Source organism: Curtobacterium oceanosedimentum (assembly GCF_040545555.1).
Taxonomy (GTDB): domain Bacteria; phylum Actinomycetota; class Actinomycetes; order Actinomycetales; family Microbacteriaceae; genus Curtobacterium.
Genome location: NZ_JBEPMD010000019.1, coordinates 1 through 55168 on the forward strand (window position 1 = coordinate 1; position 55168 = coordinate 55168).

Consider the following 55168-nt stretch of genomic DNA (forward strand, 5'->3'; position numbering starts at 1 on the left):
GCCGGCGCCCCCCCCCTCGCCGCCCCCCGGGCGCCGGGGGGCCGGGGCGCGCAACCCCCCCCGCCACCCCCCCCCCCCCCCGCCGGGGGGGGGGGGGGGGGCCCCGCGGCCCCCGCGCCTCCCGTCCGTCTCGACCCGCGGAACGCAACGAAGGCGGCTCCCCGCAGTGGTGCATCACTGCGGGGAGCCGCCTTCGTTGCGTCTTGCGGAACCCCTACGCGGGCTGCGCCGTCGTGTGCAGCGGCACGATCACGCCGTGCGACTCGCGCAGGACGTCGAGGGTGCGCTGGACCTCGTCCGCGCGCTCCTCGGTGCTCCAGCCCAGGGTGTCCGCGAGCACGTCGGCCAGCTCGTCGAGCAGGTCGATCGTGACACCGCCGACGAAGGCGAGGTTCGTGCGACGGAGCACCACGTCGACCAGGTGGACCGCCTGCTCGTGCTGCGCGAAGTACGCGACCTCGGCACGGGTGAGCGAGGGGTCGGACTCGAGCGGCTCGACCGGGCCGTCGGTGAGGACGTCCACGACCTCGGCGGCACGGGTGCCGTAGCGCTCGAGCAGCCCCTCGACGACGGACTCGTCGAGGCCGTCGCGGTGGGACTTGATCCACAGGGCGCGCTGCGCGTCGGTCGTCGGGAAGTCCTTGCCGCCGCCGATCGCCATGCCGGTCGTGTCGACCTTCCGGGCGATGCCGAGCTTCGTGGTGACGTCGCTCGACAGGTGCGCGGCCAGGGCGCGGAACGTCGTCCACTTGCCGCCGACCAGGCTCAGCACCGTGGTGCCGGGCAGCCCGGCGATCGGGGTGTCGACGATCCGGTAGTCGCGGGAGACGAAGCCGGGGGCGGTGTCCTCGTGGCGGGGGAGCGGGCGGATGCCCGAGTAGCTGTAGACGATGTGGTCGCGGGTGACCTCGATCTGCGGGAAGACGTGCTTCACCAGCCCGAAGAAGTAGTCGATCTCCTCCTCGGTCGTGGTCACCGGCTTCGACGGGTCCGCGTCGATGTCCGTCGTCCCGATGAGCACCCGGCCCTTGAGCGGGTAGATGAGGACGATGCGGCCGTCGTTGTTCTCGAAGAACAGCTCGCGGCCCTTGGTCGCCTCGAGCAGCTCGTCGTTCTTGACGACGATGTGCGAGCCCTTCGTGCCGCCCATGAACTTCGTCTCGCCGCCGAACGCCTGGTTCGTCAGGTCGGTCCAGGGGCCGGAGGCGTTCACGACGACGTCAGCGGTGAACACGAAGTCCTCGCCGGTCTCGCGGTCGCGGAGCACGACGCCGCCGTCGCGGGTGCCGGCTGCCTCGACGTAGTTGACGGCACGGGCGGTCGCGGCGCTGCCGGTGCCCTGCGCCGCGGCGAGGCCGTCCTTCAGCACGTCGAGCGCGAGGCGCTCCGGCTCGTGCACGGAGGCGTCGTAGTAGGTGCCCGTGTACTTCAGGTCCTTGTTGAGCGCCGGCATGTCGGCGAGCGCCGCCTTCTTCGTCAGGAAGCGGTGCTTCGGCACCGATCCGCCGTCACGCGAGAAGGAGTCGTAGATCGTCATGCCGATCTTGATGAGCGCGGCGCCGCGCTCCTTGGTCGAACGCTGCTTGTGGGTGAGCATGCGCAGCGGGGCGTTCATGATGCCGGAGAAGGTCGAGAAGATCGGCATCGTCGTCTGCAGCGGCTTGACGTAGTGCGGGGCGATGCGGATCAGGCCGTTGCGCTCCTGCACACTCTCGCGCACCAGGCGGAACTCGCCGTTCTCCAGGTAGCGGATGCCGCCGTGGATCATGTGGCTCGACGCGGCCGAGGCGCCGCCGGCGTAGTCGCCGCGCTCGACGAGCACGACGTCGACGCCCTGCAGGGCGAGGTCGCGGAAGGTGGCGATGCCGTTGATGCCGCCACCGACGATGAGGACCTGTGCGTTCGGGCGCTCGGTGAGCGCGCTGACCGTCTTCCGGGGCTGCGTCTTCTTCGACATGGTGCGTCGCTTCCTTGGTCGGTTCCGTGGGACGCCTTCGATGGTGCTCCTGGGTGAGAGGGCGGGCAACTTGCGTGCACGAACGTGCAGCACACGTGTCGGTCGCGTCGTCGGGGCGGCTCCCGACGCCGCTGCGGGGGCGGGGGCGACGGCCGGGAGGCGCGACAGGGGTTGCAGAGGCCGTGCACGTCCGTGCATGCTCGGTTCCGTGACTGACGCAGCGCAGCCGATGCGAACGCAGCAGGCGCTGCGAGCCGCGCACCTGTACTACCTGCAGGACCTGACGATGGACGCCATCGCGGACGAGCTCGGGACCTCGCGGTCCTCGGTGTCCCGGTTGCTGAAGTACGCCAGGGACACCGGGCTGGTGGACATCCAGATCCGTTCGCCGCTCGACCAGGCGGCCGCGCTCAGCCGGAACATCCGCGCACGGTTCGGGGTGCACGCGCACGTCGTCCCGGTACCGGACCACACGAGCGACGTCGACCGGCTCGAGCGCGTCGCCCTGTCCGCCGCGCGCATCCTGACGCAGTACGTCGAGTCGAACATGGTGATCGGCATCTCGTGGGGATCGACCGTCAGCGCCGTGAGCCGCTACCTCGTGCCCAAGACGACGCACGGGTCCACGGTCGTGCAGATCAACGGCGCCGCGAACACCCGGACCACCGGCATCGTCTACGCGTCGGAGATCCTCCGTCGCTTCGGTGAGGCGTACGGCGCGTTCGTGCAGCAGTTCCCCGTCCCGGCGTTCTTCGACGACCCGGCGACGAAGGAGGCCCTGTTCCGCGAGCGGTCGATCCGTCGCGTGCTCGACCTGCACGAACGCATGGACCTCGTCGTGTTCGGCGTCGGAGCGCCGCAGGCGCCGGTGCCCTCGCACGTCTACTCGGGCGGGTACCTCGACCCCTCGGACCGTGACGAGCTGTCCGAGGCCGGCGTCGTCGGGGACGTCTCGACCGTGTTCTACCGCGCGGACGGGTCCTGGAAGGACATCGGGGTGAACGCCCGGGCCGGGGCGCCGGACCTCGACACGATCAAGCGGGCGCCGCGGCGGGTGTGCGTGGTGGCCGGGCGGTCGAAGGCCGCGTCACTGAAGGGCGCGCTCGCGGCCGGCCTGGTCACCGACCTCATCCTGGACGAGAGCGTCGGACAGGCGATCCTGCAGCCCTGACCGCAGTGCGTGCGTGCGGAGCCCGCGCGGTGCCTGCGCGGTGCCTGGGTCAGGTGCCGACCTTCTTTGTCGGTGGTCCCCAGTACGTTCTCGTGCATGGTGCCTTCCCACGAGAACCCCGGCCAGGTGGAGTCCGACGGCGCCGTCCTGTCGGCACCTGCGACCGCGACGGACGGCCGTTCCTTCCGACGCATCGCCGGCACCGACGTCGACGAAGCGCTGTCGTTCTTCACGGGCGACTACGACTTCCGCGCCCCTCGGGTCCGGCGGACCCGGCAGCGCCCGCAGTGGGACTTCGCGGGGGTGAGCGACGACCTGATGTCGCTGCGGACGTCACGGTTCATGGTCGACCTGCGCACCGAGAGCGTCGTCGACGACCAGGTCATCGTCGCGTGGCTGCGATCCGGCTCCAGCACCCTCACCTTCGGCGGTCGGAGCGTCGACTTCGAGGCCGGCGTGCCGGTGGTGCTGCCCGACGCCTACGAACTGCACCACCGCGACATCGGGTTGAACCTCGTGCAGCTCGACCGTGCCCACGTCCGAGCACTCGTGGGCGATGACGACCTCACGTTCGACGCGATGCACCGGCCGACCGCCGAGGGCATCAACGCGTGGCAGTCGGTCGTCCGTGCGCACTCGTCCACCTGGTTGCGCAGCGACCACGACCTCACTCCGGCGGCACGGCGCAGCATCGTCGACGCCTTCGCGACGGCGGCGGTCGAGGCCTTCCCGCACCGCGAGCGGTGGCAGTCGACGGTGACCGGCAACGGTCCGGAGCACGCCCGACTGCGGCTGGCGCTCGAGTACGTGCACGCCCACGCGCGGGACGCCATCGGGACCGCCGAGATCGCCGCGGCCGCGGGGCTCAGCCCGCGTGGACTCCAGCAGTCGCTCCGGCGACACCTCGACCAGACGCCGGGAGACCTGCTGCGCAGCGTGCGCCTCGACGGCGCACGGGGGGACCTGCTCCACGGTGACCGCGACGACACCAGCGTGGCGGACATCGCCCGGGCCTGGGGCTTCGGACACCTCGGACGGTTCTCGGCGACCTACCGCGCACGCTTCGGCGAACTGCCGAGCGAATCGCTCCGGACGCGCTGACCGAGCGGTCGCGGGAGCGGCGTGAGCCGAATCTCGCGCAATCGAACGGGCGTCCGTCGCGCAGATGTTCGGTCGGAATGCACGCGGAACGAACTCCGGCGCATCGTGGAGGTGTCCTGCACCACCCACGAAGGAGTCCGTGATGCTGATCGGCGTCCCCACCGAAGTCAAGAACAACGAGTACCGCGTCGCGGCCACACCGGCGGGTGTGGGTGAACTCGCCCTGCACGGACACCGCGTGCTCGTGCAGGCCGGCGCCGGAGCAGGATCGTCCTTCTCGGACGACGAGTACCGGGCTGCGGGGGCCACCGTCGTCGACACCGCCGCCGAGGTCTGGGAGCAGGCGGAGCTCGTCCTCAAGGTGAAGGAGCCGGTCGCCTCCGAGTACGGCTCGATCCGTCCGGGACAGGTGCTCTTCACCTACCTGCACCTGGCGGCCGACCGCCCGCTCACCGACGCGCTCGTCGCCTCCGGAGCGACCGCGATCGCCTACGAGACGGTGCAGCTGCCCGACCGGTCGCTGCCGCTGCTCTCCCCGATGTCGGAGATCGCCGGGCGGCTCTCCGTGCAGGTCGGTGCCGACCAGCTCATGCGCACGAAGGGCGGCCGCGGGCTGCTGCTCGGGGGCGTGCCGGGGACGCCGCGCGGTCGCGTCGTCGTCATCGGCGGCGGTGTGGCGGGGGAGCACGCCGCCACGATGGCGCTCGGGCTCGGCGCCGAGGTCACCGTGTTCGACATCAGCCTGCCGCGGCTGCGTGCGCTCGACGCCCGCTTCGACGGGCGGATCACGACGCTGCGGTCGTCCTCGCACGCGATCGCCGACACGCTGCGTGACGCGGACCTCGTCATCGGCTCGGTGCTCATCCCGGGTGCCTCGGCGCCGAAGCTCGTGACCGACGCCATGGTCGCGGACATGCGGCAGGGGTCGGTGCTCGTCGACATCGCGATCGACCAGGGCGGCTGCTTCGAGGGCTCGCGGCCGACGACCCACGACGACCCGACGTTCGCCGTGCACGACGCCGTCTACTACTGCGTCGCGAACATGCCCGGAGCGGTCCCGCGTACCAGCACGATCTCGCTGACGAACGCGACGCTGCCGTACGCCCTCGCGATCGCCGATCAGGGGTGGGAGCAGGCGACCTCGGCGGACCCGGCGCTCGCGAAGGGCGTGAACGTGCACGCCGGCCGGGTCGTGAACGAGGCCGTCGCCGCCGCGCACGGCCTGGCGGCCGCCGCGCGCTGACGCGCGCCGCCGCGCGCCCGCCCGCGCTGGACCGAGACTCGGCGTGGGCGACGGTTCTCGCGCCGGAGGCCGCGAGAACTGTCGGTGGGGCCGAGTCTCGCCGCGCGGCCTCGGGCGGCCCGCGCTGTGCCCCGGGACGGTTCCGCGAAGGCGACAGTCCTCCGCCGATGTTCGGCGGAGGACTGTCGCTTTCGCGGAAGTGACCGGCGGCGCTGGCGGGGCTACGCCGCGCGGGCGGCGGCGCCGCCGGCCGCGCCGCGGGCGCCGCGGGACCGCGCGGCCCAGCCGACCCGGGCGCGCACCACGAGGGTGACGACGACCGCTGCGGCGACGGCGACGACCGCCGTCACGGCCGTGGGCACGGACACGAGCGGACCGTCGAGCCTCCCGACCGCGACCCATGCGAGACCCCAGGACAGCGCTGCGGTCGGTGCGAGTCGTCCGCCGCCCCAGATCGCGAGCAGCACCCCGACGAGCCCGGCAACCGCGGCGACGACCACGCCCCAGGTGTCCTGACCGAGTCCGAAGCCCCGGAAGCCGGCGGCCGTCAGCACCGCAGCGGTGTTCGCCGCCGTCGCGACGCACACCCAGCCGAGGTAGAGCCCGAACGTGCCGTCGGTCACGATCGCCTCGACCGTGCCCGAGGGCCGGGTCCGCCGGAGCACCGCGAACGCCCAGATCAGGACGCCCAGCAGCGCGAGGATGATCGGCTCGCTCGCCCACAGGAACCCGAACTGCACGGACAGGATCCACGCGGCGTTGAGCAGCAGGGACAGCACCGCGGGGACGAACAGACGATCGTGACGCTCGTCGTCGGCGGTCCGGAAGAACTGCCGCACCGTGTAGGCGATGAGACCGACGTAGACGACGCTCCAGATGGAGAACGCCGGGCCGGCCGGTGCGATCGCGGTCGACGACGCCGAGAGCGCACCGCCCGCCGCCTCGGCGATGGGGGTCCCACCGGCTGCACCCGAGCCGACGAAGGCGCCGACCACTGCCACGACGGCGCTCACGGCGACCGCGATGCGCTTCCATATCTTCTTCATGTCCGCTCCGTTCGTCAGCATGCTGATGACCTGCACGGTAGGCCCGACGGGCACTGCCGGTCGCAGCGGGCGTCCAGGTGACCGGGGGACGAGTCGTCCAGCGGGTGCGTACGGTGGCCTCGTGACCGTCGAGCTCAACACCGTCTACGTCGACCGCATCGCCCCGATCGCCTGCCCGTCCCTCGACGACACCTTCCGGATGATCGGCGACCAGGGCGCGAGCGCGTGCATCGTGCTGCACCGCCCGGACGCCGAGGAGCTCGGGGACGTCGCGGTCGCCCTCGGCCTGCACGAGCTCGCGGTCGAGGACGCCGCCGAGGGACACCAGCGCCCGAAGCTCGAACGCTACGGCTCGACGCTCTTCACCGTGCTGAAGCCGGCGGTGTACCACGACGGTCCGGAAGAGGTCGAGTTCGGGGAGGTGCACGCCTTCGTCGGGCAGGACTTCTTCCTGGCGGTGGTCCCGGCGGACCCGCGCGGACCACAGGCCGTCCCGCACGCGCTCCGACGACTCAGCGGCAAGCCGGCCCTGGTCACCGCCGGTCCGCAGGCGCAGCTCTGGGCGCTGATGGACTCGATCGTCGACGGCTACGCGCCGGTGATCGACGGACTCGAGGAGGACATCAACCAGATCGAGGACCAGCTGTTCTCCGGCGTGGCCGGGGTGTCGCGGCGCATCTACGAGCTGTTCGGCGAGGTCGTCGACTTCCAGCGCGCCGCCCGACCGCTCATCGGCATCATCGAGAACCTGCACCGCGGCGCGGAGAAGTACCACCTGCCCGTGGAACTGCAGCGCCGGTTCCGCGACGTCCTCGACCACGTGATCCGCACGGTCGAGCGCCTCGACACCTTCCGTCAGCTGCTGCAGAACGCCCTGACGGTCGACTCGACCCTCGCGGCGCAGAAGCAGAACGACGACACCAAGCGCATCTCGGGCTGGGCGGCGATCCTGTTCGCGCCGACGCTCATCGCGGCGATCTACGGCATGAACTTCACGCACATGCCCGAGCTGTCGTGGACGTGGGGGTACCCGCTGTCGATCGTCGCGATGATCGCCTTCGCCGCGATCCTGTTCGTCGTCTTCAAGGTGAAACGCTGGTTCTGACGGCCCCGCGCCGCTGACGGGTGGGCCCGGCCGACGCCCCGGTTCCACCGACCCGCGCGCGTCGTGTTGCGCGGGACACGGCGCGACGGCCAGGCTCGTCGTGCCCCCGACGCGCAGGCGTCGACGACGCCGACCGGAGCAACGATGCCCACCACCACGAACGACCTCGTCCACCTGACCGCCGGTGGGGTGTCCGTCGTCCTGGACTGCCGCGACGGCGCACTGCCCGCGATCGTCCACTGGGGCGCCGCCCTCGGCACGCTGGCCCACGACGAGCTCGTCGCGCTCGCCGACGCCGACGTCGCCCCGGTCGCGAACAACGAGGCCGACGTGCCCGTCCGCCTCGCCCTGCTGCCGGAGCCCCACCGCGGCTGGACCGGCCGTCCCGGGCTCTCCGGTCACCGCGACGGCCGCGACTGGTCGCCGGCGTTCACGGTCACGGCGCTGCACGTCGACGACACGCGCCTGACGGCCGAGGCCGAGGACACGACCGCGGGGCTCGCCGTCCGGATCACCTTCGAGGTGCTCGTGTCCGGCCTGGTCCGCACCCGAGCCGCCGTGACGAACACCGCCGCCGGCACGTACACGGTCGACGACCTGACCGTCGCGCTCCCCGTGCCGTCCCGCGCCCGCGAGGTCCTCGACTTCGCCGGCCGCTGGGGCAAGGAACGCACCCCGCAGCGCCGCGAACTCGTCGTCGGCACGCACGAGCGTGACAGCCGCAAGGGTCGGACCGGCGCGGACGCCGCGACCGTCCTCAGCGTGGGGGAACCCGGCTTCGGCTTCGCGCACGGCGAGGTGTGGGGCGTGCACACGGCGTGGAGCGGGAACCACCGCCACTTCGCCGAGCGCCTGGCCACCGGGCGCCAGGTCGTCGGCGGCGGCGAGCTCCTGCTGCCCGGCGAGGTCCGGCTCGAGACCGGTGAGACGTACGAGGGCCCCTGGCTGTACGGCGCGTGGGGGGAGGGCCTCGACGACCAGGCGCGACGGTTCCACCGCTGGCTCCGCAGCCGCCCGCAGCACCCGACGAGCCCCCGGCCGGTCACGATCAACGTCTGGGAGGCGGTCTACTTCGACCACGACCTCGCCCGGCTCACCGACCTGGCCGAGCGCGCCGCCCGCCTCGGCGTCGAGCGGTACGTCCTCGACGACGGCTGGTTCCGCGGCCGCCGCGACGACCACGCGGGCCTCGGCGACTGGTACGTCGACGAGGACGTCTGGCCGGACGGCCTCGGTCCGATCGTCGACCGCGTCCGGGCGCTCGGCATGGAGTTCGGCCTCTGGTTCGAGCCCGAGATGGTGAACGAGGACAGCGACCTCGCCCGCGCGCACCCGGAGTGGATCATGCAGGCCGACGGGCGGCTGCCGGTGCGCTCCCGCGACCAGCAGGTGCTCAACCTCGCGATCCCCGAGGCGTACGCGTACGTGCTCGAGCGGATGACGGCGATCATCGGCGAGTACGGCGTCGACTACGTCAAGTGGGACCACAACCGCGACCTCGTCGAGGCCGGCTTCCCGGGCGGCGGGGCCGCCGTGCACGAGCAGACCCTGGCGACGTACCGGCTGATGGCGACGCTCAAGGAGCGCTTCCCGCAGCTCGAGATCGAGTCGTGCTCGTCCGGCGGCGCCCGCGTCGACCTCGCGGTGCTCGAGCACACCGACCGCGTCTGGGTGTCGGACGACATCGACCCCTCCGAGCGCCAGCAGATGCACCGGTGGACGCAGCAGCTCCTGCCGCCGGAGCTCCTCGGCGCCCACGTCGCGAGCGGCGTGAACCACACGACGGGACGCTTCCACGACGTGTCCTTCCGCGCCGGCACTGCCCTGATCGGGCACTTCGGCATCGAGTGGGACCTCGCGCAAGCCACCGAGGACGAGGAACGCACGCTGGCGTCGTGGATCGCACTGCACAAGGAGTGGCGCGCACTGCTGCACACGGGGCTGCTCGTCCGCGTCGACGAGGTCGACCCGACGCGCCTGGTGTACGGGGTCGTCGCCGAGGACCGCCGTGACGCCGTCTTCTTCGTCGCGAGCACCGGTCGGTCCGAGGTGTCCGGCGTCGGCCGCGTCGTCCTCCGCGACCTCGACCCGGACACGCGCTACCGCGTGGACCCCGTCCTGGTCGGCGACGACCACGACGTGCGCGCCCCCGAGTGGTGGTCCGGTGACCGCGTCTTCAGCGGTCGCGTGCTCGAGCAGGTCGGCCTGCAGCCGCCGCTCCTCCCGTCGGACCGGGTGGTCCCCTTCCGCGTGACGGCCGTCTGACCGCGACGGGACCAGCAGACGGACGGGAGGCCCGTGGCGGCCCCGCCACGGGGCCTCCCGTCCGTCCACAGGCGCGGTCGGCGGTCCGTGGGCCGGTCCCGATCGCCGCTAGGCTTCCGGTCATGCCGCAGACCGGAACCGCGACACGCACGACCACGCCGGTCTGGGCCCTCAAGCTCGCCGTCATCACCGCGCTCGTCGGCATCGCCGGCGGTGCGGCGGGCATCTCCGTGTGGCTCGCCCTGCAGGCGATCCAGTTCGTCGCCTTCGGGTACCCGTTCGGTGGGCACCTCGAGGCCGCGGACGCGCCCTCCGGGCTCAACCGCTTCCTCGCGCTCGCCGCGGCCGGTGTCCTGACGGGTGTGGCCTGGTGGGCGCTCCGGCGGTGGGCGAAGCCCGTCGTCTCGGTGACGGGAGCCGTCGACGGCAAGCGGATGCCCGCCGTCGCCACGGTCGCGAACGCCGCGGTGCAGATCCTCGCGGTCGGCCTGGGGGCGTCGATCGGGAAGGAGGTGGCGCCCCGCGAGATCGGCGCGTGGCTGTCGCAGCTCGTCACCGCGCGTGCCGGGCTGACCGGGCGCGAGACGCGGATCCTCGTCGCCTGCGGTGCCGCCGCGGGTCTGGCGGCGGTGTACGACGTGCCGCTCGGCGGTGCGCTCTTCGCGGTCGAGGTGCTGCTCGGCGAGCTGACGTTCGCCACGGCGTTGCCCGCCTTCGCGACGAGCGCGATCGCCGCGTTCACGGCGCGGCTCGTGATCCCCGACGAGGTGCTCTACCACGTGCCCGCGATGCACCTGTCACCGTCGCTGCTGGTGTGGGCGATCATCGTCGGGCCGCTGCTCGGGTTCGCCGGGGTCGGGTTCGTGAAGCTCACGAACCGGCTGCAGGGCATGGCGCCGAAGGGGTGGCACCTGCTCGTCGTGCTGCCCGTCGTGTTCGCCATGGTCGGGCTCATCGCGGTGCCGTTCCCGCAGATCCTCGGCAACGGCCGCGCCCTCGGGCTCGTCGCGATGAACGCGACCACTTCGTCACCGGAGATCGCGGGGCTCTCACCGATCGTGTTCCTGCTGCTCCTCGGCATCATCCGGACCATCACCACCTCGGCGACGATCGGGGCGGGTGCGGTCGGCGGCACGCTGACGCCGTCGATCGCCATCGGATCCGCGTTCGGGGGAGCCCTCGGTGGCCTCTGGGTGTTGCTCTGGCCGGCCGACGGGTCGAGCCTGGCGGCCTTCGCGTTCGTCGGTGCCGCGGCCTTCCTCGCGACCACGATGCGAGCACCGTTCACCGCGCTCGTGCTCGTCGTCGAGTTCACGCAGGAGGGCACCGACATCCTCATCCCGTCGCTCCTGGCGGTCACGGGCTCGGTCGCGGTCTCCTACGTGCTCGCCCGGCGACGCAGCGCGCAGATGGTCTGACGCGCCCCGGACACCCGTCCAGCGCGCGCCTACCATCGGCGGCAGGTCGGGGCGACGGGCCCCGCGCGAGGTGAGGAGCCGTCCATGGCAGGGTTCGACGACATCACGAAGAAGGCGCAGGAGTTCCTGAAGGACGGCAAGGTCCAGGACGCCCTGAAGAGCGAGAAGGCCGAGGGCGTCAGCGACAAGGTCCTCGGTGGTGTCGCCGACGCGGTGAAGAAGGCCACCGGCGGCAAGTACGACGACAAGATCGACAACGCCCGCGACGCGGCCGACAAGCGGATCGGCAACGAGTAGCGGCTGGTCCGCCCGGGCTCGGTCCGCCGGCCCGACGGGCTGCGTCGGTTTGTCCGCTGCAGGCGATTGGACGCGCGGGGCGGGACGGACCACGATTGACCGCGTGACCGTGCTCGCCCCGAACCAGCCGCTGACCGACTCCGAGGTCGCCGCGATCAAGCGGGACTTCCCGATCCTCCAGCAGGAGGTGAACGGGCACCCGCTCGCGTACCTCGACTCCGGCGCGACGGCCGAGCGGCCGCGCCGGGTGCTCGACGCCGAGCGGCGGTTCCTCGAGCACGACAACGCAGCCGTGCACCGCGGCGCGCACACGCTCGCGGCGCTGAGCACCGACGCCTACGAGGACGCCCGCGCCACGGTCGCCGGGTTCGTCGGCGCGGCCTCGCCGTCCGAGGTCGTCTGGACGGCGAACGCCACCGACGCGCTGAACCTCGTCGCGTACGGCATCGCCAACGCCAGCCGGGGGCGCGGGGGAGCGGCGGCCGAGCGCTTCCGCATCGGTCCCGGTGACGAGGTCCTGGTGACCGAGGCCGAGCACCACGCGAACCTCGTGCCGTGGCAGGAGCTCGCCGCGCTCACCGGTGCGACGCTCCGCTGGGTGCCGGTCGCCGACGACGGCACCTGGACCGCCGAGGACGCCGTCGCGCGCATCACCGAGCACACGAAGGTGGTCGCGTTCGCGCACGTCTCGAACGTCACCGGCATGGTCGCGCCCGTCGCCGCCGTGGTCGCAGCCGCCCGCGCGCACGGCGCCCTCGTCGTCCTCGACGCGTGCCAGTCCGCGCCGCACCGACCCCTCGACGTGCAGCAGCTCGGCGTCGACTTCGCCGCGTTCTCCGGGCACAAGATGCTCGGGCCGAACGGCATCGGCGTCCTGTGGGGTCGGGGCGAGCTCCTCGACGCCCTGCCGCCGTTCCGCACCGGTGGGTCGATGATCACCACCGTGACGATGGAGGCGTCGGAGTACATGCCGGCGCCCGAGCGCTTCGAGGCCGGCACGCAGCCGGTGTCCCAGGCGGTCGCACTCGCCGAGGCGGTCCGCTACCTGCAGGGCATCGGCATGGAACGCGTCCGCGCCCACGAGGAGCACCTCGCGCAGCGCATGCTCGACGGTCTGGCGGCGGTGCCGGGCATCCGGGTCGTCGGCCCGCCCGCCGGGGTGCCGCGCTCCGGACTCGTGTCCTTCGACGTCGACGGGGTGCACGCCCACGACGTCTCGCAGTACCTCGACGCGCAGGGCATCGCCGTCCGGTCCGGGCACCACTGCGCGCAGCCGCTGCACCGTCGGCTCGGGCTGGCCGCCACGAGCCGCGCGAGCACCTACGTGTACACGACCGAGCAGGACGTCGACCGCTTCCTGACCGCCGTGGGCGAGGTCCGCGGGTACTTCGGAGCGGCCTCGTGAACGGCCTCGACTCGCTCTACCAGCAGGTCATCCTCGACCACGCGAAGGCCCGGCACGGGGACCTCGTGCTCGACGACGCCGATGCGTCCCACTTCGAGCGGAACCCGACCTGCGGCGACGAGATCACCGTCAGCGTCCGCCTCGAGCCCGGCACGGACCGCATCGCTGCGATCGGCTGGCAGGGCGACGGGTGCTCGATCTCGATGGCGTCCGCGTCGGTGCTCACCGACATGGCCGTCGGCCGGACCGTCCCGGAGCTGCTCGAGCTCACGTCGGCGTTCCGGGACATGATGCGCTCGCGCGGCGCGGGGGAGCCGGACGAGGACGTCCTCGAGGACCTCGTGGCGTTCCACGGCGTCTCGAAGTTCGTCATGCGCGTGAAGTGCGGGATGCTCGCGTGGGTCGCCGCCGAGGCAGCAGCACGCGAGGCCACTGCGGTCTGAGCGGTCGCGGTCAGGCCGGCGGCGCAGCACCGACATGGGCGAGCACGACCGGATCGGTGCACCCGCGCGCGAAGCCCGCGATGCGCCGGTCGATGTCGCGCTGCAGGACGAGCACGCCGATGCGCTCGGCCAACGGCGCGAGCCAGGCGGGTCGGCACGTGAAGTTGTAGCGCCAGACGGCGAGCGTCCTGCCGGCGTCGCCCTCCACGGGTGTGAAGCGCCATCCGCCGCCCATCTTCTCGAAGAACCACGAGCCCTTCGTCATCTTCATGCCGACGTTCGACGGCGGGTTGTACGAGACGTACTCGCTCTCCATCCGCAGGCCCGTCCGCTGCACCGTGAAGGTCCGGACGCCCTTCGCCGGCGCGTCGGCGCCGATGAGGTGCTGCCGGCGGATGAAGGGGTCCCAGCGCTTCCGGACCGGTCCCTGCACCTGCGACACGGCGAAGGCGACCTCGACGGGGACCGGGACGACGCAGCGGGACTCGACGACGGGCACGTCGCCATGCTGCCACGCGAGGTCACCTCACGAACCTGCCGTCGGCCTCCGCGGCGGCGTCACACGGCGTCACCTCACGTGACGTGTCCGGCTGCTGGACGTAGCTTCGCCGCGTGACCTCGACGAACGAGACCCGGCAGATCCGCTTCAACGCGTTCGACATGAACTGCGTCGCGCACCAGTCCTCCGGGCTGTGGCGCCACCCTCGCGACCATTCGCGGCACTACAAGGACCTGTCGTACTGGACGGACCTGGCGCAGCTGCTCGAGCGCGGGCGCTTCGACGGCATCTTCATCGCCGACGTCCTCGGCACGTACGACGTGTACGGCGGGACGAACGAGGCGGCGCTCCGCACCGGGTCGCAGGTGCCGGTGAACGACCCCATCCTGCTCGTGTCCGCGATGGCCGCCGTGACCGAGCACCTCGGGTTCGGCATCACCGCCGGCACCGCCTACGAGCACCCGTACCCGTTCGCTCGGCGCATCTCGACGCTCGACCACCTGACGAAGGGCCGCATCGGCTGGAACGTCGTCACCGGGTACCTGCCGAGTGCCGCGCGCAACATGGGGCACACCGACCAGCTCTCGCACGACGACCGCTACGACGTGGCGGACGAGTACCTCGAGGTGCTCTACAAGCTGTGGGAGGGCTCGTGGGAGGACGACGCGGTCGTCGAGGACCGCGAGACCGGCGTCTTCACCGACCCGGCCAAGGTGCACCCGATCGAGCACCACGGCACGCACTTCGACGTCCCCGGTATCCACCTGTCCGAGCCCTCGGTGCAGCGCAGCCCGGTCGTCTACCAGGCGGGCGCCTCGCCCCGCGGCATCCGCTTCGCCGCCGAGAACGCCGAGGCGGTCTTCGTCGGCGCACCGACGGTCCCGCAGCTCGCCGCGACCGTCGGCAAGATCCGTGGCGCCCTGGAGGCTGCTGGTCGCGACCGCTACGCCGCCCGCGTCTACACGCTGCTCACCGTCATCACCGACGAGACCGACGAGGCAGCCCAGGCCAAGTACCGCGAGTACCGGTCGTACGCGTCGGCCGAGGGTGCGCTCGTGCTGAACTCCGGCTGGATGGGGGTGGACCTGTCGCAGTACGACCTGGACGAGCCGCTCGGCAACATCGAGTCGAACGCGATCCAGTCGGCGGCGGCGAACCTGTCCGCGGCGACGGGGGAGGACGGTTCGAACTGGACGGTCCGGGACATCGCCGAGCACACCGCGATCGGCGGCCTCGGACCGGTGGCGGTCGGGTCCGGCGCGACGATCGCCCAGCAGCTGATCGACATCCAGGAGCAGACCGACGTCGACGGGTTCAACCTCGCCTACGCGGTGACCCCTGGCACGTGGGAGGACGTCATCGAGTTCGTCGTGCCCGAGCTCCGCGCCCGTGGGGCCTACCCCGAGGAGTACGTCGAGGGATCCCTGCGCCACAAGTTGCACGGCCGCGGCGACCGGCTGCCCGACGAGCACCGCGGCGCGCAGTACCGCGTCGGCGCACGGGCGACCGTCTGACCGACCCCGGCGGGTGCGACGTAGGGTGGTCCGGTGATCGGGTCGTCCTTCGTCGTGCGCACCGCGGACGACGAGTCGACCGCGGATGCCTGCGTCGCGCTCTGGGTCGCCGCCGTGGCGGACCGCGACGGCGTGCCGGCGTCGGACGCCGTCCGTGCCCGTGCACACGAGAAGTTCGCTGCGGAGCGGGTCGCCCTGGTGGTCGCCGACGACGGCGGGGACCCGCTCGGGTTCGCCCTGGTCACCGCCCCCGGGTCCGGTGGGACGCCGAGCGATGCCGCGTACCTCAGCCTGCTCGCGGTCGCGCCGTCGGCGCAGGGCCACGGCCTCGGACGCCGACTGCTCGCCGCCGCGGTGGACGCCGCAGCGGCCGCCGGGCACGACCGGTGCGAGCTGCACGCGCTGGACGACAACGCGCCGGCCCTCGCGCTCTACACGAGCGCTGGGTTCCGGCCGGTCGGCGAGCCGTTCCCGCACGCGCTCAACGGTCGCCCGACCCGTGTCTGGCAGGCGGACGTCGCCCGGTGAGGTGAGGCTCACCTCACCATGAAAGCCCTGATCAGGCTTGCCTCACCTTGCTGGCGCGATTCGCTCTGCAGTGGTTCGATGGCCGTCATGTCGACCGCATCGGACCTCTCGCTCCCCACCTCCGAGCACGACGACGCCACCAGCGCCGCACGGCTCAACTGGCTCCGCGCCGGACTGCTCGGCGCGAACGACGGCATCGTGTCCGTCGCCGCCGTGCTCGTCGGGGTCGCCGGAGCCGGTGCGGGCACGGGGCCCGTCGTCGCTGCGGGTACCGCGGCGCTCGTCGGCGGGGCGATCTCGATGGCCCTCGGCGAGTACATCTCGGTGAGCGGCGCCCGGGATGCCCAGCGCACCGGGCAGGCCGCGGAGCAGGCGAAGCTCGAGGCCGACGCGGAGGACGCCCCGGCACTCGCGGCGCACTACCGGTCGCTCGGGGTCGAGGACTCGGTGGCGGACGCCGTCGCCCGCGAGCTCGCGCGACCCGAGGTCCGACGCCGTCGAGCCGAGGCCGCACTCCGGGATGCCGAGGACGAGGTCGTCAGCCCCTGGCGGGCCGCGTGGGTGTCGGCTGCGACGTTCTCCGTCGGTGCGCTCCTGCCGTTCCTCGCGATGCTGCTCGCGCCGGAGTCCGCGAGCATCGCCGTCACGGTGACGGCCTCGCTCGTGGCGCTCGCGCTGACCGGGACCACGGGTGCGGTGCTCGGCGGCGCCCGTCGGGGTCGTGCGGCGCTGCGTGTCGTCGTCGGTGGGGCGCTCGCGCTGGCGGCGACGTACGTGGCCGGAGCGCTGCTCGGGACGCACGCGCTCTGACCGGACGACGAGTTCGCGATGCGGTTCCCCGAAGGAGACGGTTCGGGCCCGAGCAGCGTGCGCCTCGGGAAGGTTGCCTGGGTACGGCAACCCCTGGAACCGGTCCTCTGCTCACGTCGGTGGTGACCGGACGAAGGCAGTCGGATGGGTCAGCGGGTCGGGGGCAGGGTGTGGGTGACGAGGCTCGACACTTCCTGGGCCGCCCGGTCCGCAGCCTCGGGGTCGGCAGCGCCGGTGATGACGAGCGCGAGCACGACGGGGGCCGCGTCCCCCGACGCACGGTAGGGCACCTCGAGCGTGCTGACCTCGACGAGGCTGCCGGCTCGGCTCCTGTCGCTGACCCCGGCCACTTCCCACGGTGCGTCGGTGCCGGCCGCGGTCGCAGGGGATCCCGCACCGTTGAGCAGGATGTTCCGCAACGTGCCGCGACGATCCGGGGCAAGCGTCTCGCCGTACACCGCGTCGTCGAGCAGGGTCGCGAAGTGCCGCGCTGACGGCCCGGCAGGATGCTGACCGAGGAGCACGTCAGCGCGTTGCCGGAGGGCATCGTCGCCGCCGAGCCAGGTCACGAGCGTCTGCTGCGCTTCCGGCGCGCTGGTCTGCACGGCAGCGCTGACGGCATCCAGGAGCGTCGCGGAGCCTCCCGGCTCGGCCGTGGTTCGTGAAGAGGCAGGAGGTGCTGCGAGTTGGTCATCGGAGGCGTCGGCGAGGACGAGCACGCCCGCGGTGAAGGCGTGCAAGTCGAGCGGAACGGCTTCGGTCGCCCTGAAGCCCAGGTGGTGGCCGTCACCGGTGTCGATGGCATCGACCCGTACGTCGAGGTCGTGCTCCCGCTCGTAGGCGGACAGACGGTCGGAGAACTCTGCGGGCGTGATCGCCTCCGGAGCCCGAGAGGCGGTCGCGGTCTCGTGCGGTGCGGCCGGTTCCGGGAACGCGGAACACCCGGCGAGGGACACGCTCACGGTGACCAACACCGCCGAGGAGGTGATCGAACGGGCGGTGGGGCGGCGGAACGGGCGGAGCACGGAACAACGGTACGGTGACGCAGATGGCTGTCTGCACGCGTGGCTCCCTGGGTCGCGGGATCAGTCGAATGCTCGCCGTCGCGGTGTCGGGCCTGGTCTTGAGCGGTTGCGCGCAAGCGTCGACCACCGTCACGGTCGCACCGAGCTCGAAGGCGGAACCGGGTGCAGCAGCGTCAGCTGACGAGGTACCGGTCCTGACAGCGCCGTCGTCGACGGCACGCCCGATGTCGTCCACGGAGCGGGCGTTGGCTGCGTTGGAGCAGGCCGAGCGGGCAACGATCAGCACCTGCGTGATGCGTGGCACGACCGGTGCCGTCTCGACCTACAGGGGAGCGGAGGAGATGCCGGCGGACGCTCTCCTCGCAGTGATCCTTCCCGTGGTCGCTGCCCGGAACGACGACCCGGGTGCGACGAAGCTGCCGATCGCGCAGGATCGCGCCGGCGTCGACGCCCAGGTCCACCGACTCGGTGGTCAGAGCGGTGTTGCGGCTGGCCTCACCGCGTTGGACGATCGCGTCACGACGACGAGCACGACGACCGCCCGGCAGGCCTGCACCGACATCGACGCTGCGCTCCTCGGTGATGTCCTCGATGAGCGGTCGAACAGTTCGTACCGGGAAGCGCTCCTCTCAGCAGCCAGCCGTGGGACTGCCGAGTCCTTCCGCGCATCGGTGCCGGATGGATGGACCACCGCGGGGACGGTGCTCGTGAGCGGAACCACCGCAGGAGCGGTAGCGGTGCTCAGCGGAGTCCACTGGTCCACGGTCATCACCGTCTTCGTCACCGGCGCAGCGGACCCGGCCGATGTGGTCAGCCGCGCGACCCAGATCGCGCTCAACGCGTGACGCAGCGTCCGGCGCGCTGCCGTGCCGATCGTTGCTGCGGTCTCGACTGCGCTCGCGAAGCCGTCTCAGCGCCGCGATGGTCGAACCGTGCAGCGGACCGCGCCGGTACCGCGAGCCGTTCCGATACCTTGCGTTCCTGGTGAACGATCGCCTACCGGGCAGGCGCGTCGGGCAACGACACGGCGAACTTGAAGCCGACGTGGGAGTCGATGAAACCGAGACGTCGGTAGAAGCGGTGCGCGTCGGTACGCGCAGCGTCGGAGGTCAGCTGCACCAGCGGGGTCTCGAGTTCGATCGCGGCCTGCTCGACGACCCATCGCATCAGGGTCGTTCCGACGCCCGAGGACCGCTGTGTGCCGGCGACGCGGACTGCCTCGACCAGCAGCCGGGCACTGCCTCGTCGTGCCATCCCGGGGATGACCGTCAGCTGCAGCGTGCCGATGACGGCTGCGAGCTCGTCCTCCACGACGAGCACATCGTTGTTCGAGTCGCCGATGATGCGCTGCAGCGCTTCCGCGTAGGCCACCTCGTCCGCAGGGCTCCCGACGTCGCCACGCCCGGCGCTGATCGGATCGTCCGACAGGAGCCGGATGATCGGGTGCAGGTCCGCGGCTGTGGCCCGTCGGAGCAGCAGCTCGCGGTCGCCGGAGCTGATGGTGGCGGGGAGGGCCAATTCAGAGATCACACCGCATTGTCGCTGGCGGAGTCCCATGGCTCGAGCCGAGACGTGTCCGCTCGTCGATGGTCCGTGGGCGCCCGACGCGTCCGGTCAGCGCGGAGACTGCGCCCTCCCTGTGATCGGTTCGCAGCGATCGGCTTCCGGATCAACCTCTGGAGGGACCCGCTGAGCGAACAATCCGGGCAGGATCGCTCGAGTGTCTGACGATCCCTTCGGAGAGGTACCCGCCCTACCCGTTGCCCTCGTGGTCGGCGTCGTCGCCTTCCTCATCCAACTGCTGGTCTTGCTGCCGAGCCGGCGCTTCACCTGGCCCCGAGGCGCTGTGGCGGCCGCACTCGCGGTCTACGTCGCCGGCATCTTCGCGAACACGGTCCTCCCGATCTTCCTCGACCGGCCTCCGCAGCTGCAGCCGTGGACGCCGAAGCTGGCCCTGATCCCGTTCTCCGACTACGAGGTCATGGACGCGGTCACCAACGTGATCGTGTTCGCCCCGTTGGGCATCCTGATCCCGCTCCTGATGCGCCGACCGTCCTGGGCGAAGGTGGTCCTCACCGCCGCGGCGGTCAGTCTCGCGATCGAGCTCCTGCAGATCGTCACGGACGGGCTCTTCGGAGGAGGCCACGTCGCGGACGTCAACGACTTCCTCTGGAACACCCTCGGCGGGGCCGTCGGCTACCCCATCTTCGTCGTGCTGTCTCGCACGCCGGGCCTGTCGCGTCTCGTCGAGCTCTTCCGCTGGCACCCTGCCACGAGGACCACGTGCGCCTGAACCAGGCAGGAGATGATCGTCAGCCTCTGGGGAGCACGGGACTCCGCGGGCCTCTAGGCAGACCATCCCCTGCCGGTCGATGTTGCGCCGGGATCAGCCTCGATCGCCGCCCTGTGCCACTGCGGCAGAGTGGGTGCATGGTCAGTGCAGCGCCCAACACGATCCACTTCCATCGCAAGCACCACAAAGCGGTCATGTCCGGCGAGAAGGTCACCACAGTTCGGTGGAACGAGGACGTACCGGTGGGAGCAGCCGTGTTCGTCTTCGACGAGCACCCGACGGCAAGACCGATCCCCGGCACCGTGATCGCCGTGCGCCGGTACCGGCTCGACGCCCTCACTGCCGAACAAGCTCACCAGCCGTCGGAAACCGACATGCAGCTCTTCGCGCAGCAGCTGCGCGAGAACTACTATCCGGACATGCCTTCCGACGCAGTCGTCGAGGTTGCTCAACTCGCCGTCAAGACGTCCCGCTAGCCGATCCCTCACCGGACGACCGCCAAGCGGAAGCGGTCGGCCTGCAGGCTCACGTTGACTGCTGGACGGCGCAGCGCGCCTCAGAACTACGGGTCCCGACCACCTCGCCTCACGTCTGTCGAGGTCCGACGGCTCGCCCTCCCGGCGACCCGTCGGTCAGCGTACGGGTGCGAAGTCGATCCGGTCGTGCCGCTCGGCGGCGAAGTGCCGGCCGGGGTACCTGAGGCCGCCGAAGTACATGTTCGTGTGCGCGACGATCTGCTCCGCACTGATGTGGACACCGCCGTGCTCCGCGTCCGTCGTCGTGTGTGCGTCGGACACCAACGTCACGTCGAAGCCGTGCACCGCTGCTGCCTGGGTCGTCGTCCGGATGCAGTGGTCGCTCTGCGCACCGGCGACGACCAGGTGCTGCACGCCCGAGCGCTCCAGGACCTCGAAGAGGTCGGTGTCCGCGAACGCATCCCGGTACTCCTTCTGCACGAGCGGCTCCTCCGGTCGGCGTTCAAGTGGTGCTGCGAGTTCCCAGTCCGGAGAACCCTCGGCGAAATCGCCGTGATCCTGTACCCACACCACCGGTACTCCGCTCGCTCGCGCACGATCGACGAGTCGGGACGTCCGTGCGAGCACGCCGTCGGCATCGAAGCAGTCCCGCACGACGCCTCGCTGCAGGTCGATGACGAGGATCGCGCTCACGGTCGGCATGACGGCATCATGCCACCGAGGAGCAGTGACGATGGTGCTCCGAACGGAGCTCAGCCCGAGCGCCGTTGCCGGTCGATCCGGTACTGCTCGAGCTGGCGAAGGGAAGCGACCGCTGAACGTCGTGCCGGGGTTGCCAGGATGCCCGGAGAGACCCAGAAGGCCGTGAGGGGTGAGATCCGGGGACGACCTCGGGCGTACCAACCGATGAACGGCAACGATGTGACGTCGTCCGCATCGGGCATCGAACGGATCGCGGAGCACGGTATCCGGCGGGACCAGAGCAGGCCGCGAACCAGGAAGTGGTCGTCGAGGGCCACCACACCGAGCCGCAACGCCCGGCCGGTGAGCCAACATCCGATGCTGACACAGACGAGCAGGATCACGGCCGGCAGGAACAGGGGTTGATCGCTGTCCGCCGCATCGACGGCGGCCTTGCTCGCGCAGAGGACGACGGCGGCTCCGATGGCAGCCGAACCGAAGCGCACCGCCGGAGGTCCCAGAACGATCACCCGCCGATCATGGCACCGCCCGGGCGGCTGGTGGTGCGAGAGTTCATTCATGACGAAGCGCGCTCGACGGCCTGCGGACGCTGTCGGAGGCCCGACCGCGGGAGCCCGGGTCACCTCCGGCCGCTTCGCGGTGCGTCCCGGCACCTTCAACCTCGCAGGCGAGCTGTTCACGCCTGCGGGTGTCCGGCTGACCCGCCGTGAGACGGACGTCAGCGAGGAGACCGCGGCTGCGCTGGTGCGCGCCGGTGCCGAGGTTGTGTACGAGGCATGCGGCTGCGGGGGCGGCGGGCCGTGCAAGCCCCTCTGGACCGAGCCTGCCGGGGCCACGGCGATCGCGAAGACCACGCTCCCGACCGTGCAGTCCCGCCCGACGGCTCCCACCTGGATCGACGTGTGGGCGGGTGACGGAGCAACTGCGGTCTTCTGTCACGGCGACATCACCTGGGGGCCGATGCTGCCCTGAGCTGTCGACGGCGTCCGCTGCGAGCGCGATCCGGAGACCACTCCGGCGCTGTCTCGATCGCCACACGCACAGGCCGGCTGCGGGCAGCGACACGCATGCCCCGCTCCGTGCGCGCCCTACACTGCACGCACGCCCCCTCCCGGTGTCGGCGTCACCCCGATGATTCGAAGGACGGTCCCGTCATGGGCATGTTCGCCACGTTCACCTACGCCGAACAGCGATGGGTCGTCGACGAGGAGGAGGAAGCCATCGACGGGAGCACCCAGCCCGAGCCCTTCCTCTCCGCGACCGTCCACGACAGCGACGTGTGCACCGTGGTGTACGGGCCCGGACCGGCCACCGGAGGGTTGGTCTACCTCGGGTTCCAACCGCGCGACTACTTCGACGACCCTGACGAGAGCGACGACGTCGACCTGGACGTCCAAGCCGAAGGACTGGCGAGGTGGGCCGCAGCAGCGACTGGTGAATCGGTGTCAGCGGACGCGATCCGGCCGCTCCTGGCGGAGGCCGTCGTCGAGGAGCCGACTGACGACTTCGTCGAGGAGACCCTCGAGGAACTCGTCACCCTGCTCGGTCTGCCCGTCCCAGGAGAACTCGTCCGAGAAGACTGACGAGCCCTCCCGCCACCCGCCGGCCGGGTCGCGTCCGGACTCCCTAGAGTGGGCCGCAGGGGGCACGGCGTCCCGGGCGGAGGAACAGTCATGCGCGTAGCGATCACCGGCGGCACCGGCTTCGTGGGACGACACCTCGCGGAGCGGTACCCAGCCGACGACGTGGTGGTGGTCTCCCGTCGGACCGGCGTCGAGATCGACGACGTCGACGCCCTCACCGACGCCTTCGCCGGGGTCGACGCGGTCGCCCACTGCGCCGGCATCAACCGCGAGATCGGCGACCAGTCCTTCGAACGCGTGCACGTCCGCGGCACCGCCGCCGTGCTCGAAGCAGCCCACCGCGCCGGGGTGCAGCGCGTCGTGCTCCTGAGCTTCCTGCGGGCCCGTCCGGGCACGGGTTCCCCGTACCACGAGACGAAGTGGGCGGCGGAGGAGATGGTCCGGTCGTCCGGGCTCGACTACACGGTGCTCAAGGCCGGGATGATCTACGGGCACGGGGACCACCTCGTCGACCACCTCAGCCACACCGTGCAGACCGTGCCGCTGTTCGCCTCCGTGGGGTTCCGCGAGAAGACGATCAGCCCCATCCCCGTCGCCGAGCTCGTGGACGTGCTCGTCGGCGCGCTCGAGGGACGGCTGTCCCGCCGGACGGTGGCGGTCCGCGGGGGGCGAGGCGCTGCTGCTCAGCGAGGCCGTGCGCCGGGTCGCACGGGTCGTGGGTCGCCCGGTGCGGGTGTTCCCGGCGCCGGTGTGGGCGCACCGGCTGCTCGGACAGGTGACCGAGTGGACCATGCGCGTGCCGCTCGTCGCGAAGGCGCAGGTGCGGATGCTCGCCGAGGGGGTCACCGAGGCGACGCAGCCGGCCGGGGAGCTCCCCGCGGACCTCGCGCCGACGGCCCGTTTCGACGACGAGCACATCCGGGCGGCGCTCCCGCCCCGGGGCGGCTTCACCTGGCGGGACCTGCGGCTGCCGGGACGCCGATGACCCGGTGAGCACTCGGCCCTGACATCCGACTGCTCCGATCCGGAACGCTCGTTCCAGCACGTCCACCGCGTCACACGACCGTTACACGAGGGAAACGGGCGGCGCGAACAGCCTCCATAGCGTCGTCCACGAGCGGGGACCCCCGCCGCCCACTCCCACGGAGGACGCCTTGGTCACAGAGATCGCGACCCCGGTCGCCGCGCCCCACGCCCCCCGCACGACCTCGTCGGCAGCCGCCGGCGCGGGCGTCGTCAAGCCCGGGTACGACCCGGCGCTCACCAACGAGGACCTCGCACCGCTGCGTGAGCAGCGCTGGACGAGCTACAACATCTTCGCCTTCTGGATGTCCGACGTGCACTCGGTCGGCGGCTACGTCACCGCCGGGTCGCTCTTCGCGCTCGGCATCGCGAGCTGGCAGGTGCTCGTCGCCCTGGTCGTCGGCATCCTCGTCGTGCAGGTCTTCGCGAACCTCGTCGCGAAGCCGTCCCAGCGGACCGGGGTGCCGTACCCGGTCATCAACCGCGCAGTGTTCGGCGTCATCGGGGCCAACGTGCCCGCCGTGATCCGCGGCCTCATCGCGACGGCCTGGTACGGCGTGCAGACCTTCCTCGCGGCCCAGTCGCTCAACATCGTGTTCCTGAAGTTCGTCCCGGGTTCGGCTGCGCTGCTCGACCACTCGTTCCTCGGGCTCTCCGCGCTCGGCTGGATCTCCTACGGCATCCTCTGGGTCGCGCAGGCCGCGCTGTTCTCGATGGGCATGGAGGCGATCCGCCGCTTCATCGACTTCGCCGGCCCGGCCGTCTACGTCGTGATGATCGCGCTCGCCGTGTACCTGGTCGCGAAGGCCGGCATCGGCAACATCTCGCTGACCCTGCACACGGGCGCGCCGATGTCGTTCGGTGCGTCCGTCCCGGTCATGCTCTCGGCCGTCGCGATCGTCGTCAGCTACTTCTCCGGTCCGATGCTGAACTTCGGCGACTTCTCGCGCTACGGCCGCTCGTTCCGGTCGGTGAAGCGCGGCAACTTCTGGGGCCTGCCGGTCAACTTCCTGTTCTTCTCGGTGCTCACCGTGCTCTGCGCGAGCGCGACGGTCCCGGTCTTCGGCAAGCTCATCACCGACCCGATCGAGACGGTCCAGGCGATCGACGCACCGTTCGCGATCCTGCTCGGCGGCCTCACGTTCGTCACCGCGACGGTCGGCATCAACATCGTCGCGAACTTCATCAGCCCCGCGTTCGACTTCTCGAACGTCGCCCCGCGGAAGATCAGCTGGCGGACGGGCGGCATGATCGCCGCCGTCGGCTCCGTGCTGCTGACGCCGTGGAACTGGTACGGCAACGACCAGGCGATCCTCTACACGCTCGGCATCCTCGGCGCCCTGATCGGCCCGCTGTTCGGGATCCTGATCGCCGGCTACTACCTGGTGGCGAAGCAGCGGGTCGCGGTCGACGACATGTACTCGAAGGAGCCGACCGCCCGGTACTGGTACCGCGCCGGTTGGAACCCGAACGCGATGTGGACCCTGCTGGTCGCCGGCGCCGTGTCGGTCGCGAGCGCGGTCCTGCCGCCGGCCACGGGCGTCCTGCCCTGGGTGAGCAACTACAGCTGGTTCATCGGCTGCGGCCTCGGGCTGGTCGTCTTCTGGGCGCTCGAGCGTCGGTCGCCCCGCATGCCCGTGCTGGCCGCGGACGACCCGACGGTCGACGACGGCGCTGCCGCCGGTCGCGACTGAGCCGTCCGCCACACCCCGCTCAGCGGCACCGGCCGGGAGGCGCGACCCGCCTCCCGGCCGGATCGTCGCCTCCGCGGCCACTCCGTTCCACCCCCGTCCCAGCCCCGCCCGAGAGGTCCCGCTTGCGCATCCGCGTCGTCAACCCCAACACCACCGCGTCGATGACCGCCGCGATCGGCCGCGCCGCTACCGCCGTCGCCGGACCCGGCACCGTCGTCGAGGCGGTGACGCCCACGACCGGTCCGGCCTCGATCGAGAGCCACTACGAGGAGGCCCTCGCGGTCCCCGGGCTCCTGGAACAGATCGCGCTCGGTGAGCAGCAGAGGGTCGACGCGTACGTCGTCGCGTGTTTCGGGGACCCGGGGCTCGACGCGGCGCGGGAGCTCGCCGCCGGCCCGGTGATCGGGATCGCCGAGGCCGGCTACCACGCGGCCGCGATGCTCGGGCGACGGTTCGGCGTCGTCACCACCCTGGCCCGCACGACCGGACGGGCGTGGGAGCTGGCGGAGCGCTACGGGTTCGCGTCCCTGGTGACCGAGATCCGTGCCTGCGAGGTGCCCGTGCTGCAGCTCGACGACCCGACGTCCGGGGCACGCGAGCTCGTCGTCGAGGAGTGCCGCGCCGTGCTCGCCGGCGGCGCCGACGCCGTGGTGCTCGGGTGCGCCGGCATGGCGGAGTTCTGCGCCGAGGTCTCGCGGGAGATCGGGGCGCCGGTGGTCGACGGCGTGGCCGCGGCGACGGTCCTCGCGGAGTCGCTCGTCCGGCTCGGGCTCCGCACCGGCAAGACCGGCGAGTACGCCCCGCCGCCACCGAAGCCGGTGACGGGACTGCTGTCCGGGTTCACGCTGCCGTCGGCCGACGGGGCAGCGAGCCCGGCCCTGGTGACGGGGGTCTCGGCGTGAGCACCGCAGCTCCTGTCGACCTGGTGCTCCGCGGTCGGCAGACGTGGGTCGACGGCGTCCTCCGGCCGGCCGCGGTGGTCGTCCGCGACGGCGTGGTCGACGCGGTCCTGCCGTTCGGTGCGTCGGTCGCGGCCTCGCTCGACCGCACCGTGCCCGACGAGCACGTGCTGCTGCCGGGGCTCGTCGACACCCACGTGCACGTCAACGAACCCGGCCGCACCGAGTGGGAGGGCTTCGCCTCGGCCACGCGGGCGGCGGCCCTCGGCGGCGTGACCACGATCGTCGACATGCCGCTGAACTCGATCCCGGCGACCGTGGACGTCGACGCCCTCGCGGTGAAGCGGGCGAGCGCCGAGGGCCGCGTCGCGGTGGACGTCGGGTTCTGGGGCGGCGCGGTCCCCGCGAACGCCGGAGCACGCGGTCCGCTGCACGATGCCGGGGTCTTCGGGTTCAAGTGCTTCACCGCGCCGAGCGGCGTCGACGAGTTCCCGCACCTCGACCCGGTGCAGCTGCGCACGGCGATCGAGGAGGTCGCCGAGCTCGACGCCCTGCTCATCGTCCACGCCGAGGACCCGGACCACCTCGTGCCGCACGAGACGCTCGGCAGCCACTACGCCGACTTCCTCGCCACCCGTCCGGGCCGTGCCGAGCAGTCCGCCGTCGCGCGGGTCCTCGACGGGGCGCGGACGACGGGTGCCCGCGTGCACGTGCTCCACCTGTCCGACGCGGGGGTGCTCCCGATGATCCGGGCAGCCAAGGCCGACGGCGTGCGGGTGACCGTCGAGACGTGTCCGCACTACCTGGCGTTCGAGGCCGGGTCGATCCCGGACGGTGCGACCGAGTTCAAGTGCTGCCCGCCGATCCGCGACGACGCGAACCGCGACGGGCTCTGGGCGGGGCTGCTCGACGGCACGATCGACTGCGTCGTGTCGGACCACTCGCCGTCCACAGCCGACCTGAAGACCGACGACTGGGGATCGGCGTGGGGCGGGATCGCCGGACTCCAGGTGGGCTTCCGGGCGGTGTGGACCGAGGCGGTGCGCAGGGGGCTGCCGCTCGAGACCGTCCTGCCGTGGTTCACGACCGGACCCGCAGCGATCGTCGGGTTCACGGACCGTGGCCTGATCGCGCCGGGGGCGGTCGCGCACCTCGCGGTCCTCGACCCGGCGGCCGAGCGTGTGGTCGAGGTGTCGGCCCTGGCCCACCGCAACCCGGTGTCCGCGTACGCCGGCCTGCACACGCTCGGGATCGTCACCGAGACCTGGCTCCGCGGGCGACTCGCGGCGACGGCCGACCACGGGGTCACCGCAGTCGACGGTGTCCTGCTCGACCGACCGACGGCACCGCAACACGCACGAAACGAGCGTTCCAGTACAGTCGTCCACGGAACGGAGGCACCATGACCCAGCCAGTGAACCCGCCCGCCCGACTCCTCATGGGGCCGGGACCGATCGACGCGGACCCCCGCGTGCTCCGCGCGCTGTCGACCCCGCTCGTCGGGCAGTACGACCCGTGGATGACCGCGACCATGACCGGTACGCAGGAGCTGTACCGCCGGGTCTTCGGCACGCGGAACGACGCCACCGTGCTCGTCGACGGCACCTCCCGCGCGGGCATCGAGGCGGCGCTGGTGTCGCTGCTCGCCCCTGGTGACCGGGTGCTCGTGCCGGTCTTCGGACGCTTCGGACACCTGCTCGCCGAGATCGCCACCCGTGCCGGTGCCGAGGTGCACACGATCGAGACCGAGTGGGGGCAGGTGTTCCCGCCGTCGGTGATCGAGGACGCGGTCCAGCGGGTCCGGCCGAAGGTCCTGGCGGTCGTGCAGGGCGACACCTCGACGACGATGAACCAGCCGCTCGACGAGCTCGGGGCGATCTGCGAGCGGCACGGCGTGCTGCTGTACACCGACGCCACGGCGAGCATCGGCGGCAACCCGCTCGAGACCGACGGGTGGGGGATCGACGTCGTGAGCGCCGGCCTGCAGAAGTGCCTGGGCGGCCCGTCCGGCAGCGCACCGATCACCCTGTCGCCGCGGGCCGTGGCGGTGCTCGACGGCCGTCGCAGCATCGAGGCCGGCATCCGCGAGGTCGACGACGTCGTGTCCGACGACCCGATCCGATCGAACTACCTCGACCTCGCGATGATCCTCGACTACTGGGGCCCGCGGCGCCTCAACCACCACACCGAGGCGGCATCGATGCTCTACGCCGCGAACGAGTGCGCCCGCATCCTGCTCGAGGAGGGGCGCGAGGCGGTGATCGAGCGCCACGCGACCGCCGGCCGGGCGATGCTCGCCGGGGTCGAGGCGCTCGGGCTGCGCGTCTTCGGCGACGTCGCGCACAAGATGCACAACGTCGTCGCCGTGGAGATCCCGGACGACGTCGTGGGCGACCAGGTCCGCGGCGCGATGCTCGAGGACCACGGCATCGAGATCGGGACGTCCTTCGGACCGCTGCACGGACGGGTCTGGCGCATCGGGACGATGGGCTACAACGCCCGGAAGGACACCGTCGTGCGGACCCTCGCCGCGCTCGAGCACTGCCTGCGCCGCGCCGGACACGCCGTCCCGCAGGGTGCCGGGGTCGACGCCGCACTCGACGTCCACGCCGACCGCGTCACGCCGGTCGGGGCAGCCGCATGACGACGACCGGACCCACGACGGCCGGACCCACGACGGCCGAGGTCCCCGCGGCGCCGACCGCGAGCGCCCGTGCGATCGCCGACGCCGCGACGATCGTGCGGTGGTGCGACACCCTCGCCGGGATCTCCCAGGACGCGGACCGCACCACCCGCGTGTACCTGTCGCCCGAGCACGCCCGGGTGAACGCGGTGGTCGCGGAGTGGATGCAGGACGCCGGACTCCGCACCTGGCAGGACGCCGCGGGCAACCTGCACGGCATCGTCGACGGCGCGACGCCGGACGCCCCCGTGCTGCTGCTCGGGTCGCACCTCGACACCGTGGTCGACGCGGGCCGCTACGACGGCGTCGTCGGCGTCCTCATGGCGATCCGCACCGCGGCCCGACTCGCCGCATCGGGGCCGCTGCCCTTCGCCCTGCAGGTGATCGCGTTCTCCGACGAGGAGGGCACGCGCTTCGGCAAGGCCCTGCTCGGGTCCTCCGCCGTCGCCGGTGTGTGGGACGACGCCTGGTGGGACCTCGAGGACGGTGACGGGATCACGCTCCGGCAGGCGTTCACCGACTTCGGCCTCGACCCCGCCCGCGTGCGCGAGGCGGCGCTGCCCCCGGAGCGGCTCGTCGGGTACCTCGAGGCGCACATCGAGCAGGGCCCGTACCTCGAGCGGGCCGGCCAGGCGCTCGGCGTGGTCACGAGCATCGCGAGCGCCCGGCGGTTCTCCGTCGAGGCGGTCGGTGAGGCCCGGCACGCCGGCGGCACCCCGTACGAGCGGCGCCACGACGCGCTCCTCGCCGCGGCCGAGGCGGCGCTCGCCGTCGAGCGGATCTGCCGCGCCGAGCAGCACGTCGGCACGGTCGGCACGATGTCCGTCGAGCCCGGCGCCGTCAACGTCGTCCCGGGGCTCGCCCGGTTCAGCGTCGACCTGCGCGGGGAGTTCGACGAGGGGCGCGACCGCGTCTGGGAGACGATCACGGCCGCCTTCGACGAGATCGGGGACCGACGGGGCGTGACGGTCTCGCCGACCGAGGTGCACCGCGCGCCGGCGGTGTTCTGTGCTCCGGCGCTGATGGACGCGGTCCGTGCCGGCATCGCCTCGACCGGAGCGGCCGCACCGGCGGAGCTGTTCTCGCGCGCCGGGCACGACGCGATGTCCCTCGGGCTCGTCACCGACGTCGCGATGCTGTTCCTCCGCAACCCGGACGGCATCAGCCACCACCCCGACGAGTTCGTCTCGGAGGACGACGTCGCGCTCGGTCTCGACGCCCTCGCCGTCGCGGTCGAGCGCATCGCCGACGACCGGGCGGAGACGCGGTGAGCGCCGTGCCGGACGTCCGCGCCCGGGTCGACGCGGTCTGGGACCGACTGTCGCCCGCGGAACGCCGGGTCGCCGCGATGGTCCGCCACGACCCGGAGCTGCTGCTCGTCGGCACCTCCGCCGAGCTCGCGGCCGAGTCGGGCACCTCGAAGGCCACGGTCTCGCGGCTCGTCCGCTCCCTCGGGTTCCAGGACGCCGCCGAGGTCCGGCAGGAACTCATGTCCGCCCGGGGCAGCGGGCTGCCGTGGGCGGCCGAGGACGCCGCACACGTCGACCAGCGGGCGGTCGAGGCACGGAACCTCGATGCCGCCTTCGCCTCGCTCGCACGAGCCGACCGTGTCCGGCTCGCACGTCGGATCGTCCGAGCCCGTCGAGTGCTCGTCGTCGGGGAACGCGGTGCGCACCCCGTCGCGATGCAGCTCCGCTCCCAACTGGCCCAGGTGCGTCCGGACGTCCGGATCGGTCCGGCTCCGGGACAGCGATTGGGCGAGGAGGTCGCGGACCTCGACCGGCGGGACCTCGTCGTGCTCGTCACCGTCCGGCGGCACGCGGCGGGTGCCGAGCGGCTCGTGCGACACTGCGTCGCGACCGGTGCCGACGTGGTCGTGCTCGGTGACCCGACGGCGGCGGTGATCGCGGCTCCCGCGGCGACCGCGGTGCTCTGCCCGGTGGACTCCCCGTCGGCGTTCGACTCGATGGCGGCGCTCTTCGCGGTCGTCGCGGCCATCGCGAACGACGTGTACGAGGCCTCCGGGCCGGCAGGGCGTGCCCGGGTGGACGCCGTGGCGGCGGCCTACGACGCGCTCGGGGAGCTCGCCCCCCGCTGACCGTCCCCGTCCCGCTCGAGCTCGTCGCGCAGCGATGCGTTGCGCGCGGCGATCAACCGCGGCAGGTAGCGGGCGAGCGCGACCCGCTCGGCCAGCCAGCCGAGCGGGCCGAGGGGCGCCCGGAAGACGATCTCGTCGACCATCCGCGTGCCGCCGGCCGACGGTCCGAACCGGTGCTCGTGCCGGAACCGGGCGAACGGACCACGCACCTGCTCGTCGACGAAGCGACCCGGAGCCTCCAGGGCGGTGATCCTGCTCGTCATCGACCAGACGATCCCGAAGTGCCGCGCACGCCACGTGACGCTCTCGCCGAGCCCGATGGTGCCGGTCGTCGTCCCGGCGACGGCACGTTCGTCGGTGTCCGCCATCGAGCGTTCGTGCGCGCCGATGTCGAGCGACAGCGCGAAGACGCGCTCCACCGGAGCGGCGATCTCGGTGACGACGCGGAAGGCGACGGTCACGGTGTCGGCCAGTCCGTCGGCGCCGTCCGGTCGTCGTCCCGCAGCACGGCGGCGAGCAGTTGGTCGTGGCGGACCCCGCGGTGGACGACGGCCGAGCGGGACCGGCCCTCGTACCGCATGCCGATCCGTCTGGCCGTCGCGGCCGAGGCCGCGTTCGTCCCGAGTGCGCGCCACTGCACCCGCACCAGACCGAGGCCGATCGGCGGTGCCGCGAAGGCCCACTCGAGCACCCGGGCAGCGGCCTCGGTCACGAACCCGTGCCCACGGCCGTCCGGGTGCAGCGCGTACCCGATCTCGGCCGCACCGTCCACGAAGCCGAACACGCCGACCGTGCCGAGCAGGCGCGGGTCGTCGACCCGTCGGATCCCGAAGTCGTACCGGGTGTCGTCGCGCCAGCCGTCGCCGACCCGCTCGATGAACTGGTGCGCCTCGGCGTGGCCGTACGGCACGGGGACCGGGGTGAAGGCGATCACGTCGGGGTCGTTCGCGTACGCGACGACGTCGTCGGCGTCGGCCGGACCCGGAGCGGAGAGCACGAGCCGGTCGGTGCGGAGCGTCACGGGGTGCACACCGCGAGCCTAGTGATCGTCGGGTCGCACGGTAGCGTCGGCGGCATGACGTTCGACTCCCTCGCCTTCCCGGTCATCGACGGACACAACGACCTGCCCTGGGAACGTCGCGAGTCGCACGACTCCGGGGTCGAGGGCATCGACACCGAGCAGGGGACGCTGCACACCGACCTGCCGAAGCTGCGCGCCGGGGGAGTGGTCGGGCAGTTCTGGTCGGTGTTCGTGCCGTCGGACGACCCCGACCCGGTGCGGACCACCCTGCAGCAGATCGACACCGCGCACCGCATCGTCGCGCGGTACCCCGACGACCTGACGTTCGTCCGCTCCGCCGCCGGACTGCGCGCCGCCGTCGACGCCGGACGGATCGCATCGCTGCTCGGCGCCGAGGGCGGTCACTCGATCGGCGACGACCTCGCCGTCCTCCGGTCCTTCGCCCGGCTCGGTGTGCGGTACATGACGCTGACGCACAACGACGACACGACCTGGGCCGACTCGGCCACCGGCGCGCGGGCACACGGTGGCCTGACCGACCGCGGACGCGAGGTCGTCGCCGAGATGGAACGGATCGGCATGCTCGTCGACCTGTCGCACACCGCTCCGGCGACGATGCGCGACACCCTCGACGTCGCGACGCAGCCGGTCGTCTTCAGCCACTCGTCCACCGTCGCCGTCGACGACCACCCCCGGAACGTGCCCGAGGACGTGCTCGCCCGGACGGCCGACAACGGGGGCGTCGTCATGATCACGTTCGTGCCGAAGTTCGTCTCGCGAGCGTGGGCCGACTGGGAGGAAGCGGGTTCCGAGGGGGAGCCGCCGCTCGTCACGGTGGCGGACGTCGCCGACCACGTCGACCACGCCCGCGAGGTCGCGGGGGCACGGCACATCGGGCTGGGCGGGGACTACGACGGCACCCCGGTGCTGCCGCCGGACCTGCGGGACGTGTCGCGGTACCCCGTGCTCGCCGAGGAGCTGCGCCGTCGCGGCTGGGGCGACGACGACCTGCGGGCGCTCGCCGGGGGCAACGTGCTCCGGGTGCTCGAGGCGACGGACGAGCGGTTCGCGCGGAGCGCCCTGCGCTGAGCCGTGCAGACCCGGTCGGGAGGGCCGCGGCCGGGAGGCGCGGTGTGCGCCCGCCACGTCAACGGGCGTCATCGACAGGGGAACGCCGGGCGCCGTCGCTAGGATCGCGAGCGGACCGCAGCGCCGCCACCGACGGCGCGAGAACTCGACCCGGAGGACGACAACGGATGACCGGCACCATCTACGACAACATCTCGCAGGCGTTCGGCAACACCCCGCTCGTCCGACTCAACCGCCTGCCGAAGGCCGACGGTGCCGAGGTCCTCGCCAAGCTCGAGTTCTACAACCCCGGGTCGAGCGTCAAGGACCGCCTGGGCGTCGCGATCATCGACGCGGCCGAGGAGTCCGGCGAGCTGCGCCCCGGCGGCACGATCGTCGAGGGGTCGTCCGGCAACACCGGCATCGCCCTGGCGCTGGTCGGTGCCGCCCGCGGCTACCGCGTGGTGATCACGATGCCCGAGACGATGAGCGTCGAGCGGCGTGCCCTGATCCGGGCCTTCGGCGCCGAGATCGTCCTGACCCCGGGGTCCGAGGGCATGAAGGGCGCCGTGGCGCGCGCGGGCCAGATCGTCGAGGAGACCCCCGGCGCGATCCTGGCGCACCAGTTCGAGACGCCGGCGAACGCCGCGATCCACCGGAAGACCACGGCGGAGGAGATCCTCCGCGACACCGAGGGTCACGTCGACGTCTTCGTCGCCGGTGTCGGGACCGGCGGCACGATCACGGGTGTCGGGCAGGTGCTCAAGGAGCGGGTGCCGGGCGTGCAGATCGTCGCCGTCGAGCCGAAGGACTCCCCGCTGCTCACCGAGGGGAAGGCCGGCCCGCACAAGATCCAGGGCATCGGCGCCAACTTCGTGCCCGAGGTCCTCGACCGCGACGTCATCGACGAGGTCTTCGACGTCGAGCTCGACGACGCACTCCGGGTCGCCCGCGCGCTCGGCACCGAGGAGGGCATCCTGGCCGGCATCTCGTCCGGCGCGATCATCCACGCCGCCGTCGAGATCGCCGCCCGTCCGGAGAACGCCGGCAAGCGCGTCGTCGCGATCGTGTGCGACACCGGCGAGCGCTACCTGTCCACGCCGCTGTTCGAGGGGCTCACTGCGTGACGCGTGCCGTCCGACGCGGCGTGCTGTGGCGGGTCCGCGAGGACCTCGCCGCAGCACGCCGCGGTGACCCCGCTGCCCGGGGCGACCTGGAGAACGCGGTCGTCTACTCGGGGCTGCACGCGATCTGGACGCACCGGCTGACGCACCGGCTGTGGCTCGCCCGAGGCCTGCCCGGCTCGCGGTTCGCCGCCCGGGCGCTCGCGCAGGTCGCTCGATCGGCCACGGGCATCGAGATCCACCCCGGCGCGCGCATCGGTCGACGCTTCTTCATCGACCACGGCATGGGCGTCGTGATCGGCGAGACCGCGGTGATCGGCGACGACGTGCTGGTCTTCCACGGTGTGACGCTCGGTGGGCGCGGCGGGGAGCACGGCCCGGGTCAGCGACGGCACCCGACCGTGGGCGATCGCGTGGTGCTCGGCGCGGGATCGTCGCTGATCGGCGCGATCACGGTCGGCGCGGACTCGGTCGTCGGTGCGAACACGGTCGTGACGAAGGACGTCCCCGCCGGCTCCGTCGTGACGGGTGTGGCCGGGACCGCGCGACCGAGGTCGGGGCACGAGGGCGTCCCGACGCTCTGACGGCGGTCGGTCGCGACCGGTCGCACGCTGCCGCCGTCGACTGCCCGCCCAGGGTCGACAGTGTGTCGGAGCGGTGCGGCATGCTGGTGGGGTGGACGGCGCAGCACTGCACGAGGTGACCTTCCGGACGGCGCTGGCCCTGCCCGCGGTCGAGGAGACGCAGCCATTCGGCGAGCAGTCCGTCGTGCACAAGGTGGTCGGGCGGATGTTCGTCCTGGCCACGACGCTGCGCGGTGTGCCGATCGTCAACCTCAAGTGCGCGCCGCCGCACGCAGCGGCGCTCGTCCGGGACCACGCGGAGATCACCCCGGGCTGGCACATGGACAAGCGTCACTGGATCACGCTGGCTCCCGGCGACGGACTCGACGAGACGATGGTCGAGGACCTCGTCGCGAACTCGTACGACCTCGTCGTCGCCGGCCTGCCGCGGTCCCGACGGCCGCTCGACCCCGACGTCGGGCGTCGCACCGGCGGGTCAGACGCGGCCGCGCGCGAGCACCTTCGAGACGTCCCGGACGACCTTCGGGGCGAGCCGGTCACCGGAGTCGAGCACCGCGCGGGCCCGCTCGGCTGACAGTCCGGCCGAGATCTCGCCGATCGTGACACCGTGCGCCGGTCGGTACGTCACGACCACATGATCGCCCGCCGCCACCGGACCGCTCCGCAGGACCCGCAGGTACGCTCCCGGGCGGTTCTCCGCGGCGAACCGCTTCACCCACCCGGGGATCCCCATCCGGCGTGCGAAGGTGCCGCAGGGCACCCGCGGGATCGTGACCTCGAGTTCGAGCGTCTCGCCGATGCGCCACCGCTCGCCCGTCACGGCGCCGGTCACGTCGACCCCGTCCGTGCGGAGGTTCTCGCCGAACAGCCCCGGCGGGACGTCGCGACCGAGCAGGTCCGAGAAGTACGCGGCGTCCTCGTCGGCGTAGGCGTACACCGCCTGGTCCTCGCCCCCGTGGTGCTTCCGGTCCGCCTGCACGTCGGCGTGGAGTCCGAGCGGGCGGACGCGGACCGGGCCGTCCACGGGCCGCTTGTCGATCGCCGTGACGCCGATCGTGCCCGAGTCGCGCAGCAGCTGGTCGACGCGGCAGACGGCGGTGACGTGGCTCATGCCCCCATCCTGACGCAGACGGCGACCCGGACGCCGTGATGCGCACGGGGGCGTGACGATCCGGCTCCGGGATCCGTCACACCGGTGGAACCAGAGGAGACCGAGCATGACCGACGCCACCTTCGCCACCGCCGCTGCGCTGCGACGCCCCGGCACGCTCCCGACCCGCTGCCGGGCGACGCGCTCCCCGGCCGCGCACGGTCTCGCGCAGGTGCGCGTGCGGACGCTCGGCGCCCGTCCCGTCGGTCCGCTGCAGGTGATCGCCACGGGCACGGCCGCCACCCGCCCAGACTTCCCCCACCGCTGACCGGTAGAAGGGTCGCGTGCCGTACCAGCCCCTCGCCGACCTCGACGACGCCGTCCTCGCGGACCGCTCGTCCGACGGTGACGTCCGGGCGTTCGAGGTCCTCATCCGGCGGTACACGCCGCTGCTCCGCGCCTACGCCCGGCGCACGCTCGGGTCGACCGACGAGCTCGACGACGTCGTGCAGGAGACCTTCATCACCGCGTGGGGGCGACTCGACGCGCTCGAGGACGGCGCCAAGGTCAAGTCGTGGCTCATGCGGATCCTCAGCCGCAAGTGCATCGACCGCATCCGTGCCCGGCGCGAGCACCTCGACGTCACCGAGATCGAGGTCGCCGCGCCCCGGGACGACGCCCCGGAGCGGGTCGCCGAGGCCCGCTCCCGCGAGGAGGCCGTCGAGACCGCCCTCGCGGAGCTGCCCGAGGCGCAGCGGCGCTGCTGGGTGATGAAGGAGGTGCTCGAGTACCGCTACGAGGCCATCGCCGAGGAACTCGACCTGCCCGTGTCGACGGTGCGGGGACTGCTCTCGCGTGCGAGGAAGAACATGATCCGTCTCATGGAGGCATGGCGATGACCGGACCCGACGACGTGCGGCCCGACGACGTACAGCTCGACACGCTCGAGCCCGAGGACCTCGACGGCCACACCATCGACGACCTCGCCGACTACCTGGACGCCGGGATGCAGCCCGCCGATCCGAGCATCGACGACTCGGCCGCGTGCCAGAACGCCCTCGCCGCCCTGGTCCGGCTCCGGCAGTCGTCCCTCGGGTCGCTCGACGCCGCCGCCGAGCAGGAGGCCCCGGCGGACGAGTCCTGGATCGGCGGTGTCCTGGCGAACATCTCGCTCGAGGCGCGCGCCGGTCGTGACGTCCCGCTCCGCCCGTCGGTCCCGACCGAGCGCCCCGTGATGACCGAGGGGGCGATCCGTTCCCTGGTCCGGACGGCCGGCGACGTCGTGCCCGGTGTCGTCGTCGCGCGGTGCTCGCTGCAGGGCGACGTGACGCTGCTCGACGCACCCGTCCGGGTCCTGGTCGAGCTGGCGGTCCGGGCCGGTACCCCGATCCACCCCGCAGCCGAGCACGTGCGCCAGGCCGTGGCCGGGACCCTGGCCGAGCAGACCGACCTGCGCATCGAGGCGGTCGACGTCCGTGTCCGGGACCTCCTGCCCCCGCTCGCCCCGGGCGACGGGGACGAGACGCCCGGCATCACCGACGAGGAGGCCTCCGCATGAGCCTGGACGACGAGACGGCCGCGGCGATCGAGGCCGCGGTGCTCGCGGCACCCGGGGTGGCCGACCTGTACCGCGCCCGGCCGACGCTCGGCAGCGCGGTCGAGTCCGCCCGACGCATCGCCTCCCGCACGCCGGTCTCCCGGGTCGTGCTCGACGACGACGTCCTGCGCATCGTCGTCGGCACGGACGGCTCGGTCCCCGCGCGCTCGGCGGCGCATGCGGCGCACGACGCAGCACTGCGCGTCGCGGGCGAGCGCGGGCTCGCGCTCGCCCGCGTGGACGTCCGCATCGCGCGCGTCGGCTGACCGGGGACAGACCGCCTGCACGACGGCGACGGGCGACGAGGACGGACCACCTGACGGACGGGAGGCACGGCGCCCGCTGGCACCGTGCCTCCCGTCCGTCCGGTGGCGACCTCCGTCACCCGCTCGCGGCTCAGTAGAAGTTGGTCGCCTGCGAGTGGGCCCACGCCGCGCAGGGCGTCCCGTAGGCCGCACTGATGTACTGCAGCCCCCACGTGATCTGCGTGGTGGCGTTGGTCCGCCAGTCCGCCGCGACGGTGCCCATCTTCGAGCCGGGGAGCGCCTGCGGGATGCCGGTCGCGCCGCCGTTCGGGTTGACGGCCTGGTAGTTCCACCCGGACTCCTTGGTCCAGAGGTTGTCGAGGCACTGGAACTGCGCGGAGCCCCAGCCGTACTGCGACGCCGCCATCGAGGACGCGGTGGCCTTGGCGCCGCCGACGGTGTTCGCAGCGGCCTGGCGCTCGGCTGCGGCGGCGGCCTCCGCCGCTGCGCGCTCGGCTGCGGCCGCGGCTTCGGCCTCGGCCTGCGCCTGCGCTGCCGCCGCTGCCGCCGCGTCGGCGTCCGCCTTGTCCTGCGACGCGCTCGCGTCGGCGACCTGTGTCGCGGCGTCGACGGTCGAGGCGATGCGGGTGGTGATCGCCGAGCCGGACATGCCGCGGTAGTCCGAGAGTGCGGCGACCTGGCGCTCGAGGGCGCGGGTGTCGGTCTTGTCGTTCGCGTCGGCGAGCACGGTGCGGGCGGTCGCGATGGTCGCCGCGGCCTGGGCACGGTCGAGGTCCGACCCGTGCAGCGCGGGGGTGCTCGTGGCGCTCGCGGAGGGGATGCCGATGGCCTCGCCGAGGGCCGGCTGCGTGCCGACCGTGGCGAGACCGCCGACGAGGGCGACGGCTGCCGCTCCGCCGACGACGAGGCCGGACCGGCTGCGGAGTGCACGGCGGACGCGGCGGCTCGGGGTGTCGAGTGCCTGGCGGCGGGTCGTGGGGACCGGGGTCGGGGTGGTCGTGCTGGGTGCTTCGGGGGTGGTTCGCGTCATCGGTTCCGGTGGTCGGCCGGCTGGAGGGCGACTCCCGGGCACGCCGGAGCGGACACGCGAGGGTGGGGAGCGTGCACGGCCGTCGTGGGGGAGCCGCGAGCCGGGGGAGGACCGGACGGTGGTGTGGGGCCCGTCCGTCCGCCGCCGGGCGGCCGGGTGGCCGCCTGCTCGGGCGAAGCCGTCACGATGACGTGTCAGCCTGGACACCGCGTCCAGGAGGACTGGCAGAACCGTCCGTCCACCCCCGTGTAACGGTTCGGTAACGCCCCTGGTGCGATCGTGTCAGCGCTCGGAGATGGGAGCTTCCTGGGTGCGTTCGCCCTGCCCGATGCGCTCGAGCGCCGCGAGGGCTGCGGCGATCGAGTCGACGTCCTCCGCCGGGAGCGCCGCGATGAGCTCGGCGACGATGCCCGTGCGGTCCGCGCGGGCCCGTTCGACGGCGGCGATGCCGGCCGGCGTGGCCGAGACCATGAAGGCTCGACCGTCGCGGGGGTCCGCCTCGCGCTCGATGAACCCGCGCTGTTCGAGCTCGGTCAGGATGCGCGTCATGGTCGGCTTCGTGACCACCTCGATCCGCGACAGGTCGCCCGGGCGCAGGGGTCCCTCGGTCTGGATGGTGGCGAGCGCGGAGACGAGTCCGTAGCCCAGCGAGGCCGAGTCGGTGCGGGCGCGGCGGTTGATGCGCCCGACCGCCGCGGCGAGGCGCGCGGCGATCTCGGTGCGGTCCGGCTGGCGGTGGCGCATGCGGGCTCCCGGGTCGTCGGGTCGAGGCGGTTCGACCGTGGTCGGAGCGATGCTACCGGTGCGCGCACGGCTGTGACCGAGCGCCCCGCGGGAGCCCGGTGCCGGGTACGGGAACGCCCGCCCCGGCACCCGGGACGGGCGATCCTGTACGGACTGACAGGGCCGTTCAGCCCCGGTGGTGCTGCTTCTCGCCCGGGAGCAGGTGGATCGCCTCGGTGGCGAGCTCGGCCGCCACGTTGTCGCCGCTCTCGGTCGCGTCGCGCAGCCGCCGGAAGTCGGCGGTCAGCTGGTCCCAGTCGATGAGCTCGTCGAGGTTCGGCAGACGCAGACGGAAGGCGAGCCCGTCCGTGGTGTCGCGGCACACCCGCTGCAGGTTCTCGTTGCCGCAGGCGTCGACGTAGAGCCCGAAGACGGAGAGGGCGTCGCGGTTGACGGCCGGGACGTCGTGGGCGTCGAGCTCGGCGATCGTCCGGTCGAGCTGCGCCAGGATCTTCTTCCGCGTCGACGCCGTGAGCCGGGGGACGGCCAGGCGGACGACCCCGCCGAACAGCACGCCGAGGGTCTGCATCGCCTCGACGACCTCCTCGGCCTTCGGCGTGGTGACCCGGGTGTACCGGTTCGGCGCCATCTCGATCAGGCCGGCGCGGGCGAGCTGGCTGAGGGCCTCACGGATCGGGGTGCGGGAGACACCCAGCCACGCGATGAGCTCGTCGTCGTTCAGACGCTCGCCGGGCACGAGCGTGCCGTCCATGATCGCGGCGTGGATCTTGTGGCGGACGGTGTCGCGGAGCAGCTGGTGCTCGGTGGGTGCGCTGCTGGGGACCGGCATGCGGGTGTCCTCGTTCTCGGTGGACGGTGTGGGACGCCGGACCGGTCGGTATCGGCGCGTGATCACCGTACCTGATATGTGAGCGGCCGTCCGTCACGCGTCGCCGGGTCCTGACCCGACGTGCTCACGGCTCGTCGAGGAGCCGCACCGTCAGGGGGTCCTCGGTCCCGTCGAACCACCGGTCGAGCACGGCGCGGAACGGGGCCGGGTCCGCCGCGGCCCTGGCGAACAACGTCATCGACGAGCGGGCCTTCATCGCGTCGATCCCGCCGAACAGGTCGTCCGCGCTCCGTGCGGGTGCGGCGGCCGCGGCCCGGGAGACCTCGAGCAGTCGGGGCCCGAGCACGGGGTGCGCCAGGAACGCCCGCGCCTCGGCGAGCCCCTCGACCGCGTACCGCTGCGCCGTCGCACTGCGCCCGAGCCCGGCGAGCTGCGGGAACACGAACCACATCCAGTGCGACCGCTTCCGGCCGGACGCGAGCTCCGCGAGTGCCTGCTCGTGCACACCCTCCTGCGCGCGCACGAAGCGGCCGAGGTCGTACGGGTCCCCGCTCACCGCACGACCTCGCCCCACGCGTAGCGCACCGTCGTGGCGTCGACGACGAGCAGCGAGTCGGGTTCCCGGTCGAACAGCCCGGGCAGGCCCACCGCGTCCGGGAGATCGCCCTCGAGGCGCTCGAGCCGGGCGGCGCGCACGGTCAGCGGCACGTGCTGGCGCTGCCAGAACAGCGTCTGCGCCAGGTGCCGCGCGTGGATCCCCGCCCGTGTGGTCAGCGCGGCGGCGAGCGGAGTCTCGACGACCTCGCCCGCGGTGACCCGGACCAGCGCGTCGTGCCGCGGGCGGGGTCGTGGCGGACGCTGGCTGCGCCCCCGGAGGAGGTCCCGCGCCCACCCCACCGGGTGCGCCGCACGAGCCGGGTGCCGGACGGACCGGTGGTCGAGGGTGTCCCCGCGACGGGTCGCCCGGACGTGGGAGAACGTGTACGGCACGCCGAGCAGCGTGTTCGCGGCGACGATCGCGGGCACGTGGCCGGTGTCCACCGTCCGGTAGACGATGCCGTGGCGCCCCGCCGTGTCGACGGTCGGGATCTCGATCGTGACCTCGGTCATCGAGCCGAGCCGGCGCGAGGGCGGGAAGGGCGGGACCGCCGTCTCGCGGAACACGTAGGCGGTCAGGCCGACCCAGGCGCTGCCGTCGACCACGTCGGGACGGGTGCCGCGCGGGACGAGTCGGGCGAGCGACGCCGGGTCCCGCCGCCAGTGCGCGAACACGATGTCCTCCCAGGCGTGCACGGCGACCGGGCGGTGCACGAGCGGGGCGTCCGCCCGCCGCGCGACCGCGTCGGTCACCGTCGCGGCGCGTGTCGGCCCACGCGCACGGCCCAGGCGACGAGCGGGGCCTGCAGCGGCAACCGCAGGACGCCGACCAGTCGTGCGACGCGACCGGCGCGCGGGCTGTCGAGCAGGTCGGCGGCCATCTTCACGTTCGCGGGGAAGACCGCCGTGAACAGCGCCGCCGCCGCCCACCCGGACGCCCGACGGGTGGCCGGCACGGCGAGCCCCGCGGCGATGCCGAGCTCGGCCACGCCGGAGACGACCGTGGTCAGGCGCGGCGGGAGTCCCTCCGGCACGATCCGGTCGTAGCCGCGCGGACGCAGGAAGTGGGTGACACCGGCTCCGCCGAGGAGCACGGCGAGCAGGGTGGCCGTCCGGGTCGCGCGTCGGGCGCGCTGGCGTCGTCGCATGGCCCCATCGTGCACGCCACCGGCCGAGTGGGTACCGGGTGTCGCTCAGGTCAGCGCGGTCGCGACGAGGTCGAGCACCGCCGTGGCGACGTCGGCCTTGCTGCCCGAGGTCTCCCGCACGACCTCGCCGCCGGGCACGAGCACCTCGATCGCGTTCTCCTCGCGCTCGAAGCCGGCGTCCCACCCGACGTGGTTCACGACGAGCAGGTCGGCCGGCTTCCGGGCGATCTTGGCGCGACCGAGGGCGATCCGGGCCTCGCGGTCGGGTTCGGTCTCCGCCGCGAACCCGACGACGATCTGCCCGGTCCGGCGCGCCCGCACGAGGTCGGCGAGCACGTCCGGGTTGCGGACGAGCTCGAGCGTCATGGTGTCGCCCTGGTCGTCCTTCTTCAGCTTGTCGGGGCGGACCTCGGCCGGTCGGTAGTCGGCGACCGCGGCGGTCATCACCACCACGTCCGCGTCGGCGGCTGCGGCGTGCACGGCGTCGGCGAGTTCCCGGGCCGACCCGACCGGCACCACCGTGGCCCCGAGTCCCGCGGTGAGCCCGGCGTCCACGTTCGCGGCGACGAGCGTGACCGCCGCGCCGCGTCGGACGGCGTCGGCGGCGATCGCGACGCCCTGGCGTCCGCTGGACCGGTTGCCCACGAAGCGCACCGGGTCGAACGGTTCGCGCGTCCCGCCGGCGCTCACGACGACACGCACCCCGGCGAGGTCGCCCTGGTCGCCCCGCGCGCCCGTCGCGACGGCACCGGCACCACCACCTGCCGCGACACCGGCCGGGAGGCCCGCCCCGCCCTGGTCACGTCGGCCCGCCTCCGACGGACGGTCGAGCACCGCCAGCGCCGCGGCCGTGATGTCCTCGGGCTCCGCCATCCGGCCGATCCCGGCGTCGTCGCCCGTCAGCGCACCGACCACCGGGCCGACGAAGTGCACCCCGCGGTCCCGGAGCGTCCGGACGTTCGCCCGCGTCGCCGGGTGCTCCCACATCTGCGGGTGCATCGCGGGGGCGACCACCACGGGTGCCTCGGTCGCGAGCAGGGTCGTCCCGAGCAGGTCCCCGGCCAGGCCGTGCGCCATGCGTGCCAGGGAGTCCGCGGTCGCCGGCGCCACGACCACCAGGTCCGCCCGACGGCCCAGCGCGACGTGACGCACCTCGGCGACGTCGTCCCAGACGCTCGTCGTGACGGGGTTCCGGCTCAGCGCCTCGAGCGTCGGCAGCCCGACGAAGCGGAGCGCCCCCTCGGTCGGGACGACGTGCACGTCGTGGCCGCGCTTGACGAGGTCGCGGACGACCCCCACGGCCTTGTACGCGGCGATGCCCCCGGTGATCCCGACGACGACGGACAGACGGCGACCTGCTGCAGCATCCACGCCGGTCACGCTACCCGGAGCGCCGTGCGAGGATCGAGCCCATGTGCACCGTCGTCGTCCGCGTCGACCCCGCCGCCGAGTGGCCCGTCACCGTGCTGGCGCTCCGCGATGAGTCGCCCGAGCGTCCCTGGGACCCGCCCGCCGCCTGGTGGCCCGAGCTCGACCCGTCCGTCCGCGGCGTCCGTGACCGCTCCGCCGGCGGCGCCTGGCTCGCCGCCTCGGACACCGCGGGACTCGCGGTCGTGCTGAACCGTGCCGAACCCGTGCCGAGCGACGACGGGACGTGGACCACCCGCGGGGTGCTTCCGCTCGACGCCCTGACCGGTGCGGCGCCGGGACCCGACGGCCCGCTCCCGACCACCCGCGCGTTCAACCTGGTGCGGGCCACGGCCGAGGGCGCCGCCGTCGACACGTGGGACGGTACGGCGGTCCGGACGACCGAGCTCGGGCCGGGGGTCCACATGGTCACCCACGGCGCGCCGGACGACCCCGCCGCGCCGCGGATCGGTCGGTGGCTCGAGGCATTCCGCGCCGCTCCGGCACCGGTGGGTCCGCCCGTCCTCGGCCCGGTCGACGAACTCCGGACGGCCGACGACGGCGAGGACGCCGGCGACGGGTGGAGCGGGTGGTTCGGCGTGCTCGCGGAGTCCGCCGCGCTGCCGGCCGACCACCCGGACGCGATCCTCCGCGATGCGGTCGAACCGGACGGGCACGTCGCGACGCTGTCGGTCGTCGCCGCCGCGGTCGCACCCGGTCGGACGGTGCTCCAGCACGCACGGCTCGCCCACCCCGGGCGCCTCGACGGGACGGTCGAGCTGCACCGGGCCTGAGGGACGGTGCTGCCACTGCGGCTCCCGCACCCCGGCGTCGGCCGCTCTCGATCCGGCCCGGCGTCCCCGATGCTGTGAGGAGCAGCAGCGCGCCAGGCGGTCCGGTCGTGGTCCGGCGGCGTACGGTCCCCGTCGTGACCCCGACCACCCGGCCGTCCCCGCGCACCCACGCGGTCGGCGGCGCTCCCGCAGTGCTCCGCCGCCACCGCGGTCGAGCCGTCCTCGCGACGGCGCTCGCCGCCCTCACCGCGCTCGCCCTCGTCGGGTGCAGCGAGGACTCCTCGCTCGCCGCCACGCCGTCGCCGAGCACGACCGGCCGTGCCTGGGACCACGCCCCGGGGGAGCGGATCGTCGTGATCGGCGACTCGGTGAGCGGCGGGCACGGGCTGACACCGGAGCAGTCCTGGCCGGCGCTCCTGGCCCGGACCGAACGGTGGCAGCTGACGAACCTGTCGTGCGACGGCGCCGGCGTGGTGGCCACAGGGAACCAGGACGAGTGCGCCAGCGCGTACCCGGGGCTCGTGAAGCGCGCGGTCGACCTGCGACCCCGGGTCGTGTTCGTGCAGGCGAGCTCGAACGACCTGGGCGAGGACGACGCGCAGGTCACGAGCGCCACCGACCAGCTCGTGGCCCTGGTGCACCGCGACCTGCCCGGGGCCCGGGTGGTGGGCCTGAGCGCGGTCTGGAACGAGCAGGACCCGCCCACGCAGCTCGCGACGATCTCGCACGCCCTGCAGCGGGCGATCCGGCGCGACGGCGGTACCTACGTCGACATCGGGCAGCCGCTGGCCGGACACCCCGAGTGGATGCAGTCCGACGACGTGCACCCGACCGCCCGGGGGCAGCGTGCCCTCGAGGCGGCGGTGATCGACGCGTTCGCGCGGGACCACCTGCGGTTCTGACGGCGACGGAGCCCAGGGCGGGGGAGCCTCCAGGCCGACGACGCCGACGCCGACGCCGACGCCGACGCCGACGCCGGTACCGGTGCCGGTGCCGGTGCCGGTGCCGGCGACCGTGCCGGGCCGTCGGTCAGGCGGGCGCGCGCGTGTCGGTGAGGTCCTCGGCGACCGTCCAGAGCGACCGGGCGAGGTCCGAACTGCGGGCGGACCGCGGCACCGAGACGGTCGTGGTCGGTCCGGTCAATCCGCCGAACCCGGACGGCCCGTAGTACGCGCCACCCACCGCGGCCGGCCCGACGGCTGCGTACAGCAGCGGTTCCGCACCCTGCTCGACCGCCTGGGTGAAGGGGAGCGCGCGGTCGCTCGCGCGCACCGGCCGGTCGCGGCCGAGCGAGCGGCCGGTGGACTGCAGGTTCGTCCGCGTGTACCCGGGGTGCGCCGCGGTGCTGACGAGCGGCCAGTCCCGCTCGACGGACAGGCGGTGCAGGTGCAGGGCGAGCAGCAGGTCGGCGAGCTTCGACTGGGCGTACGCGCGCCAGCCGTTGTAGCCGTGCTCCCACTGCAGGTCGGCGAAGCGGATGCTGCCCGGGATCGCCGCGAGGCTCGACATCGTCGCGACGCGCGGGGGCCGTGGGTCGTCGCTGCCCGAGGCCGTGCCGAGCAAGGTCGGCAGCAGCAGGTTCGTGAGCGCCAGGTGTCCCAGGAAGTTCGTGCCGAACTGCAGCTCGAAGCCGTCCGCGGTCTCGAAGCGCTCGGGCGGGGCCATCACGCCGGCGTTGTTCACCAGCACGTGCAGGGGTCGACCGTCGTCGGCGATGCCCGCGGCGAACCGGCGGACGCTGCCGAGGTCGGCGAGGTCGAGCTCCCGGACCTCGAGGTCGGCGCCCGGGTGCTCCCGTCGGATCTCGGTCGCGGCGTCCTCGCCCTTCGCGGTGGTGCGGACGGCGAGCACGACGCTCGCTCCGGCACCGGCGAGGCGCTTCGCGGTCTCCTTGCCCGTGCCGCTGTTCGCGCCGGTCACGACGATGCGACGGCCGGTCTGGTCGGGGATGTTCGCCATGCGCGGGACCGTACGCGCGGGGGCTGGCCGACTCCTGCGCACCGTGGTAGTTTGATGCAAACGCATCGACCAGGAGGCGCACATGAGCAACGCATTCGGCACCGGCCGTCCCTCGGACGTCCCGCCGCCCGCACCCGAGCGCATCGGTCCGGTGCAGCTCGGCCTCGACACCTTCGGTGACGCCACCGAACTCGCCGACGGCTCGCTGCAGTCCGACGCGCAGAGCATCCGCAACGTCGTCGACCAGGCCGTGCTCGCCGACCAGGTCGGCATCGACTTCATCGGCGTCGGGGAGCACCACCGCGAGGACTTCGTCGTCAGCGCCCCCGAGGTCGTCCTCGCCGCCATCGCCGCCCGCACCTCGTCGATCCGCATGGGTTCCGCCGTCACCGTGCTGTCGTCGGACGACCCGGTCCGCGTGTACGAGCGCTTCGCCACCGTCGACGCGCTGTCCGACGGTCGCGCCGAGGTGATCCTCGGCCGCGGCTCCTTCACCGAGTCCTTCCCGCTGTTCGGCTACGACCTGTCCGACTACGAGGTCCTCTTCGAGGAGAAGCTGCAGCTCTGGAACGCCCTGCGCGGCGGGGACGCCGTCACCTGGTCGGGCACGAAGCGCGCGGCGCTCGTCGACCAGGACGTCTTCCCGAAGCTCGAGCACGGCCCCATCCCCACCTGGATCGGCGTCGGCGGCTCGCCGCAGTCGGTCATCCGTGCGGCCTCGTACGGCCTGCCGCTGTTCCTCGCGATCATCGGCGGGCAGCCCGCCCAGTTCGCCCCGTTCTCGCGGCTGTACCGGCAGGCGCTCACGCAGCTCGAGCTCCCGCAGCAGCCCATCGCCATGCACTCGCCCGGCTTCGTCGCCGAGACCGACGAAGAGGCCGCCGAGCGGTACTGGCCGTACCACAAGGCCGTCACCGACCGCCTGGGCCGCGAGCGCGGCTGGCCGCCCCTCGACACCGCCCAGTACCAGGCCGGTCTGTCCGCCGGTGGGTCGCTGTACGTCGGGTCGCCGGAGACGGTGGCGCGGAAGATCGCGCGCAACATGCGGATCCTCGGCGTCACGCGCTTCGACATGCGCTACGCCACGGGTCGCCTGCCGCACGCGGACATGATGCGGTCGATCGAGCTCTACGGCACGCGCGTCGCACCGCGGGTGCGCGAGCTGCTCGCCGAGCCGGTGCCGGTGCCGTAGGCGGAAGCCGCCTCGGGGCGGGCCGGTGCGGCCGGGAGGCGCGCCCCGCCCCCGCCGCGTCGGCTCACGGCAGCGCCGGGTACCGTCCAGGGCATGTCGCCCCGTCCCAACACCATCGAGCGTCGGTTCCGTGGTCGCATCATGGGCGTCGGCACGACGTCCGGCGTGCGGTTCGTCGTCGGCATGTGGGAGCAGTCGCCGTTCGGAGCCTTCACGGACGTCTTCGTGGAGCAGCCGGACGGGTCGAGCGTGCTCCTCGCTCCGGACGAGATCGTCGCCGCGTACGTCTCCGGTACCTACCGCTTCGACACGGTGTCGGTGGTCGACATCAGCGCCCGCCGCACCGCTCGTGGTCTCGAGCTCGACGCCGGCCCGCTCCGCGCCTCGATCGACGTCGGGGCCATCTCGCCGCTCGGGCGCGTGCTCCGCATCGTGCCGAAGCCGATCGCCCGCGACCCCCGGTGGCTCAGCCTGATCGACCCGGTCGCACGACTGGTCGCTCCCGGCGCGGGCACGGCCGGGACCGCAGGAGGTGGCCGCCGCGAGTACTACGGCGTGACCGGGGCGCACGACGTCACCGCCGTCACGGGGTCGTGGGCGGGGGAGCCGCTGGGGTCCCTGGCTCCGCTCGACCCGCCCGTGGCGTTCGGCTTCGCGTCGATGCCGCGCGTCCCGCAGGTCGTCGACGTCGAGACGACGATCCGCGAGCCCGCCGCCTGACCCACGCCGCTGCCGCTCGCGCCGCGGCGGGCAGGTCCCAGCGACGAGGGGCACACTGGCGGGAACGGAACGCGCCCGGGCAGTGCCCGGCCGGACGTCGAGCACAACGGGGCGCACGACGAACAGGAGCATCATGACCGACACGCAGGCAGACCACCGCGCAGCCATCTCGGACATCGTCCACGGCGCCCGAACCGCCCTGCTCACCACCGTCAGCGACGACGGCAACCTGCACGCCCGACCCCTCGCCGTGCAGGACAAGGCGTTCAACGGGACCCTGCGCTTCCTGGTGCAGGACGGCAGCGAGAAGGTGGAGGACATCGCGCGGAACCCGCACGTCAACGTCGCCATCGAGTCGCAGGGCGGGTACCTGTCGATCGCGGGCACGGCGACGGTCACCCGCGACGAGTCCGTCATCGACGAACTGTGGTCCCCGTTCGCCGAGGCGTGGTTCCCGGACGGCCGGCAGGACCGGACCATCCGACTCCTCACCGTCGAGGGTGACTCGGTCGAGTACTGGACGCAGGACGCCGGCCCGGTCGGCAGCCTCGTGCAGACGCTCAAGGCCGCGATCGGCAAGCAGAGCCAGCCCGACACCGGCCACCACGGCACCGTCGAGCTCTAGCCCGTCCCCCTTCCGCAACACGCAACGTCGGCGGTTGCTCGCAGCGGTACAGCCCTGCGAGCAACCGCCGACGTTGCGTCCCGCGAGCCTTCCGCGCGCGCCGGGGTCAGGGCGGGCCGAGCAGCCAGAGCACGGCGACGAGCACCGGCTGCCCGAGCAGCGCACAGCTCACGAACGTCCAGCGCATCCAGGGCCGGGCGACGAGCTCGGGGGAGCCGAACAGCGGCGCGAGCGGCATGAGGAGCCGCGGGGTCGACGCCATCGGCAGCGACACCGCGAAGACGTAGAGCGCGTACGCGGCGGAGTACAGCACCGTCGTGGAGCCGAGCGCACGGGTCGACCGACGCAGCAGCCAGACCGGGTACGCCACGAGCAGGAACACCACGATGAGGACCCCGCCGACCCCGAGCCACCGGCCCGCGATGAGGAACCAGGGCGTCATCGGCGTGAACTCGACCCGTCCGATGAAGTTGACCCACCAGGACATCTCGGTCTCGAGGTAGGCGTCCGGCCGCCCCGTGACGTGCGCGGCGACGACCGGCCACGCCAGCCCTGCCGCGGCCATCACCACGCCAGCCACGACGACCCGGACGCGTTCCGCCACCGGGAAGGCGTCGAGGGACCGCACGCCCGTGCCGGCCGCGGCCCGCCTGACGCGCAGCCAGCGGACGAGGGCGACGACCCCGAGCAGGAGCGGCAGTGCGAGCGCCCCGGGACGGGTGAACGCCGCGACGACCCCGAGCACCGTCAGGAGGCCGTAGCGGCGGCGTTCGAGGGCGAGCAGCGCGCCGAACGTCAGCGCCAGGAAGGTGCTCTCCGCGTAGCCGACCTGGAGCAGGAACGACAGCGGACCGCACGTGAAGAAGAAGACCGCCCACATGCCCGCCGCGTTCCCGGCACGGTCGCTCACCAGTCGGTGCAGGAGGAACGTCGCGACGAGCCCGGCGGCCAGGGCCACCAGCGGTGCCCCCACCGTGAACGGTACGCCGGTGGAGGCCGTGAGCATCCGGATGGCGAAGGGGAACGCCGGCAGGAAGGCCCAGGCGTTCTGGGCGACGTGCCCGGCGGCGTCGAGGGGCAACGCGGTCGGGTAGCCGTGCACCGAGATGTGCTCGTAGTACTGCCCGTCCCAGGCGGTGAGGAACGACCCGAAGCCGTGCTCGTTCCCCCAGATGGCGTTGTCCGGCATCTGCCGCGCCATCAGCGGGTAGGCGAGCGCCAGCCAGACCGTGGACACGAGACGTCCACCACCCCATACCGCGAGCACCGCGGCCCACACGGGCAGGCTCGTCGCCAGGTCGACGACGCGTCGTCGACCGTTCGCGAGCGTCCCGGTGACGGCGCCGTCCGTGCGGCTCACCGGCCCGCTCCGGCGGGCGCAGGGCTCGTGGTGGGCACGTCCAGAGCGTACCGACCGGCGCCTGGCACCCTCCGGCACGCGGGGGTACGCGGCCACACCGCACCGGACGGGAGGCGCGTCACCCGTTCTGCAGACCGGAACGACCCCGGCGGGTGGTCGGCCACCGTCGCGTGGCCGGTCCTAGCCTGGGGGCTCCTGCCCGACGGACGAGCGCGTTCGCTGCGGGACCGCCGGGGGCAGGTCACGTCCCACGACCCACGAGGAGCCACCGTGCCGAAGACCGCCATCGTCACCGAGAACGCCCCGGCCCCGGCCGGCCCGTACAGCCAGGGGATCGTGGCGAACGGGTTCCTGTACACCGCCGGGTTCGGGCCGCAGGACCCGGCGACCGGGGAGACGGCTGAGGACGTCGCCGGTCAGACCGCGCAGGTGCTGGCCAACGTGGCCGCCGTCCTCGCCGAGCACGGCGCGACCCTCGACGACGTCGTGAAGTCGACGGTCCACCTCGAGCACTCGGACCGCGACTTCGCGGCCTTCAACGACGAGTACGCGAAGCACTTCTCGGAGCCGTACCCGGTCCGCACGACCGTGCAGTCGCACCTGGCCGGGATCCTCGTCGAGATCGACGTCGTCGCGGTGCTGCCCAGCGCCTCCTGACCGGCCGCCGGCGTCCGGGTCCCTGAGCGGAACCTCACGCGGGCCCGTTCCCCCGAGGCGCGCTCCTGCCCGCGCGCCGGATCCCGGTGCCCGGGGTCGCGCCGGTCAGGCGCCCGTCTCGGAGCACCGCGATGCCGGCGACCAGCACGTCGTCCGTCCCGACCGCGGTGGCCGTCGGGTCGTCGTAGGTCGAGCGTGCCGCCACCCGCTCGGGGTCGACCACCGCGAGGTCGGCGACCGCACCGGCACGCACCACCCCGCGGTCGCCGAGCCGCAGGTGCTCGACGGCGGTGGTGGACAGGTGCCGCTGCGCCTCCGACCAGGAGAGCAGCCCGGCGCGCACGAAGTCGCCGAGGTACCGCGCGACCGTGCCTGCTGCGCGAGGGTGCGGGTGCGTGCCGACGTGGATGCCGTCCGAGCCCGCGGTGTGCCCGGGGTGCCGCACGAGCGGTGCGAGGTCGGCGGGGGACCGGGGGTGCGGGACCCGCATGATCGCCGTCACCTGCAGTGCGGAGGCGACGAGCAAGTCGATCGCCAGCTCGACGGGTTCGGTGCAGCGAGCGGCGGCTGCGTCGGTCAGGGTCAGGCCCTGCAGGTCGTGGTGCGCGGGTGACGGCACGTGCGACAGGGTGACCTGGTCGGCCCACCCCGGCCCGAGGTCGGGCCGCGCGGTGACCCGTTCGAGGACGGCCGCGCGGACCCGGTGACGACCGGCGTCGTCGGCGACCGCGCGGGCCAGGTCGTCGGTGCCGGGTCGCGCGAGCGCGGCGGGGAGCAGCAGCATCGACAGGATGGTGCAGCCGCGCGAGTACGGGTAGCTGTCGAAGGTCAGCGGGACGCCGTCCGCCGCCAGGTCGTCGAGCAGGCCGAGGGCGGTGTCGACGGGGGCGTGCAGGTGTGACACGTGCGCCCGGACCCCGCTCGACCGGACGATCGCGGCGACCTCGTCGAGTCCCTCGCCCAGGTTCGCCTCGTACCCGCCGCGGACGTGCGAGACGTAGATCCCGTCGACGGCCGCGACCTCCGCGCAGAGCGCCGCGAGCTCGGCGGTGTCGGCGTACAGCCCCGGCACGTAGTCGAGCCCGGTGGCGAGACCGAGCGCTCCCTCGGCGAGCCCGCGGCGGACGAGCGCGCGCACGGCGTCGGTCTCCTCGGCGCTCGCGGGGCGGTCCTCGTCGCCGAGCACCTCGTGCCGGACCGTCCCCGCCGGCACGAGGGTCGCGACGTTCACGGGCGTCGAGCCGTCGTACGTCGCCAGCAGGCCGGCGATGCCGCCGCCGCGGTACCGGGGGTGCGGACCGTCGATCGCCGCGAAGTACCGCCCCGCCCACGTGCCGTCGCCCGGGGCCGGGCCGACGCCGTCCTGGCCGGTGACGATCGTCGTGACGCCCTGGCGGAGCAGCGCGAGCTGGACGTCCTCGTCGAAGACGCGCGACCCGGCGTGCGAGTGCGCGTCGACGGCCCCGGCGAGCACGGCACGCCCACCGCAGTCGACCGTGCGGACGTCGTCGGGCGTGGACGGTCCCGATCCGACCGCGGCGATCCGGCCGCCCTCGACGAGCACGTCGGCGCGGTGCAGCCCGTCCGGGCCGACGACCGACCCGCCGCGCAGCAGGACCGGTGCGCCGGCGTCCGGGTCGGCGGTCACCGGGCGAGTCCCGCGAGGAGCCGCTCGGCGCGGGACCGCACGGCGTCCGTGTCCCCGGTCGTGAGGGCGTCGCCGACGAGCGGGGAGCCGAGTCCGACCGCGACCGCTCCGGCCGCCAGGTACTCGGGGGCGTCGTCGACCCCGATCCCACCGGTCGGGACGACGTCGACGAAGTCGAGCGGGGCGAGCACCTGCCGCAGGAACGCCGGACCGCCGAGCTGCGCCGCCGGGAACACCTTCACCGCCCGGGCCCCGAGCCGCCACGCCCGCACGATCTCGGTCGGGGTCGCCGCGCCGGGGTACCACCCGAGGCCGCGCTCGTGGGCCCGCTCGCCGATCGCCGGATCGAGGTGCGGGCTGACGACGAAGGATGCTCCCAGGTCGGCCGCCTCGTCGACCTGCTCGGGCTCGAGCACGGTGCCCACCCCGACGGACACCCCGGCACCGAACCGTCGCGCGGTCCAGGCGGTGCCCTCCCGCCAGCGCGGTGTGTTCGTGGTGAGCTCGATCGCCCGCACACCGGTGCTGACCAGGGCGTCGACGACCGCCTCGACGTGTTCGCCGGTGCCGCCGCGGAGGATCCCGACGGCGGGGCCCGCGCGGTGCCGGACGCCGTGGTCGGGCGTCGGTGTGCTGCTGCCGGTGGACGTGTGGTGGGTGCGCACGGGCTGGGCTCCTCGGATCGGTCGGTCGGGTCGGTCGGTGTGGTCAGCGCTCGACGTGGTCGTGCACGGCAGCAGCAGGGTCGACGGTGTCGGTGTCGGTGTCGGTGTCGGTGTCGGTCGTGGCTCCCGGGCCCGGCAGCCGCCAGTCGCCCGGGACCGTGCAGGCGAGCGCGCCGGCGTCGGCGGCGCGGTCGAGCGCGGTGTCGGTGTCGGCGCCCGTGAGCGTCGCCGCGAGCCAGGCCGCCACGAACGCGTCACCGGCACCGACCGGGTCGACGACCCGGACCGGGGTCGCCGCGCGTCGGGTCGTCCGCCCGTCGACGACCGAGACGGCACCGCGCGAGCCGAGCTTCACCACCGCGCGACCACGGGCCAGGTCGGCGAGCCCACGGGCGAGGTCCTCGTCGGACGTGAGCGGGGTGTCCGCGTCGTCTCCGGCGCTGTCCGGGGCCCCGAGCAGGATCCTGGCCTCGTCGTCGCCGGCGAACACCACCGCGGCGCGGGCGGCGACGGCGCGGTAGTGCTCCCGGGCGACCGCGGCGTCGAGCAGCTTCTGCCGGTGGTTCACGTCGAAGGACACCGGGACCCCGGCAGCCTCGGCGCGGTCGAGCACCGAGGCGACGGTCCGACGGGCGGACTCCGAGAGCGCGAGCGTGATGCCGCTGACGTGGACGAGCGCCGACTGCTCGACGAGCCCGGTCGGGACGTCCTCGGGCACGAGCGCCGAGCCCGCGGAGTGCCGGCGGTGGTAGGTCACGCGGGTCCGACCGTCCCGCAGCCGCTCCTTCATCATGAGCCCCGTCGACCGCTCCGGGTCGACGGTCGCGACGACGTCGACCCCGGCCTGTCGGACGTCCCGCAGGACCCGTTCGCCCGCGGGGTCCGCGCCCACCCGGCCGACCCACGTCGCCGGGACGCCCGCCCGGACGAGGCCGATCGCGACGTTGCTCTCGGCCCCGCCGGTGTCGACGCGCATGTGGTCGAGGTCGCGCACCTCGCCGATGCCGGGGCCGGCGAGCAGCAGCATCGTCTCGCCGAGGGTGAGCACCCCCGCCCGCGTGGTCACCGGGCCGCCCCACCCGGTGCCGTGCGACGCAGGGCGAGCTGTGCGGACGAGGACCCGAGGGCGACCGAGATCTCGAGCGCGGTCCGGACGACACCGTCCCCGAGCTCCCGGACCGCCGCCGCCGGGAAGCGGGACGCCAGGCCGGAGATGCTCATCGCGCCGACGACCTGGTTGGCGTGGTCGAGCACGGGCGCGGCGACGCAGCGGATGCCCGGCTCGTTCTCGCGATCGTCGATCCCGTAGCCGCGGGCACGGGTGCGCTCGACCTCCTGCCGCCACCGCCCGTCGTCGGTGATGGACTGGTCGGTCATCGCGGTCGCGGGTACGGCGAGCACCGCGCCGAGGAGCCCCGGGTCGCCGAACGCCACGATCGCCTTGCCGGACGCGGTGTTGCGCATCGGCAGGCGGTTCCCGATCCGCGACCCCATCCGGACCGTGCCGCGGGTCTCGACCTTGTCGACGTAGACGATGTCGGTGCCGTCCGGGACGACGAGGTGGCAGGTCAGCCCGGTCGCCTCGGCGGTGCGTCGCATGAACGGTGCGGCCGCGGAGCGCAGGTCGATGCCCTCGAGGTAGCTCTGCCCGAGCAGCAGCGCACCGAGCCCGAGGGTGAACCCGGCGTCCGGGGTGCGGCGGAGCAGGTCCGTCTCGACCATCGGGGCGGTCAGGCGCAGCACCGTCGACTTCGCGGTGCCGAGC

At 73.1% G+C, this 55168-nt stretch carries 61 protein-coding genes (1 of these 61 cut by a window edge); 38 read left to right on the top strand and 23 right to left on the bottom strand.

Features of this window, described 5'->3' with window-relative positions; translation table 11 throughout:
- Nucleotides 1-214 precede the first annotated feature (214 nt).
- Nucleotides 215-1957, bottom strand: a complete 1743-nt coding sequence (locus ABIC52_RS15250; protein WP_354027733.1) for a glycerol-3-phosphate dehydrogenase/oxidase — start codon at nt 1955-1957, stop codon at nt 215-217.
- A gap of 229 nt (nt 1958-2186) precedes the next feature.
- Here ABIC52_RS15250 and ABIC52_RS15255 point away from each other — a divergent pair, with 229 nt between their 5' ends.
- The 3 genes from ABIC52_RS15255 to ald all read left to right on the top strand — a co-directional run bounded on the left by ABIC52_RS15255 (nt 2187) and on the right by ald (nt 5472).
- The gene (locus tag ABIC52_RS15255; protein ID WP_126890567.1) at nt 2187-3128 is read left to right on the top strand and encodes a sugar-binding transcriptional regulator; all 942 of its coding nucleotides are present in this window, start codon (nt 2187-2189) and stop codon (nt 3126-3128) included.
- 96 nt (nt 3129-3224) lie between these two features.
- A complete protein-coding gene (locus ABIC52_RS15260; RefSeq protein WP_209678776.1) occupies nt 3225-4229 on the top strand; it encodes a helix-turn-helix transcriptional regulator in 1005 nt (334 codons plus the stop codon).
- 142 nt (nt 4230-4371) lie between these two features.
- Nucleotides 4372-5472: an alanine dehydrogenase gene (ald, locus tag ABIC52_RS15265; protein WP_126890563.1), complete on the top strand. Its 1101-nt coding sequence runs from the start codon at nt 4372-4374 to the stop codon at nt 5470-5472.
- Nucleotides 5473-5693: 221 nt separating this feature from the next.
- On the opposite strand, the gene ABIC52_RS15270 is transcribed toward ald, so the two are convergent.
- Entirely contained in the window at nt 5694-6539 is an 846-nt protein-coding gene (locus ABIC52_RS15270) for a TspO-related membrane protein (protein WP_354027734.1), read from the bottom strand.
- Between the two features lie 100 nt (nt 6540-6639).
- Here ABIC52_RS15270 and ABIC52_RS15275 point away from each other — a divergent pair, with 100 nt between their 5' ends.
- From ABIC52_RS15275 to sufU, 6 genes are all read left to right on the top strand, one after another.
- Nucleotides 6640-7623 (top strand): magnesium and cobalt transport protein CorA, encoded by a 984-nt coding sequence (locus tag ABIC52_RS15275; protein WP_238638141.1) that lies wholly within the window; start codon nt 6640-6642, stop codon nt 7621-7623.
- A gap of 144 nt (nt 7624-7767) precedes the next feature.
- Nucleotides 7768-9888, top strand: a complete 2121-nt coding sequence (locus tag ABIC52_RS15280) for an alpha-galactosidase (RefSeq protein ID WP_126891321.1) — start codon at nt 7768-7770, stop codon at nt 9886-9888.
- 122 nt (nt 9889-10010) lie between these two features.
- Complete coding sequence (locus tag ABIC52_RS15285) at nt 10011-11306, top strand: chloride channel protein (RefSeq protein ID WP_209824243.1); 1296 nt, start codon at nt 10011-10013, stop codon at nt 11304-11306.
- Between the two features lie 84 nt (nt 11307-11390).
- Nucleotides 11391-11603: an antitoxin gene (locus ABIC52_RS15290; RefSeq protein WP_209824242.1), complete on the top strand. Its 213-nt coding sequence runs from the start codon at nt 11391-11393 to the stop codon at nt 11601-11603.
- Nucleotides 11604-11712: 109 nt separating this feature from the next.
- Complete coding sequence (locus ABIC52_RS15295; RefSeq protein WP_209824266.1) at nt 11713-13008, top strand: SufS family cysteine desulfurase; 1296 nt, start codon at nt 11713-11715, stop codon at nt 13006-13008.
- Entirely contained in the window at nt 13005-13451 is a 447-nt protein-coding gene (gene sufU / locus ABIC52_RS15300) for a Fe-S cluster assembly sulfur transfer protein SufU (RefSeq protein WP_126891324.1), read from the top strand. The genes ABIC52_RS15295 and sufU overlap by 4 nt, the downstream gene beginning before the upstream one ends.
- A 10-nt stretch (nt 13452-13461) precedes the next feature.
- On the opposite strand, the gene ABIC52_RS15305 is transcribed toward sufU, so the two are convergent.
- On the bottom strand, nt 13462-13950 hold the full coding sequence (locus ABIC52_RS15305; RefSeq protein WP_209678763.1) for an SRPBCC family protein: 489 nt from the start codon (nt 13948-13950) through the stop codon (nt 13462-13464).
- Nucleotides 13951-14063: 113 nt separating this feature from the next.
- Between ABIC52_RS15305 and ABIC52_RS15310 the strand changes: the two genes are divergently transcribed.
- The 3 genes from ABIC52_RS15310 to ABIC52_RS15320 all read left to right on the top strand — a co-directional run bounded on the left by ABIC52_RS15310 (nt 14064) and on the right by ABIC52_RS15320 (nt 16802).
- Complete coding sequence (locus ABIC52_RS15310; protein ID WP_354027735.1) at nt 14064-15464, top strand: LLM class flavin-dependent oxidoreductase; 1401 nt, start codon at nt 14064-14066, stop codon at nt 15462-15464.
- Nucleotides 15465-15497: 33 nt separating this feature from the next.
- Entirely contained in the window at nt 15498-15992 is a 495-nt protein-coding gene (locus ABIC52_RS15315; protein ID WP_354027736.1) for a GNAT family N-acetyltransferase, read from the top strand.
- 87 nt (nt 15993-16079) lie between these two features.
- Nucleotides 16080-16802 carry a VIT1/CCC1 transporter family protein gene (locus tag ABIC52_RS15320; RefSeq protein ID WP_354027737.1) on the top strand — a complete coding sequence of 241 codons (723 nt, stop codon included), beginning with the start codon at nt 16080-16082 and terminating at the stop codon, nt 16800-16802.
- Nucleotides 16803-16951: 149 nt separating this feature from the next.
- On the opposite strand, the gene ABIC52_RS15325 is transcribed toward ABIC52_RS15320, so the two are convergent.
- A complete protein-coding gene (locus ABIC52_RS15325; RefSeq protein WP_354027738.1) occupies nt 16952-17827 on the bottom strand; it encodes a serine hydrolase in 876 nt (291 codons plus the stop codon).
- A gap of 68 nt (nt 17828-17895) precedes the next feature.
- On the opposite strand from ABIC52_RS15325, the gene ABIC52_RS15330 reads away from it, so the two are divergent.
- The gene (locus tag ABIC52_RS15330; protein WP_354027739.1) at nt 17896-18672 is read left to right on the top strand and encodes a hypothetical protein; all 777 of its coding nucleotides are present in this window, start codon (nt 17896-17898) and stop codon (nt 18670-18672) included.
- A 151-nt stretch (nt 18673-18823) separates the two neighbouring features.
- On the opposite strand, the gene ABIC52_RS15335 is transcribed toward ABIC52_RS15330, so the two are convergent.
- Nucleotides 18824-19345 (bottom strand): GNAT family N-acetyltransferase, encoded by a 522-nt coding sequence (locus ABIC52_RS15335; RefSeq protein WP_354027740.1) that lies wholly within the window; start codon nt 19343-19345, stop codon nt 18824-18826.
- A gap of 202 nt (nt 19346-19547) precedes the next feature.
- Between ABIC52_RS15335 and ABIC52_RS15340 the strand changes: the two genes are divergently transcribed.
- Both ABIC52_RS15340 and ABIC52_RS15345 read left to right on the top strand, forming a co-directional pair.
- Nucleotides 19548-20120, top strand: a complete 573-nt coding sequence (locus ABIC52_RS15340) for a VanZ family protein (RefSeq protein WP_354027741.1) — start codon at nt 19548-19550, stop codon at nt 20118-20120.
- A gap of 137 nt (nt 20121-20257) precedes the next feature.
- The gene (locus tag ABIC52_RS15345) at nt 20258-20596 is read left to right on the top strand and encodes an ASCH domain-containing protein (protein ID WP_354027742.1); all 339 of its coding nucleotides are present in this window, start codon (nt 20258-20260) and stop codon (nt 20594-20596) included.
- A gap of 156 nt (nt 20597-20752) precedes the next feature.
- On the opposite strand, the gene ABIC52_RS15350 is transcribed toward ABIC52_RS15345, so the two are convergent.
- Both ABIC52_RS15350 and ABIC52_RS15355 read right to left on the bottom strand, forming a co-directional pair.
- Nucleotides 20753-21298, bottom strand: a complete 546-nt coding sequence (locus tag ABIC52_RS15350) for a cysteine hydrolase family protein (RefSeq protein WP_209824236.1) — start codon at nt 21296-21298, stop codon at nt 20753-20755.
- 50 nt (nt 21299-21348) lie between these two features.
- Entirely contained in the window at nt 21349-21807 is a 459-nt protein-coding gene (locus ABIC52_RS15355; RefSeq protein ID WP_354027743.1) for a hypothetical protein, read from the bottom strand.
- A 49-nt stretch (nt 21808-21856) separates the two neighbouring features.
- Here ABIC52_RS15355 and ABIC52_RS15360 point away from each other — a divergent pair, with 49 nt between their 5' ends.
- From ABIC52_RS15360 to ABIC52_RS15400, 9 genes are all read left to right on the top strand, one after another.
- Nucleotides 21857-22270: a hypothetical protein gene (locus tag ABIC52_RS15360; RefSeq protein ID WP_209678733.1), complete on the top strand. Its 414-nt coding sequence runs from the start codon at nt 21857-21859 to the stop codon at nt 22268-22270.
- A 182-nt stretch (nt 22271-22452) separates the two neighbouring features.
- Nucleotides 22453-22881, top strand: coding sequence for a hypothetical protein (locus ABIC52_RS15365; protein ID WP_354027744.1), 429 nt, complete (start codon nt 22453-22455; stop codon nt 22879-22881).
- Between the two features lie 90 nt (nt 22882-22971).
- Complete coding sequence (locus tag ABIC52_RS15370) at nt 22972-23874, top strand: SDR family oxidoreductase (protein WP_354027745.1); 903 nt, start codon at nt 22972-22974, stop codon at nt 23872-23874.
- Nucleotides 23875-24035: 161 nt separating this feature from the next.
- A complete protein-coding gene (locus ABIC52_RS15375) occupies nt 24036-25598 on the top strand; it encodes an NCS1 family nucleobase:cation symporter-1 (protein WP_126891336.1) in 1563 nt (520 codons plus the stop codon).
- Nucleotides 25599-25720: 122 nt separating this feature from the next.
- Nucleotides 25721-26500, top strand: coding sequence for an aspartate/glutamate racemase family protein (locus ABIC52_RS15380; RefSeq protein WP_126891337.1), 780 nt, complete (start codon nt 25721-25723; stop codon nt 26498-26500).
- Nucleotides 26497-27903, top strand: a complete 1407-nt coding sequence (gene allB, locus ABIC52_RS15385; RefSeq protein ID WP_354027746.1) for an allantoinase AllB — start codon at nt 26497-26499, stop codon at nt 27901-27903. Before ABIC52_RS15380 ends, allB begins: the two co-directional genes overlap by 4 nt.
- Nucleotides 27900-29141: a pyridoxal-phosphate-dependent aminotransferase family protein gene (locus ABIC52_RS15390; protein ID WP_354027747.1), complete on the top strand. Its 1242-nt coding sequence runs from the start codon at nt 27900-27902 to the stop codon at nt 29139-29141. The genes allB and ABIC52_RS15390 overlap by 4 nt, the downstream gene beginning before the upstream one ends.
- Nucleotides 29138-30451 carry an allantoate amidohydrolase gene (locus tag ABIC52_RS15395; RefSeq protein WP_209678714.1) on the top strand — a complete coding sequence of 438 codons (1314 nt, stop codon included), beginning with the start codon at nt 29138-29140 and terminating at the stop codon, nt 30449-30451. The genes ABIC52_RS15390 and ABIC52_RS15395 overlap by 4 nt, the downstream gene beginning before the upstream one ends.
- Nucleotides 30448-31278 carry a MurR/RpiR family transcriptional regulator gene (locus ABIC52_RS15400; RefSeq protein ID WP_126891340.1) on the top strand — a complete coding sequence of 277 codons (831 nt, stop codon included), beginning with the start codon at nt 30448-30450 and terminating at the stop codon, nt 31276-31278. The genes ABIC52_RS15395 and ABIC52_RS15400 overlap by 4 nt, the downstream gene beginning before the upstream one ends.
- Here ABIC52_RS15400 and ABIC52_RS15405 read toward each other — a convergent pair.
- Together ABIC52_RS15405 and ABIC52_RS15410 are read right to left on the bottom strand one after the other, a co-directional pair.
- Complete coding sequence (locus ABIC52_RS15405; protein ID WP_354027748.1) at nt 31245-31739, bottom strand: SRPBCC family protein; 495 nt, start codon at nt 31737-31739, stop codon at nt 31245-31247. The genes ABIC52_RS15400 and ABIC52_RS15405 overlap by 34 nt on opposite strands.
- A complete protein-coding gene (locus ABIC52_RS15410; protein WP_126891342.1) occupies nt 31736-32308 on the bottom strand; it encodes a GNAT family N-acetyltransferase in 573 nt (190 codons plus the stop codon). Before ABIC52_RS15410 ends, ABIC52_RS15405 begins: the two co-directional genes overlap by 4 nt.
- A 45-nt stretch (nt 32309-32353) precedes the next feature.
- Between ABIC52_RS15410 and ABIC52_RS15415 the strand changes: the two genes are divergently transcribed.
- From ABIC52_RS15415 to ABIC52_RS15430, 4 genes are all read left to right on the top strand, one after another.
- Nucleotides 32354-33388 (top strand): dipeptidase, encoded by a 1035-nt coding sequence (locus tag ABIC52_RS15415; protein ID WP_126891343.1) that lies wholly within the window; start codon nt 32354-32356, stop codon nt 33386-33388.
- 167 nt (nt 33389-33555) lie between these two features.
- The gene (cysK, locus tag ABIC52_RS15420) at nt 33556-34494 is read left to right on the top strand and encodes a cysteine synthase A (RefSeq protein ID WP_126891344.1); all 939 of its coding nucleotides are present in this window, start codon (nt 33556-33558) and stop codon (nt 34492-34494) included.
- Nucleotides 34491-35075 carry a serine O-acetyltransferase EpsC gene (gene epsC / locus ABIC52_RS15425; protein WP_238638143.1) on the top strand — a complete coding sequence of 195 codons (585 nt, stop codon included), beginning with the start codon at nt 34491-34493 and terminating at the stop codon, nt 35073-35075. The genes cysK and epsC overlap by 4 nt, the downstream gene beginning before the upstream one ends.
- 91 nt (nt 35076-35166) lie before the next feature.
- The gene (locus tag ABIC52_RS15430) at nt 35167-35649 is read left to right on the top strand and encodes an MmcQ/YjbR family DNA-binding protein (protein ID WP_126891345.1); all 483 of its coding nucleotides are present in this window, start codon (nt 35167-35169) and stop codon (nt 35647-35649) included.
- On the opposite strand, the gene ABIC52_RS15435 is transcribed toward ABIC52_RS15430, so the two are convergent.
- On the bottom strand, nt 35551-36186 hold the full coding sequence (locus ABIC52_RS15435) for an MOSC domain-containing protein (RefSeq protein WP_126891346.1): 636 nt from the start codon (nt 36184-36186) through the stop codon (nt 35551-35553). The genes ABIC52_RS15430 and ABIC52_RS15435 overlap by 99 nt on opposite strands.
- A gap of 106 nt (nt 36187-36292) precedes the next feature.
- Between ABIC52_RS15435 and ABIC52_RS15440 the strand changes: the two genes are divergently transcribed.
- From ABIC52_RS15440 to ABIC52_RS15455, 4 genes are read left to right on the top strand one after another with little or no spacing between them, the layout of a single operon-like run.
- Nucleotides 36293-36493 (top strand): hypothetical protein, encoded by a 201-nt coding sequence (locus tag ABIC52_RS15440; RefSeq protein WP_126891347.1) that lies wholly within the window; start codon nt 36293-36295, stop codon nt 36491-36493.
- 16 nt (nt 36494-36509) lie between these two features.
- On the top strand, nt 36510-37064 hold the full coding sequence (locus tag ABIC52_RS15445) for an RNA polymerase sigma factor (RefSeq protein WP_126891348.1): 555 nt from the start codon (nt 36510-36512) through the stop codon (nt 37062-37064).
- Entirely contained in the window at nt 37055-37723 is a 669-nt protein-coding gene (locus ABIC52_RS15450; RefSeq protein ID WP_126891349.1) for an Asp23/Gls24 family envelope stress response protein, read from the top strand. Before ABIC52_RS15445 ends, ABIC52_RS15450 begins: the two co-directional genes overlap by 10 nt.
- Nucleotides 37720-38028: a hypothetical protein gene (locus ABIC52_RS15455; protein WP_209678699.1), complete on the top strand. Its 309-nt coding sequence runs from the start codon at nt 37720-37722 to the stop codon at nt 38026-38028. Before ABIC52_RS15450 ends, ABIC52_RS15455 begins: the two co-directional genes overlap by 4 nt.
- Nucleotides 38029-38158: 130 nt before the next feature.
- Here the strand turns inward: ABIC52_RS15455 and ABIC52_RS15460 are convergent, their stop codons facing one another.
- The 7 genes from ABIC52_RS15460 to ABIC52_RS15490 all read right to left on the bottom strand — a co-directional run bounded on the left by ABIC52_RS15460 (nt 38159) and on the right by ABIC52_RS15490 (nt 43723).
- The gene (locus tag ABIC52_RS15460) at nt 38159-39058 is read right to left on the bottom strand and encodes an aggregation-promoting factor C-terminal-like domain-containing protein (RefSeq protein WP_209678696.1); all 900 of its coding nucleotides are present in this window, start codon (nt 39056-39058) and stop codon (nt 38159-38161) included.
- 282 nt (nt 39059-39340) lie between these two features.
- On the bottom strand, nt 39341-39802 hold the full coding sequence (locus ABIC52_RS15465; protein WP_354027749.1) for a MarR family winged helix-turn-helix transcriptional regulator: 462 nt from the start codon (nt 39800-39802) through the stop codon (nt 39341-39343).
- A 166-nt stretch (nt 39803-39968) separates the two neighbouring features.
- Nucleotides 39969-40631 (bottom strand): GntR family transcriptional regulator, encoded by a 663-nt coding sequence (locus ABIC52_RS15470; RefSeq protein ID WP_354027750.1) that lies wholly within the window; start codon nt 40629-40631, stop codon nt 39969-39971.
- Nucleotides 40632-40755: 124 nt separating this feature from the next.
- Nucleotides 40756-41187, bottom strand: coding sequence for a DUF1810 domain-containing protein (locus ABIC52_RS15475; RefSeq protein ID WP_354027751.1), 432 nt, complete (start codon nt 41185-41187; stop codon nt 40756-40758).
- The gene (locus ABIC52_RS15480) at nt 41184-41981 is read right to left on the bottom strand and encodes a DUF2071 domain-containing protein (RefSeq protein ID WP_354027752.1); all 798 of its coding nucleotides are present in this window, start codon (nt 41979-41981) and stop codon (nt 41184-41186) included. Before ABIC52_RS15480 ends, ABIC52_RS15475 begins: the two co-directional genes overlap by 4 nt.
- Entirely contained in the window at nt 41978-42376 is a 399-nt protein-coding gene (locus ABIC52_RS15485; RefSeq protein WP_209678685.1) for a DoxX family protein, read from the bottom strand. Before ABIC52_RS15485 ends, ABIC52_RS15480 begins: the two co-directional genes overlap by 4 nt.
- Nucleotides 42377-42421: 45 nt before the next feature.
- On the bottom strand, nt 42422-43723 hold the full coding sequence (locus ABIC52_RS15490; RefSeq protein ID WP_354027765.1) for a bifunctional phosphopantothenoylcysteine decarboxylase/phosphopantothenate synthase: 1302 nt from the start codon (nt 43721-43723) through the stop codon (nt 42422-42424).
- A gap of 65 nt (nt 43724-43788) precedes the next feature.
- On the opposite strand from ABIC52_RS15490, the gene ABIC52_RS15495 reads away from it, so the two are divergent.
- Together ABIC52_RS15495 and ABIC52_RS15500 are read left to right on the top strand one after the other, a co-directional pair.
- On the top strand, nt 43789-44577 hold the full coding sequence (locus ABIC52_RS15495; RefSeq protein WP_354027753.1) for an NRDE family protein: 789 nt from the start codon (nt 43789-43791) through the stop codon (nt 44575-44577).
- Between the two features lie 134 nt (nt 44578-44711).
- The gene (locus ABIC52_RS15500; RefSeq protein WP_354027754.1) at nt 44712-45479 is read left to right on the top strand and encodes an SGNH/GDSL hydrolase family protein; all 768 of its coding nucleotides are present in this window, start codon (nt 44712-44714) and stop codon (nt 45477-45479) included.
- Between the two features lie 127 nt (nt 45480-45606).
- Here ABIC52_RS15500 and ABIC52_RS15505 read toward each other — a convergent pair whose 3' ends face one another.
- Nucleotides 45607-46536 carry an SDR family oxidoreductase gene (locus ABIC52_RS15505; protein WP_354027755.1) on the bottom strand — a complete coding sequence of 310 codons (930 nt, stop codon included), beginning with the start codon at nt 46534-46536 and terminating at the stop codon, nt 45607-45609.
- 82 nt (nt 46537-46618) lie between these two features.
- On the opposite strand from ABIC52_RS15505, the gene ABIC52_RS15510 reads away from it, so the two are divergent.
- From ABIC52_RS15510 to ABIC52_RS15520, 3 genes are all read left to right on the top strand, one after another.
- The gene (locus ABIC52_RS15510) at nt 46619-47728 is read left to right on the top strand and encodes an LLM class flavin-dependent oxidoreductase (protein ID WP_354027756.1); all 1110 of its coding nucleotides are present in this window, start codon (nt 46619-46621) and stop codon (nt 47726-47728) included.
- Nucleotides 47729-47821: 93 nt separating this feature from the next.
- Entirely contained in the window at nt 47822-48448 is a 627-nt protein-coding gene (locus tag ABIC52_RS15515; RefSeq protein ID WP_354027757.1) for a hypothetical protein, read from the top strand.
- A 133-nt stretch (nt 48449-48581) separates the two neighbouring features.
- Complete coding sequence (locus ABIC52_RS15520; RefSeq protein ID WP_354027758.1) at nt 48582-49073, top strand: pyridoxamine 5'-phosphate oxidase family protein; 492 nt, start codon at nt 48582-48584, stop codon at nt 49071-49073.
- Between the two features lie 106 nt (nt 49074-49179).
- Here ABIC52_RS15520 and ABIC52_RS15525 read toward each other — a convergent pair whose 3' ends face one another.
- Complete coding sequence (locus ABIC52_RS15525) at nt 49180-50433, bottom strand: putative hexosyltransferase (RefSeq protein WP_354027759.1); 1254 nt, start codon at nt 50431-50433, stop codon at nt 49180-49182.
- A 270-nt stretch (nt 50434-50703) separates the two neighbouring features.
- On the opposite strand from ABIC52_RS15525, the gene ABIC52_RS15530 reads away from it, so the two are divergent.
- Nucleotides 50704-51090: a RidA family protein gene (locus tag ABIC52_RS15530; protein WP_354027760.1), complete on the top strand. Its 387-nt coding sequence runs from the start codon at nt 50704-50706 to the stop codon at nt 51088-51090.
- A 34-nt stretch (nt 51091-51124) separates the two neighbouring features.
- On the opposite strand, the gene ABIC52_RS15535 is transcribed toward ABIC52_RS15530, so the two are convergent.
- The 4 genes in view from ABIC52_RS15535 to ABIC52_RS15550 are tightly spaced (at most 43 nt apart) and all read right to left on the bottom strand, a layout consistent with a single transcriptional unit that may run on beyond the window.
- The gene (locus ABIC52_RS15535; protein WP_354027761.1) at nt 51125-52738 is read right to left on the bottom strand and encodes an N-acyl-D-amino-acid deacylase family protein; all 1614 of its coding nucleotides are present in this window, start codon (nt 52736-52738) and stop codon (nt 51125-51127) included.
- The gene (locus ABIC52_RS15540; RefSeq protein ID WP_161972646.1) at nt 52735-53403 is read right to left on the bottom strand and encodes a bifunctional 4-hydroxy-2-oxoglutarate aldolase/2-dehydro-3-deoxy-phosphogluconate aldolase; all 669 of its coding nucleotides are present in this window, start codon (nt 53401-53403) and stop codon (nt 52735-52737) included. The genes ABIC52_RS15535 and ABIC52_RS15540 overlap by 4 nt, the downstream gene beginning before the upstream one ends.
- A gap of 43 nt (nt 53404-53446) precedes the next feature.
- Nucleotides 53447-54469: a sugar kinase gene (locus ABIC52_RS15545; RefSeq protein WP_354027762.1), complete on the bottom strand. Its 1023-nt coding sequence runs from the start codon at nt 54467-54469 to the stop codon at nt 53447-53449.
- Nucleotides 54466-55168 carry the 3' portion of an IclR family transcriptional regulator gene (locus ABIC52_RS15550; RefSeq protein WP_209678956.1) on the bottom strand. It continues 152 nt past the right edge of the window, so only the last 703 of its 855 coding nucleotides appear in the window; the start codon falls outside the window, past its right edge; its stop codon occupies nt 54466-54468. The genes ABIC52_RS15545 and ABIC52_RS15550 overlap by 4 nt, the downstream gene beginning before the upstream one ends.

Coding starts and splice junctions, on each gene's coding strand:
- ABIC52_RS15460 (WP_209678696.1), bottom strand. CDS start 39,058: ATGACGCGAACCACCCCCGAAGCACCCAGCACGACCACCCCGACCCCG.
- ABIC52_RS15330 (WP_354027739.1), top strand. CDS start 17,896: ATGCTCGCCGTCGCGGTGTCGGGCCTGGTCTTGAGCGGTTGCGCGCAA.
- cysK (WP_126891344.1), top strand. CDS start 33,556: ATGACCGGCACCATCTACGACAACATCTCGCAGGCGTTCGGCAACACC.
- ABIC52_RS15290 (WP_209824242.1), top strand. CDS start 11,391: ATGGCAGGGTTCGACGACATCACGAAGAAGGCGCAGGAGTTCCTGAAG.
- ABIC52_RS15415 (WP_126891343.1), top strand. CDS start 32,354: ATGACGTTCGACTCCCTCGCCTTCCCGGTCATCGACGGACACAACGAC.
- ABIC52_RS15520 (WP_354027758.1), top strand. CDS start 48,582: ATGACCGACACGCAGGCAGACCACCGCGCAGCCATCTCGGACATCGTC.
- ABIC52_RS15250 (WP_354027733.1), bottom strand. CDS start 1,957: ATGTCGAAGAAGACGCAGCCCCGGAAGACGGTCAGCGCGCTCACCGAG.
- ABIC52_RS15455 (WP_209678699.1), top strand. CDS start 37,720: ATGAGCCTGGACGACGAGACGGCCGCGGCGATCGAGGCCGCGGTGCTC.
- ABIC52_RS15495 (WP_354027753.1), top strand. CDS start 43,789: ATGTGCACCGTCGTCGTCCGCGTCGACCCCGCCGCCGAGTGGCCCGTC.
- ABIC52_RS15365 (WP_354027744.1), top strand. CDS start 22,453: ATGGGCATGTTCGCCACGTTCACCTACGCCGAACAGCGATGGGTCGTC.
- ABIC52_RS15390 (WP_354027747.1), top strand. CDS start 27,900: ATGACCCAGCCAGTGAACCCGCCCGCCCGACTCCTCATGGGGCCGGGA.
- ABIC52_RS15370 (WP_354027745.1), top strand. CDS start 22,972: ATGCGCGTAGCGATCACCGGCGGCACCGGCTTCGTGGGACGACACCTC.
- ABIC52_RS15280 (WP_126891321.1), top strand. CDS start 7,768: ATGCCCACCACCACGAACGACCTCGTCCACCTGACCGCCGGTGGGGTG.
- ABIC52_RS15270 (WP_354027734.1), bottom strand. CDS start 6,539: ATGCTGACGAACGGAGCGGACATGAAGAAGATATGGAAGCGCATCGCG.
- ABIC52_RS15345 (WP_354027742.1), top strand. CDS start 20,258: ATGGTCAGTGCAGCGCCCAACACGATCCACTTCCATCGCAAGCACCAC.
- ABIC52_RS15360 (WP_209678733.1), top strand. CDS start 21,857: ATGACGAAGCGCGCTCGACGGCCTGCGGACGCTGTCGGAGGCCCGACC.
- ABIC52_RS15395 (WP_209678714.1), top strand. CDS start 29,138: ATGACGACGACCGGACCCACGACGGCCGGACCCACGACGGCCGAGGTC.
- ABIC52_RS15465 (WP_354027749.1), bottom strand. CDS start 39,802: ATGCGCCACCGCCAGCCGGACCGCACCGAGATCGCCGCGCGCCTCGCC.
- ABIC52_RS15510 (WP_354027756.1), top strand. CDS start 46,619: ATGAGCAACGCATTCGGCACCGGCCGTCCCTCGGACGTCCCGCCGCCC.
- ABIC52_RS15260 (WP_209678776.1), top strand. CDS start 3,225: ATGGTGCCTTCCCACGAGAACCCCGGCCAGGTGGAGTCCGACGGCGCC.
- ald (WP_126890563.1), top strand. CDS start 4,372: ATGCTGATCGGCGTCCCCACCGAAGTCAAGAACAACGAGTACCGCGTC.
- ABIC52_RS15505 (WP_354027755.1), bottom strand. CDS start 46,536: ATGGCGAACATCCCCGACCAGACCGGCCGTCGCATCGTCGTGACCGGC.
- ABIC52_RS15350 (WP_209824236.1), bottom strand. CDS start 21,298: ATGCCGACCGTGAGCGCGATCCTCGTCATCGACCTGCAGCGAGGCGTC.
- ABIC52_RS15450 (WP_126891349.1), top strand. CDS start 37,055: ATGGCGATGACCGGACCCGACGACGTGCGGCCCGACGACGTACAGCTC.
- ABIC52_RS15515 (WP_354027757.1), top strand. CDS start 47,822: ATGTCGCCCCGTCCCAACACCATCGAGCGTCGGTTCCGTGGTCGCATC.
- ABIC52_RS15255 (WP_126890567.1), top strand. CDS start 2,187: ATGCGAACGCAGCAGGCGCTGCGAGCCGCGCACCTGTACTACCTGCAG.
- ABIC52_RS15470 (WP_354027750.1), bottom strand. CDS start 40,631: ATGCCGGTCCCCAGCAGCGCACCCACCGAGCACCAGCTGCTCCGCGAC.
- ABIC52_RS15285 (WP_209824243.1), top strand. CDS start 10,011: ATGCCGCAGACCGGAACCGCGACACGCACGACCACGCCGGTCTGGGCC.
- ABIC52_RS15435 (WP_126891346.1), bottom strand. CDS start 36,186: ATGAGCCACGTCACCGCCGTCTGCCGCGTCGACCAGCTGCTGCGCGAC.
- ABIC52_RS15440 (WP_126891347.1), top strand. CDS start 36,293: ATGACCGACGCCACCTTCGCCACCGCCGCTGCGCTGCGACGCCCCGGC.
- ABIC52_RS15485 (WP_209678685.1), bottom strand. CDS start 42,376: ATGCGACGACGCCAGCGCGCCCGACGCGCGACCCGGACGGCCACCCTG.
- ABIC52_RS15320 (WP_354027737.1), top strand. CDS start 16,080: ATGTCGACCGCATCGGACCTCTCGCTCCCCACCTCCGAGCACGACGAC.